The sequence below is a fragment of the Amycolatopsis sp. NPDC048633 genome, from assembly GCF_040650695.1.
Lineage (GTDB): Bacteria > Actinomycetota > Actinomycetes > Mycobacteriales > Pseudonocardiaceae > Amycolatopsis.
In genome coordinates this window covers 55,775-112,308 of sequence record NZ_JBEZHS010000018.1, presented here as the reverse complement: position 1 = coordinate 112,308, position 56,534 = coordinate 55,775, and the positions used below count along the sequence as shown (strand labels likewise).

Here is a 56,534-nt window from a genome sequence, read left to right as displayed (position 1 = left end):
CTTCTCGTGCCCCCCGTCGATCGCCGCACCGACCCGCGGATCGTGCACGTCCACGACGAGGTTGCCGCGCGCGGCCAGCGCCAGCAGTTCCGATCGGGTGTACGCGGCGTCCTCGGGCCCGCGCCGGGCCAGCACCACGACTTCGCGCACCTTGCTCGACCGCAGCCGGGCCAAGGCCGCCGGAGCAACGGAAGTACCGACCAGGGACTCCGGCTCGGCCGTCAGGATCCGGGCGATGTCGAGGGCGACGTTGCCGGTTCCCACCACGACCACCCGCTCGGCCGAGAGGTCCACGGCGGACGGCGCGATGTCCGGGTGGCCGTTGTACCAGTTCACCACCGTGGCCGCGGGCAGGCTGCCCGGTAGGTCCTCGCCCGGGACACCCAGGCGGCGGGCCTCCGTGGCCCCGACCGCGTAGATGACTGCGTCGTGCCGTTCGGCCAGCTCGGGACCGGCTTCGGTCCCGAGCCGCAGCCGCAGCCGGGGGTGGTCGTGGAAGCGGGCGAACGTCTCGCCGATCTTCTTCGTCGACGGGTGGTCGGGCGCGACGCCGTAGCGGATCAGGCCGCCGGCCGTCGCCAGCCGGTCGATCAGCGTGACCCGGGATCCCGTGTGCAGCAACAGGTCCTCGACGGCGTACATGCCCGCCGGGCCCGTGCCGACGACCGCGACGTCCAGGGGCGCGAAGTCGCTCGGCAGCACGCGGCCGAACTCCGGCGAGGACCAGCGGTGGAAGTTCGGGGCGACGGTGGCCTCGGCGAGGACGTCCCGCCCCGCGTAGTACTCCGCGTTGATCTCCTCGTAGACCTTCAGCGGCCCGGTCAGGTCGCCGGCCGGGAAGATCGCGTCGACCGGGCAGGCGTCGGCGCAGGCACCGCAGTCGATGCAGGTGGCCGGGTCGACGTAGAGCATCTCGGTCCGGCCGAAGTCCGGCTCGTCCGGCGTCGGGTGGATGCAGTTGACCGGGCACACCGACACGCAGGAGGCGTCGGCGCAGCAGGTCTGCGTGATCGCGAAAGCCATGGCGTCAGATGAGGTTCGCGCGCTTGTAGAACCACAGCGCCGGCTTGGTCAGCAGCCCGGCGGAGTGCAGGAACTCCATCAGCCCGGAGCAGCTCGAGCGCAGCATCGACTTGTGGTGCTCGTTGGCCTTCGCCTCGCGCCGCCCGCGCTCGCCGTCGAGCCCGGCGTTCTCGTAGACCTTGGCGTTCACCATGCTGCCGACGATGACGTAGGACGCGATCGCGACGACCAGCGCGTTGACCTGCCGCCGCACCCAGCCGGCGCCCTCGAGCCGCTGGCGGGTCTCTTCACGCGCGAACTTCATGTGGCGTGACTCTTCGACGACGTGGATGTTGTTGATGGTGCGCACGAACGGGACGACGCGCTCGTCGCGCATCCAGTCGCGCTGCATGACGTCGAGGACCTCTTCGGCCACCAGGATCGCCGCGTAGGCGGCTTCCCCGCTCGCGGTCGCCTTGAAGATCCGGCCGGCCTCGACGACGAACCGGCGCGGCCGGTAGGCGGGCGCGCGCAGCTTGGCCGCGCCGCGGGCGAACATGATCGAGTGCCGGCACTCGTCGGCGATCTCGGTCAGCGCCCACTGGAACGCGGGGTCGGTCGGGTCCTTCGCGTAGAAGTCCCGCAGGATCATCTGCTGCAGGATCATCTCGAACCAGATCCCGGTGCTGGCCACCGACGCCGCCTCCTGGCGGGTCAGCTCGCGCTGCTGCGCCGGCGTCATGTCCGCCCAGTAGGACGTGCCGTAGAGCGTGCTCCACTCAGGGCTCGCGCCGTGGTAGTCCGTGTCCAGCGGCGTCTCCCAGTCGACCTCCTTGACCGGGTCGTAGGAGAGCTGCTCCGACGAGTCCAGCAGCCGCCGCGCGGTCGTCTCGCGGTCCGTTCCCGCTTCGCGTTCGCTGATGCTGGTCATCGCCGACCTCCTCGTCAGGTGTTACCCAAGTTCACTGTTACCAACCGTAACACATACCCGGTCCAGTGCACACCCGTCGGCTCAACGGCCGCGGAATTCGCTGGGCGGGACGCCGAGCAGGCCATGGAACATCGTCGTGAACGCACCGGGCCCGGCGTACCCGAGGACGGCCGCGACCTCGGCCACCGGGGTACCCGCCGCCAGCAGCGGCAACGCGTGCAGCACGCAGGCCCGGCGCCGCCACGACGCGAGCGCGAGCCCCGTCTCGGCGCGGAACCGCCGGTGCAGTGTCCGCTCGCCGACGTGCAGGCGCGCGGCCCACGCGGACGGCCGGACGTCGATCCGGGGCGCCGCGAGGAAGTCCTGGCACAGGCGGCGCAACGCCGGGTCCGCGGGCAGCGGCAGGTCGAGCGGCAGCGGCGCGGCCCGGCGCAGTTCGTGCAGGGCCAGCTGCAGCACCGCCGCGTCCCGCCCGCGCGCCGCGTACCGCGGTTCGACGTCGACGGCTTCGCGGAGCAGCTCGCGCAGCAGCGGCGTCACCTCGACGACCCGGCAGCGGGCCGGGAACCACGGCACCGCAAGCGGTTCGACGTAAAGACTGCGCGTGCTCACCCCGTCCATCCGCACGGCGTGCGGAACTCCCGCCGGGATCAGCACTGCCCGCTGCGGCGGGACCGTCCACGCGCCGTCGGCGGTGTCGACCCGCATCGAGCCGGTGACGCCGTAGAGCACCTGGGCCCGCCGGTGCCGGTGCTCGGCGAGGACGTGGCCGGGCGGGTAGTCGGTGCCGATGGCCACGACGTCGCGGTCGAGGTCGTCGACGGTGTCGATGGGGACGTTGCGCACGGTCCGATTCTAGGTGGCCGGAACTCGAAAGAAGTTGGCAGATCGGCGAATGCCCGCCATCGGTCCACGCGGTAACGTCGAGCCACGTGCCGATCACCTTCACCATCCTTTTCGGACTCGGGATCCTCTCCGGCGTGACGACCGCGCTCTTCGGTTTCGGCGGCGGATTCGTGACTGTGCCGGTGGTCTACGCCGTCGCGGCCCGCGGGCCGGACGCGATGCACGTCGCGGTCGGGACGTCCGCCGCGGTGATGCTGGTCAACTCGCTCGGCGCGACGGTCACCGTGGCGCGGGCCGGCCGGCTGCGCGGCGAATACGTCTGGCCACTGGGCGGGTTCATCGCGCTCGGCGCGGGCGTCGGCGCGCTGGCCGCGACGAGCGTCGCGGACGGTGTGCTGCACGCCTTGTTCGCCGCGTACCTCGCGCTGACCATCGTGGACAGCCTGGTGCGACGGGGTTTCCTGACCGGCGGGCCGCCCCGCCCGCTGGGCCGTGTGACCGCGTCGGCCGGCGGCGTCGGGATCGGTGCGGTCGCGGCGTTCCTCGGGGTCGGGGGCAGTGTGCTGACCGTGCCGCTGCTGCGCCGCCGCGGCCTGCCGATGAGCGAGGCCACCGCGCTGGCCAACCCGCTGAGCCTGCCCGTCGCCGCGGTGGCCACGGCCGTCTACCTGGCCGCTCCGGGCCCCACGGCCATCGACCCGGTGGCGGCGGGCCTGCTGCTCGCCGGGTCCCTGCCGACGATCGCGGTGCTGCGGCGGTGGCCGCCGGCCATCCCGGACCGGGCCCACGCCGTCGCCTACCTTGCCCTGCTCGGCGCGGCTCTGGTGACGGTCCTGATGTGAACCACTCGTCGGCGTGAACCGGCTCGCCGATCGCCCGCGCTTCGGTGTACATTCGTTCACTCAATCGCGTCGAACGGCAGGAACCGGTGCACCCACGAAGCGACTCACCCCGGTCCGGGCCGTTCGGCTCCGGGCTGCTCGGGCCCCTCGACCAGGACGTCACCGTATTGCGCCGGCGCGTCCAGCGCCTGCTGACCGCCACCCTGATCGCCACGAACGTGATCGGCGCGCTGGTGGTCGTCGGGCTCGCGGCCCTGCTCATACCGGCCCCGGGCATGTCCGGCGACCTGGTGCGCGTCACCGCCGTCGCGGTGCCGGTCTACGTCGTGTCGGCGGTCCTGGCCGGCACGCTCTGGGGGACCCGCGGGGCACTGCGGACGCTGCGCTGGGCGGCCGAAGGGCGCCGCCCGAGCTACGCCGAACGCGTCGCCAGCCTGCGCGTCCCCCTGCGTCTCACGCTCATGCAGGCCGTCCTGTGGGGCGTGGCGACGGTGGTGTTCGCTGCGCTGGCCGTGCTCGAACAGCCCGCCGTCGCGCTGACGGTGTTCCTCGTCGTCGCGTTCGCGAGCGTCGTGGTGTGCGCGATCGCCTACCTCTTCGGCGAGTTCGCGCTGCGGCCGTACGCGGCGCGGGCCCTCGACGGAACCGCGCCGCCGCGTCCGGTCAGCGGCGGCGTCAACCTGCGGATGCTGCTGTTCTGGTGCCTGGGCACCGGGGTGCCGGTGGCCGGGCTGGTCGTCACGGCGGTACTGGCCTGGGTGCGCGGCGACGTCTCGACGACGAAGCTCGCCGTGTCGGTGATCGCGCTCGGCCTGGTCGTGCTCTGCTTCGGCCTGCTGGTCACCGTGTTCACCGCCCGCGCGGTCGTCAACCCGATCACGTCGGTGCGGGACGCGCTGGGCCGCGTCCGGGCCGGCGACTTCGCCGTCGAGATCCCGGTCTACGACGGCACCGAGCTGGGCCTGCTGCAGGCCGGGTTCAACGACATGGCGGCCGGGCTGGCCGAGCGGGAACGGATGCGCGACCTGTTCGGCAGGCACGTCGGGCACGAGGTCGCCGTCGAGGCCATGCGCACGTCCGAAAACAGCACAGAGCTCGGCGGTTCGGTGCGCACGGTGTCGGTGCTGTTCGTCGACCTGGTCGGGTCGACGGCGCTGGCCGCGAGCCGCCCGCCCGAGGAGGTCGTCGGCCTGCTCAACCGGTTCTTCACGGTGGTGGTCGACGAAGTCGACCGGCACCACGGGCTGCTCAACAAGTTCGTCGGCGACGCCGCGCTGGCTGTCTTCGGGGCGCCGGCCCCGCTCGGCGACCACGCGACGTGCGCGCTGGCCGCCGGCCGCGCGATCGCCCGCCGCCTGGCGCTCGAGGTCCCGGACGGGCCGGCCGGCATCGGCGTGGCGACCGGCGACGCGGTCGCGGGCAACGTCGGCGACCCGCGCCGGTTCGAGTACACGGTGATCGGCGACCCGGTCAACGAAGCCGCCCGGCTGACCGAGCTGGCGAAGAACGCACCGGGCCGCCTGCTGGCTTCGTGGACGGCCGTCGAGGCCGCCGCGGAGGAGGAAGCGAGCCGGTGGCGGGCGACCGAGGACGTCACCCTGCGCGGCCGCAGCCGCCCGACGACGCTGGCCTCGCCCCGCTAGCCGCTTGTCCTACCGCTCCGGGTCCCAGTCCACGAGCTGGTCGAAGAGATTCCGGTCGCCGTCGAGCTCGAGGGAGTCCAGCGGGATCCGGCCGTAAAAGGCGAGGACCAGCTCATGGGCGGTGCCGCGGGCGGAGGCGTCGGCCGGCTTCTCGTCGGCGGGGGTGGGCAGGCGGGCGGCCCGTGCGCCGTCGGCCGAGAGCGAGTTGCGCCAGGAGCGGCCCTCGGTGGCGTGGTAGTCGGCGGTGGCGGGCTCGTGCGGCCAGGCGACCGTCGTCGTGCAGAAGGTGGACAGGAACTCCTCGACTCCGTCGAGGGCTACCTCGGCCGGCAGCGGCTGGGGCGCGCCCACCGTGACCTGGGCGTCGTAGGTGTGCACCGCGATCTCGTGGAGCTGACGCCGGGCGACGGCAGCGCAGGTAAGCGGCGACTGCGACTTGCCCCACCACGCCCAGCAACCGCGCTCCGGCCCGGCCTCCCGCAGCGCGTCCAGCAGGTCCCGCGTCGACGCCTCCGACCAGGTCAGCAGAGCCTCGCGCTCCCGAGGCGGGGCGGGTTCGGCCGGCGGTGCGGACTTGGCCGTGGCGTCCGGCCCGGCGGCGATGGTGGCCACCCAGGCGCGGCGTCCCTCGCCCAGGTGCCGCACCAGGTCGAACAGTGTCCACTCGGGGCAGGTCGGGACCTGGACCTCGAGGCTGGGTGCGGCGGCGACCGCGGCGCGGAAGACCGTCGAGCGTTCGTCGATCAGGCGCAGCAGGCCGGGGAAGTCCAGTGTGGTGTGCACTGCGGCTGTCTATCACCGTGTTCCGGCGGCCGGCCAGGGGTTTCCGGCCTAGCGCCGCGGGTCGACGTGGACCTTCGGGCCCGGGTACTCCCCCGCCAGCACCGCACCCACCTCGTCGAGCCCGACCGTCGCGGCGACGAGCGGCCGCGGGTCGACGGCCCCGCTGCCGTACGCGGCGATCGTGTCGGCCAGCCCCGGGGACGCGGAGAGGACGCCGACGGCCGTGACGTCCTTCAGCACCAGCTCGCGGGTGTCGAGGTCGCTGGGGCGGCCGGACAGCCCGATGTAGACGACCCGGCCGGCCGGTTCCACAAGGTCCACGGCCAGCGCGGGCAGGTCCGCGGCGCCGGTGGCGTCCACGACCGCGTCGAACGGCAGGTCCGGGAGCGTGTCGCGGGTCCAGACGTGCTCGAAGCCGAGGCCGCGGGCGAAGCCGCCGCCGGCCACGCCCATCAGGTGCACCTCGGCACCCGCGGCCCGCAGGAACATCGCCGTCAGCAGCCCGATCGTGCCCGGGCCGAGCACGAGGACCCGGTCGCCGGCTCCGGCGTCGGCTGCCCGGGCCGCGCGCAACGCGTTGCCGCCCGGTTCGACGAGCGCGCCGAGCACGGCGTCGACCGCATCGGGCAGCGCGTGCAGCGACCAGGCGGGAACGGCGAGCTGTTCGGCCAGCGCGCCGGGGCGGCCACCGCGGATCCCGACCTCTTGGCGGTTCTCGCAGGTGTGCTGGTGGCCCCGGCGGCAGCGGCGGCAGGTCCGGTCGCCCAGCATGGTGTCGCCCATGACCCGCCGCCCGAGCCAGCCGGGGTCGACGCCCTCCCCCACGGCGGAAACCGTGCCGGCCCACTCGTGCCCCAGCCGCATCGGGTAGGCGGAGTGCCCCTGGTGCAGGTACGCCATCTCACCGGTGAAGAACTCGACGTCGGTGCCGCAGACCCCGGCGCGTTCGACGTCGACGACGACCTCACCCGCGACGGCTCGCGGCACCGGGACCTCTTGCACGGCCCCTTCTCGCGGCCCGGTGAGCACGAAGGCCCGCATCGTCGAAGACATGGCCGCATGGTCGCATCCGCCGCCGCGACCGGTTTTGCGCGGCCCCGAAGTCCAAGTGGGGGACGAGAGGAAAACCCATGATCTTGGTGACAGGGGCGACCGGGCTGACCGGGTCCGCGGTGCTCGGCGCCTGCGTGGCGCAGGAACTGCCGGTACGGGCCCTGGTACGGGACCGCGCGAAGGCGGCCGGCTTCCCGGCCGGCGTCGAAGTGATGACCGGCGACCTGCTCGACCCGCCACCCGGCGTCTTCGACGGCGTCGAGCGGGCCCTGCTGATCTCCTCGGCCGACGAACGGCTCGTCGAGACGCAGCAGACGTTCATCGACGCCGCGAAGCGCGCCGGGGTGGGGCACGTCGTGAAGATGTCCGGCCGCGGGTGCCACGACGGCTCCGGGTTCCGGTTCGCGCGGATGCACGCCGAAATCGAGCGGTACCTGGCGAGTTCCGGGCTCGCGTGGTCGGTGTTGCGGCCGAGCCAGTTCATGCCGGTGTACTTCCGCGAGGTGCCGTCGATCCGCCGCGACGGCGTCCTGAACCTGCCGATGGGCGAGGCGAAGCTGGCGCCGGTCGACGTCGGCGACATCGCGCGGGTCGCGGTCGCCCTGCTGCGCGGCGAAGGCGAGGACGGCGGGCGGTACGAGATGACCGGGCCCGAAGCGCTGACGATGACCGAAATCGCCGAGCGGATCGCCGCCGTCACCGGCCGGCCGGTCCGCTACGTCGACGCCGACCCGGCCGGCAAACGGGAGGAACTGCTCGCCGCCGGGATCCCCGTCTTCTTCGCCGACGCGATGGACGAGCTGTTCGCCGAGCGGCGGACGGGCGCCGACGAGTCCCGCGTGGACCTCGGCACGCACGAGCGGTTCGGCGTGCGGCCCACGACCTTCGCAGAGTTCGCGAACCGGCACGCGGCGGTGTTCCGAGGCGAGGCGCCACCATCCCACTTGTGGGCTTCCGGCTGGCAGCCGGCGTGACATGCTGACCGCCATGCCGGGCCGGGCCGCGTTCGAGGAGCAGCTCGGCCCCTTGCGCCAGGAGCTCGCCGGGTACTGCTACCGGATGCTGGGTTCGGCCTTCGACGCCGACGACGCCGTGCAGGAGACGCTGGTCCGCGCCTGGCGCGGGCTCGACCGGTTCGCCGGCCGGGCGGCCCTGCGGACGTGGCTCTTCACGATCGCCACCCGCGTCTGCCTGGACGCGCTGAAGGGCGCGCGACGGCGGGCGCTGCCCACGGACGTCACGGACGAGCTGGGGCCGGCCCACCCCCGGGAGACCTGGGTCGAGCCGGTCCCGGACCACTGGGTCCTCGACCCGGCCCGGGTGGCGGTGGAGCGCGAGTCGGTCCGGCTCGCGTTCGTCGCCGCCCTGCAGGTGCTCTCGCCGCGGCAGCGCGCGGTGCTGCTGTTGCGGGACGTGCTGCGGTGGCGGGCGAAGGAGGTCGCCGAGCTGCTGGACACGACGGAAGACGCCGTCAACGCGGTGCTCAAGCGTGCTCGCGCCGCGCTGCCCGCGCCGGCTCCGGCGCCGCTGTCCGGCGACGACCGCGCCCTGCTCGCCCGTTACGTCGACGCGTTCGAGCGGTTCGACATCGGCGCGCTGGTGGCGTTGCTCCACGACGAGGCGACGTTGTCGATGCCGCCCTACGACATCACCCTGATCGGGCCCGCGTCGATCGCGGCCTGGTTCCGCTCGCGGCGCGCCGAGTGCGAAGGCGCGCTGCTCGTGCCGCTGGAGGTCAACGGCGGCGCCGGGCTAGGACAGTACCGGCGCGATCGGGGCGGCCCGGGCCACCACGCGTTCGCGATCCACGCGCTGACGACCGCGGGCGGCCGCATCACCGCCTTGTACACCTTCCTCGACCCGGCCCTCTTCCCGCTGTTCGGACTTCCGGAGGCCGTTACCGAACACTTGCCTTTTTCTTGACACCTGTCCATTATCGTGGGCATGCGGGCCGACTGGACGACCGAAGCTCCCGTCAAGGACCGGCGGGTGCGCCGGTCGCGCGCGGCGTTGATGCGGGCCGCCGTCGAGCTGGTCTCCGAACGGGACTCCGCCGCCGTCGCGGTTTCCGAGATCGCCGAGGCGGCGGACGTCAGCCGGCAGGTGCTCTACCAGCAGTTCGGCGACCGCGACTCGCTCGTGCTCGAGGCCGCGCAGGACCTGGTCCGGCGCGAGCTGCTCACCGGGCCACCCGAGTTCCCCGACGACGAACGAGCGGCGATCCTGGCGCTGGCCCGGCACTTCGCCGCGCACCGGCGCTTCTACCGCGCCCTGCTGACCGGAGCGTCCGCGTACGCGTTCACCGAGGCGCTGACCGGCCTGTTCCTCCCGCTCAACCGGCGCCACCTCGGCCGCACGCTCGGCGACGTCCTCGACCCGCAGGGGATCGAAGACCTGGCCACGTTCCTGACCGGCGGGGCCGGCGCGGTCGTCAACGCCTGGGTCGTCGACGGGCCGGACCCGCTCGACGCGGGCGAGTTCACCGACCGGCTGCTGCGGATCCGCTCGGTCGTCACCTCGATGATCACGAAGGAGGCCGGCCGGTGATCAGCCGTCTCTTCGAGCGCCTGCTGAAGCTGCCCGCCCCGGCGACCCGGAAGCTGGTCGTCCAGCGCGACCTGCGAGTGCCGATGCCCGACGGCGCCGAGCTCCTCGCCGACCGGTGGGCACCGCGCGCGGGCGGGGACGGCCTGCCCACCGCCCTGGTCCGCAGTCCCTACGGCCGGAAGGGCCCGTTCGGCGCACTCTTCGCCCGGCCCTTGGCCGAACGCGGCGTCCAGGTGCTGATCCAGAGCACCCGCGGCGGCTTCGGCTCCGGCGGCGTCTTCGACCCGCTGCGGCAGGAGCGCGAAGACGGCGCCGCGACGCTCGACTGGGTCGTCCGGCAGCCCTGGTTCGGCGACGCGATGGTGCTCGTCGGCGCCAGCTACCTCGGCTACGTCCAGTGGGCGGTCGCCGATCGCGTGCCGCCGCAGGTCAAGGCGATGATCCCGCACGTCACCGAGTCCGGCCTGACGCTGGAGTTCCTGCGGGAGGACGGTCTTTCCCTCGAGACGCCGTTCGGCTGGGGCGTCCAGGTCGCCGTCCAGGAACGCCGGTTCGCGCTGCTCCGGCAACGCGGCCAGGCGAAGAAGCTAAGGCGGGCGCTGAACACGCTTCCGCTCGCGCAGGCGGATGTCGTCGCCATCGGCCACCGCTCCGACTACATCCAGGATGTCCTGGCGCACAACGAAAACCACCCGCGTTGGGCGGACGTCGACCACCGGTCGCGCGTCGCGGACGTCACGGTGCCGGTGAGCTCGATCGGCGGCTGGTACGACATCTTCCTGCCCGGCCAGCTGCGCGACTTCCGGACGCTGCAGGACGCGGGACGGCGTCCCCGGCTGACGGTCGGGCCGTGGACCCACGCCGGCCGGCCCGACCTGCTCGCCGGCGCAAGCCTCACGGTCCGGGAAGCCCTCGAGTTCGGGCTCGCGCACGCCCGCGGCGAGGAACCGCCGGAGCGCGCGCCCGTCCGGTTGTTCGTCATGGGCGAGGAAGCCTGGCGCGACTTCGCCTCCTGGCCGCCGGAAGGCTATGCGCCCCAACGGTTCCACCTCCAGCCCGGCGGCGTGCTGGCCGCGGACGCGCCCGGCGAGTCGGAGCCCGACCGCTACCGCTACGACCCGGCGGACCCGACGCCCGCGGCCGGCGGGGTGCGCATGGCCCCGGACGCCGGCCGCGTCGACAACGCGGCCGTGGAAGCCCGCGCCGACGTCCTCACCTACACCACGGCCGTGCTCGACGAAGACGTCGAAGTCGTCGGGGACGTGAGCGCGGAGATCTGGTTCCACAGCAGCCTGCCCTTCGCCGACGTCTTCGTCCGGCTCTGCGACGTCGACCCGGACGGCCGTTCGGTCAACGTCTGCGACGGTCTCACCAGCCTGACCGCTGCCGATGAACTCGCCGCCGTCACCGTGCGGCTGTGGCCGACGGCGCACCGGTTCCGGCGCGGGCGCCGCATCCGGGTCCAGGTGTCCAGCGGCGCGTTCCCGCGGTACGCCCGCAACCCCGGCACCGGCGAGCCCCACGCCACCGCGACCACCCTGCGCGCCGCGGACCAGGAGGTCCACCACGGCCCGGTCACCGCTTCGGCGGTCGTCCTCCCGGTGCGTTATTTTCAGCATTAGCCGGAATGGCGGGAAAACAATTCCGGACGGCGTGAAAAAGAATTTCCGGCGGTTCGGCCGTGATTCTGTAACGCATTCCCGGGCCGCGCGACTAACGCGGTGTTTCCGGCCGCCGGGGAGGCATCGTGGACGTGACGACGGACCGACAGTCCGAACAGGACCGAGCGGCGGCCGCGCGCGCCGCCGAACGCACCGGGCAGCGGCGGGCGAAGATCGCCTTGCTGCGCAAGCCCGGCGGGATCGCGGAGGCCGACGAGCCCAGCCGCGTCGCCACCCGGATCGACCGGCTCGGCCGCTACTACCCCGACGTCCGGCCGGTGAACCCGGCGGCGATCGCGGCCGGTGACCCGAAAGCGATGGCGGACGCGGGGATCATCCTCGAACGGATCGTCCTCACCGACGACCTGCTCGGCGTGGGTTACCTCGAAGGCGGCGTCACGGCTTCGGCCGCGATCGGCCGGGTCAACATCCGCGACGGCCGCGGCCGGCTCACCGGCTACGGCACCGGGTCGATGGTCTCCCCCGACCTGATGCTCACCAACCACCACGTGCTGCCGGACGCCGCGACCGCCGGGTCCAGCGTCGTCGAGTTCGACTACCAGGACGGCGTCGACGGCCTGCCCCGGCCGGTGCGGGCGTTCGGGCTCGACCCGGACCGCTTCTTCGTCGCCGACGAGGCCCTCGACTTCGCGCTCGTCGCCGTCAAAGCGACCGGCGACGAACTGCGTCCCTTCGGGTTCAACCGGTTGATCGGCAGCGAGGGCAAGGCGATCGTCGGCGACTTCGTCACCATCATCCAGCACCCGCGTGGGGGAAAGAAACAGGTGGCGCTGCGGGAGAACCGGATCGTCGACGTCCTCGAGAAGTTCCTGCACTACGAAACCGACACCGAACCCGGGTCGTCGGGCTCGCCGGTGTTCAACGACCAGTGGGAGGTCGTGGCGCTGCACCACGCCAGCGTCCCGGCCGAGGGGCACGCGGAGTACGGCGGTTTCCTCAACGAAGGAATCCGCGTCAGCCGGCTGCTGGAATTCTTACGCGGACAGCAGTTCACGCTGGCGCAGCAAGGCCTGCTCGACCGGCTCTCGACCCGGCCCGAGCGCGACGCACCGGCCCAGCCGGTTCCCGGCGGCGCCCCGCAGGTGCTCACGCTGACGATGCCGGTCGACATCCGGCTGCGCGCCGCCCCGGAGGCCGTCGTGATCGACCCGGACTACTCGAACCGCGCGGGCTACGACCCGGACTTCCTCCCCGGGCACACCGTGCCGCTGCCGACGCTGCCCGAGGCGCTCGTTGCAGTGGCGGCGACCAACCGGCAGGCGGCGGGCGAGCCGCGGTACGTCCTGCCGTACCACCACTTCAGCGTCGTCATGAACAAGGTGCGGCGCCTGGCCTTCTTCACGGCCGTCAACATCGACGGGCGCACCAGCCGGTCGCTGCGCCGCGACCCGGACCGCTGGTCGCTCGACCCGCGTGTCGACGCCGGCGAGCAGGTTGGCGAGGAGATCTACCGGGCCAACCCGCTCGACCGCGGGCACCTGGTCCGCCGCCTCGACCCGGCGTGGGGCGCGACGGCCGCGATCGCGCAGCTCGGCAACGACGACACGTTCCACTTCACGAACTGCTCGCCGCAGCACAAGGACTTCAACCAGAACAAGACCACGTGGGCCGGGCTCGAGGACTACGTGCTGAACAACGCCGACAACGCCGACCTGAAGGTCAGCGTGGTGACCGGCCCGGTGCTCGCCGAGGACGACGACCACTACCGCGGTGTCCGGCTGCCGCGGCAGTTCTGGAAGGTCGTCGCGATGGTCAAGGCGGGCGGCACGCTGTCGGCGACGGCGTACCTGCTGAGCCAGGAGGAGCTCATCCACGGCCTGGAGGTCGCGGGCGAGTTCAGCTACGGCGCCTACCGCACGTACCAGGTGCCGGTGCGCCGGATCGAGACGCTCACCGGGCTGTCGTTCGGCGCCCTCCCCGACGCCGACCCGCTGACCGGCCTCGAATCGACGAGCGAAGCCAAGGAGATCCGGGCACTCGACGACCTCGTGCTCTGATTCAGCGGACTTCCGCCACCCGGTAGGCGATCCCGCCGTCGACGAGGTAGCCCGAGCCGACGCCCACGACGTCGTTGAGCCAGGCGTAGTCCGGCGAGCCGGTTTCGAAGAGCGGGTTGGTGCGGAAGTAGTAGCCGGCGGGGTCGACCTCGTGCCTGCGCCGCGGGTCGGCGACGGCGTCACGCAGGTCGGCCGGAATCACCCAGCGGCCGCCGTAGCTCAGGTGGACGAGGGCGCCGTCGTGGGTGCGCAGGGTCAGCCGGACGTCGAGGGTCATCGTGCCGTCCTTGCGGAACTGCGCCCAGTCTCCACCGCCGCGGACGACTTCGCCGCGCAGCCGCGGACCGTCGAACGTGCCCCCGGCGGCGCCGAAGAGGACGCGGGGCCCGATCGGCAGCGGGTCGTCGAGGTCGACGACGAGGTCGAAGAGGTGCTCGGTGCGGACGTCGCCGACGTCCTTGATGCGCGGGTCTTTCACGCGGCCCTCCCGAGGCGTTCGACGACGGCGTCGGTGGAGACGCCGGACCGGGTGCACAGCGTCGCGAGGTCGAAGGAGAAGTGCTCGCTCGCGATGCGGTCGCCGGCGAAGGTGAACCGCAGGACCACCGGCAGCTCGACGGACCGGCCGTGCGGCGCCAGGCCGAGCCAGCCGCCGATCATGGTCAGCCGGGCGGTGCCCCAGCACACGAGCGTGCCGCCGGTGCGCGCGTGGCCGTCGAGGGTCACGGCGTAGTCCGGGAACGAGGCGAAGAACGTGGTGAGCGCCTGTTCATTTTCTCCTCGGCCGCGCGCTGTGACGCCGAAGGGCGGCGCTTCCAACACGACGTCGGGGTGGAACAGCCGCAGCGCGGCCGGCACGTCCTGGCGGCTCTTCGCGACAGCCAGGGCCGTGACCAGCTCGATCATCCGGTGTTCGTTCATGAACTAAACATACGATCGGTCGTATGCTTTGAGCAAGAGCTGTGCCAGGATGGAGCGGTGACCGAAGATCAACGGCTGGCGCGCGGCACCCGGACCCGGCAGCGGATCGCGCGCCGCGCGGTCGACATCGCGTCGGTGGAGGGGCTGACGGGCCTGAGCCTGGGGCGGCTCGCGACCGAGCTGGAGCTGAGCAAGAGCGGGATCCAGACGCTGTTCCGCACCAAGGAGAACCTCCAGCTGGCCGCGGCGGAGGCGGCACAGGCGGAGTTCACGGCAGCGGTCCTGCTGCCGGCCGAAGAGGTGGCCGACGGAGCCGCCCGGCTGCGGGCGTTGATCGAGCACTGGATCACGTACGCGGAGACGCCGTTGTTCGCGGGAGGCTGTTTCTGGTCGGCGACGCTCCCGGACTTCGACAGCCGCCCGGGTCCGGTACGGGAGGTTCTGCTGGGCCAGCACTCCGCGTGGCTGGCGCATCTCGCGGGCCGGGTGTCGCGGGCGGTGACGGCGGGCGAGATCCGGGCGCTGGACCCGGACTTGACGGCCTTCCAGCTGGACGCGGTACTGACGGCGGCCAACACGGCGATGCGGCTGGGTGACGCGGGAGCGGCAGAGAAGGTGCGGCGGACCGTCACCCAACTCCTCGGCGGCTGACTTGGCTGGCGGAACGTCATGAACGACCCTTTCATCGCGCCCGGCGCAGTGAACGACCCTTTCATGACATCCGGACCGGCGCCCTACTCCGTGGGCCAAGCATCATGAACGACCCTTTCATCGCGTCTGGCGCGATGAACGACCCTTTCATGGCGTCTGGTTCCAGAGGCCGGCAAGTCTTGGTCCACCCGCCCGACCCCTCCGCCACGGTCGCCCCTCACCTACCCCGCGATCCGAGCGTCGCGAATGACTCATTCGGGGCGCCAGACGTCCCCAATGACTCATTCGCGACACCGAACCCCGTCTGGCGAGCTGGCAACGCGATGTCATGAAAGGGTCGTTCACCTCATCTGGCGCGGTGAAAGACCCTTTCATGGCATCCGGGTCGGCGGCTGACTCCGTGGGCCGAGCCAGGTTGTCATCGCCTCGCGTAGCCCCCGCTCGTCCAGCTCACCCACCGAAGCCCAGGCCAAATACCCGTCCGGCCGCACCAAAGCCGCCAGTTGCTGGTCCGGGAACGCCAGCGGCCGCGCCGTCACCACGTGCACCCTGCGACCCCACTCCGCTGCCACCGTCGCCGCTGCCGCGCCTGCGTCCAGCACCACCGCGCGGCCGTCGCGGAAGTGGCCCGCCAGGGTCGTTCCGTCGTCCAGAGCCAGATCCGGTACCCGGTGGCCGATCAAGGGGAAGTCGCCCGGGAGGGGGTAGTGCTGCCAATCACCGGCGATGCTCGAAACCACGTGGGTTGCTCCGTCCGGGGTGTCGAGCAGGTCGGCCATCACCCCGCGCAACGCCTCCGCCCGGGGACCGCGCGGGGCGCTCAGCGCCGTCTGCGCCAGGCTCCACCGCTGCACCCACTCGCCGATCGGGTGCCGTTCGGGGCTGTAGGTGTCCACAAGGGACTCCGGCGCCAGCCCGCGCGCGACGAGCGCGAGCTTCCAGCCCAGGTTGACCGCGTCGCCCAGCCCCAGGTTGAGGCCCTGCCCGCCCGCGGGCGAGTGCACGTGCGCGGCGTCGCCGCAGAGCAGCACACGGCCTCGCCGGTAGGTCGAAGCTTGCCGGGTCGTGTCCGCGTACCGCGTGGCGACGTGCACGCGCGTCACCGCGACGTCGGTGCCGCTGACCCGCCGCAGGCTCGCCTGCATCTCCTCGGCCGTGACCGGGGTGTCCCGGTCGGCGGACACCTCGTACTCGACCGTGTGCACCCGGGGCGGCCCGTCGCCGTCCGCCCAGCCGCCGAGCACGTACGAGCCGTTCTCGCCGTGCTGCCAGCCTCCCGCGACGAGCTTCTCCGGCGCGTCGAGGTCCACCACCGCCTGCCGGCCGGTGAACACGGGATCCACGCCCGGGAAGGCGAACCCGGCCAGGCGGCGCACGGTGCTGCGCCCGCCGTCGGCGCCCACCAGCCAACCGGTCCGGAACTCGCCCTGTCCGGTGTGGACAGTCACGCCGCCGTCGTCCGCGTCGAACCCGGTCAGCGCGACGCCGCGCCGCACCTCGGCGCCCGCCCACGCAAGGAAGATCGCCTCCAGGTCGGCTTGGCTGACGACGCCCGCGCCGAGGAACTCGGCATCCGGCGGCCGCAGCCGGTCGGCCCGGATGCCGATCCCCGCGAAGTGCCCGGCGAAGGACTCCCCCGCCGGGGCTCCGGGCGGCGGCACCGAGTTCGGGCCGACCCACATCGCCGCGGCCCGCTCGACGGCGGACAGCAGGCCACGCAGGTGCAGCGCGTGCACCGACGGCGTGTTGAGCGCCCGCGCCCCCATCGACCCGAACCGCGCCCGCGGCGTTTCCGGCTCGCGTTCCAGGACCAGCACCCGGGCGCCGCCCAGCCGGAGCTCGCCCGCCAGCAGCAGGCCCACCGGGCCGCCGCCGGCCACCACCACGTCGAAGTCCATCTCCCCACCCCTCCAACCGAGAACCAAGACGACCAGCCGCCGCTCAGCCGGGACTTCGCCCCGCGCCACGCAGGATGTCGAACGCGTGCTGCCGGTGCGTGGCGAAGAGCTCGAGCGCCGCTTCCCGGTCGCGGGCCCGCAGCGCGTCCGCGAGCTGCCGGTGTTCCGCCGGGATGCCCGCCAGGTACCCCTCGGTCTCGACGCCGATGCGGGTCAGCAGGAACAGGTGGACCTGCGAGCGGATCGCCTGCCAGGCCTCACCCAGGCGGCGATGGCCGGCGGCCGCGTAGATCGCGTCGTGGAATTCGAGGTCGCGGCGGACCATCTCGTGCTCGTCGGCCGCCCGTTCCATGCGCGCCACGGCGGCGTCGACCGCCTCCAGGTCGGGGGCGCGGTCGATCACCAGTCCGACGGCGAGCTGCTCCAGCGCCGCCCGCAGGCTGTCCAGCTCGGCGACGTCCACTTCGGACAGTGAGGTCACCATGGTGCCCCGGTGCCATTCACCGCGGACGAGCCCTTCGCGCTCCAGCTTGAGCAGCGCCTCCCGCACCGGGCCGCGGCTGACACCGAGCGCCTCCGCCAGCTCCACTTCGCGCAGCTGGCTTCCCGGCGCGTACGCCCCGCCGAAGATCGCGTCCCGGATGCGGTCGGCGACCTCGTCGGCGAGCCCGCGCCGGCGGGCGGGAGCCACTTGAGCACTCATGTCGCAATGTTAACATTCAGACATGACGATCCCTCGCTTCCACCTCGCCATGCCGGTCGACGACCTGGCCGCCGCCCGCCACTTCTACGGCGAAGTCCTCGGCCTCGCGCAGGGCCGCAGCGCCAGCACGTGGGTCGACTGGAACCTGCACGGCCACCAGTTCGTGACACACCTGGCGCCGGGCCGGCCGCAGCGCGTCCACAACCCCGTCGACGGCCACGACGTGCCGGTGCCGCACTTCGGCCTGATCCTCGAGGTCGAGCAGTTCAAGGCGCTCGCCGAGCGGCTGCGGGCGGCCGGGACGGAGTTCGTGATCGAGCCGTACGTCCGCTTCGAAGGCCAGGCCGGCGAGCAGTGGACGATGTTCCTGCTCGACCCCGCCGGCAACGCGCTGGAGTTCAAGGCCTTCGCCGACGACTCACAGGTCTTCGCTGTCTGATGACCCTGACGAGGCCCGCAACGATCCCGGGTGCGCCTTCGCGGCCGGATCGCGCCGGGTCTTCACCAGGCTGGCGACCGTCACGAGGGCCAGCACGCCGATGATCACCGCGAGGCTCACCGGCGTGGCGATCTCCGGGACGCGCGGGTCGATGTCGACGTGCGCCCAGTGCAGGATCAGCTTCACCCCGATGAACGCGAGGATCACCGCGAGCCCGGCCGAGAGGTACACGAGCCGGTCGAGCAGGCCCTTCACCAGGAAGTACAGGGCACGCAAGCCGAGCAGCGCGAACGCGTTCGCGGCGAACACGATGAAGGGCTCTTCGGTGACGCCGAAGACCGCCGGGATCGAGTCGAGGGCGAACAGGAGGTCGACACCGCCGATCGCGACCAGGACGACCACGAGTGGCGTCACCACCCGGCGGCCCGAGACCCGGGTGAGCAGCCGGCCGCCGTCGTAGGCGTCGGAGACCGGCAGCACCCGCCGGGCCACCCGGACCACCACGTTGTGCTCGATGTCGGGGTCGGCGTCGCGGTGCCGGAACAGCTGCACGCCGGTGTAGATCAGCAGCAGCCCGAAGAGCAGGAACATGAACGAGAACAGCGCGAGGAGCGTCGCGCCGAGGACGATGAAGATCCCCCGCATCACGAGCGCGAGGATGATCCCGAACGTGAGCACCTTGTGCTGGTGCTCCTCCGGGACGGCGAACGTCGTCATGATGATCACGAACACGAACAGGTTGTCGACCGACAGGCTCTTCTCGACGATGTAGCCGGCGAAGTACTCGGTGCCGAGCTCACCGCCGTGGGCCAGCGTCAGCCAGACGCCGAACGCCACCGCGACGAGGATGTAGCCCACCGACCACGCGACGGCCTCCGCGAACCCGACCCGGTGCGGCCGGAGCGCGGCGAGCACGAGGTCGACCGCGAGCAGCGCCAGCACGACGCCGATGGTGACCAGCCAGGTGCCGACGCCCATCCGCTCCCCCCGCTCCCGTGTCTGCCGCGATCGTAGGGGCAGAAACGCAAACGCGCACCATAAGTCCACAGTGGACGGATCAAGGCAGGGCGAGGGCCGCCAGCTCGGCGTGCGGGTCGAGCTCGAGGCCACCGGCGCGCAAGGTGTCGTCGACGATCCGCCAGACCCAGCGCGCCAGCAGCGCGGCCAGCTCGGCGCGGTCGACGTCGCGCGGGTTCTCCAGCCAGCGCGACGTGCTCGACTCGACCAAGCCGACCAGCCCGAAGGCGACCGCTTCGCAGACGCGGGTGTCCACTCCGAACAGTCCGAGGTAGTGCTCGAACACCACGGTCAGCTGGCGCGCGATGGCGGTCTTGCCGTCGGCGAAGACGTCGCGGGTGCCGGTCAGCGCGTGCTTGGTCAGGTAGCGGTAGAGCGGTCCGTGCTCGGCCAGCCAGCGGGTGTGCGCGCCGATCGCCGTGCGGATCAGCTCCATCGGCGTGCCGCTCGGGTTCCACAGCGGCGCGAACTCCGCGGTGATCAGCTCCGCGACCCGGCCGGCGATCGCCTGCTGCAGGTCGGCGGCGCCGTCGAAGTGCCGGTAGAGGCGCGTGCGCGCGACGCCGGCTTCGTCGGCGATCTGCTCGGTGGACACGTCGGGCCCGTACCGCGCGATCGCGCGCAGGCCCGCCTCGACGAACTCGCGGCGACGCCGATCGCGCTGGCCGGCCCACCGCGCGGCCCGGCCGTCGGGCGGCCGCGGGGTGTCCGTCGATGTCATCGGCCGGAGTGTACCGGCGGGCCCGCTGTGCCGTACGATGCCGTACCTCTTACTTTGGGTGCAAGCGGGTCACGGAGAGTGCCGATGGGGAACACCGACGAGGAGCCGCCGGACGCCGTGTTGCTCGCCGCCCTCCGCGCCGGTGACTTCGACGCGGGCGGCGCCCTGTTCCGCCGGCACGCCGAGCCGTTGCGCCGGACCGCGGCGGCGTGGGCGAGGCAGCCCGCCGAGCGTGACGACCTGGTGGCCGAGACGTTCGCCCGGGTGCTGGCCGTCGTGTACGCGGGTGGCGGCCCGGTCGACGACCTGCGGCCGTACCTCGTCGTGACGCTGCGGAACCTGGTCTCGCGGTGGAGCCGGCAGCGCAGCCGGGTCGAGCTGTGCGAAACGGTTCCCGAGACGACGTCGAGCGGCGCCGACGAGCTGGCCCTGCACCGGTCGAACGAGAAGCTCGTGTGGTCGGCGTACTGCACGCTGCCGGGCCGGTGGCGGACGGTGCTCTGGCGCACCGAGGCCGAAGGCGACACGCCGACGGAGGCGGCCCCGCTGCTGGGCCTGACGCCGAACAGCGTCTCGGCGCTGGCGATGCGGGCGCGGGAGGGGCTGCGCCAGGCGTACCTGCAAGTCCAGGTCCCCGACGCCGAGGAGCAGGTCTGCCGCGAACCCCGCCGGCGCATGGGCGCGTGGGTCCGCGGCGCGCTGTCCCCGCGCCGGGCGAGCGTGGTCGCCGACCACATCGCGGGCTGCGGCTCGTGCCGCACGGTGGCCTCGGGCCTGGACGAAGCGAACCGCGAACTGCCGGGCTCGGCCGCCCGCCTCACCGGCTGATCCGGCCGGACGTCCTGAACGACTCGTTCATGACGTCCGGCGACAGGAAAGAGTCGTTCAGGTCATCCGGGCGCGGACGTTGCGCGAAGGTTGCCTCGCCCCCACTCCCCCGGGTTACCGTGAAGCCCGGCCCAGGAGGTGGCGGTGGACGACGAAGTCTGCGCGGTCCGGCCCGGCACCGACGTCGCCGGGCACGCCCGGCTGCTCGCGGGCATCCACGACGCCGTCCTCGCCGGACGGCCACCCCGGACCGCTCCGCGCCGGCTCGTCGAACGGTCGTGGCGCCGGGTCGCCGCGCAGGGCGTCGATCCCGACCGGCCGCCCGCGCCCGATCCCGTCGGCGCCGCCGAGGTCGAACGGCGGCGGACCGGCTGCCGGATCGGCGAAGTCCTCCCCGAGCTCCGCGGCGCGCTGACGTCGGTGGCCGAAGACGCGCACCACCTGATGGTCGTCACCGACGCGGACGGCGTCGTCCTCTGGCGCGAGGGCGCGCGCGGGGTACGGCACCGCGCAGACTCGCTCGGCTTCACTGAGGGCGCCACCTGGTCGGAGCTCGCCATCGGCAGCAACGCGATCGGGACGGCGCTGGCCGAGGCCGCCCCGGTGCAGATGTTCGCGGCCGAGCACTTCGTGCGCTCCCACCACTCCTGGGCCTGCACCGCCTACCCCGTGCACGACCCGCGGACCGGCGAGCTGCTCGGGATCGTCGACGTCAGCGGGCCGGCCGAGACCGTCCACCCGATGACCGTCGCCCTGGTCGGGACGTCGGTGCGGCTGGCCGAGGCCGTCCTGCGGCAGCGGCACGAGGTCCGGCTCGAAGCGCTCCGGCAGCTCTCCGGGCACGTACTCGGAAGCGGGCCCGGGCTCGTCGTCGACGACCACGGCTGGGTCGCGGCGCACAGCGGCGTCTTCGGGATCGACCGCGTCGCCGCGCCCCGGCACGGCGTCCCCGTCGCGGTCCGCGGCGTCGGGGCGTGCGAGCCGGAGCCGGTGCCCGGCGGGTGGCTGCTGCGGCCGAGCCACCGCGAAACCTTGCGGCTCACCGTCGAGCTCGACCCGCCGCGCGCGACGGTCGAAGGCTCGGCGCGGTGGACGCACCCGCTGGGCAAGCGACAAGCGGATCTGCTGCGGCTGATCGCGACCGCGGGCCCGGCCGGGGTGTCGGCCGCGCAGCTGTCGGAGACGCTCTACGGCGACCGCACGCACCTGGTGACCGTGCGCGCGGAGCTGTCGCGGCTGCGCAAGCTCATCGGTGGCCTGCTGCTCGCGCGCCCGTACCGGATCGCGCCCGGTGTCGAAGTCGTGCTGATGCAACCCTAGGGCAACCCTTACGCGGACCCGGTCCGGCGAGGTTGGCTGCTCGGACGCGCCGCCGACGACGACGGTGCCCGAGACGCGGAGGTCCGCTCATGACCCAGACCCTCGAACCGGCCGCCGCCCTCGATCCCCGGCAGCGCGTCGAAGGCTGGCTCGCCGACTTCGAGGCCGCGCTCGCGGCCCGGGACGCCGACCGGGCCGCCGCCCTCTTCGCGACGACGTCGTTCTGGCGCGACCTGATCGCGTTCACCTGGAACCTCAAGACGGTCGAAAACCGCGACGGCGTGAAGGACCTCCTCCTGGCCACGATGGACACCGCCGACGCCCACGGCTTCCACGCCACCGAGGAGCCGACCGAGTCCGACGGCGTCGTCGAGGCGTGGATCGGCTTCGAGACCGCCGCCGGCCGCGGCCGCGGGCACCTGCGGCTCACCGGCGAAGGCGCGTTCACCTTCCTCACGACGTTGCACGAGCTGAAGGGGCACGAGGAGCCGCTCGGCACGACCCGGCCGAAGGGCGCCGAGCACGGCGTCAACCGCGAGCGCGTCACGTGGTCCGAGGCACGGCAGGCGGAAGCGGACGAACTGGGCGCGACGCGGCAGCCGTACGTCGTCGTCATCGGCGGCGGGCAGGGCGGGATCGCGCTCGGCGCTCGGCTGCGCCAGCTCGGCGTGGACCACGTGGTCGTCGATCGGTACGCCCGCCCCGGCGACCAGTGGCGCGGCCGGTACAAGTCGCTGTGCCTGCACGACCCGGTCTGGTACGACCACCTGCCCTACCTCGACTTCCCGCGCACCTGGCCGGTCTTCGCGCCGAAGGACAAGATCGCCGACTGGCTCGAGATGTACACGAAGGTCATGGAGGTCAACTACTGGTCGTCGACGACCTGCAAGAGCGCTTCCTACGACGAGGAAGCGAAGGAATGGACCGTCGTCCTCGACCGCGACGGCGAAGAAGTTGTCCTCAAGCCGAAGCACCTGGTCCTCGCGACCGGCATGTCGGGCAAGCCGAACATCCCCATGCTGCCCGGCCAGGACGTCTTCCGCGGCGAACAGCACCACAGCTCGCAGCACCCCGGCCCGGACGCCTATCGCGGCAAGAAGGCCGTGATCATCGGGTCCAACAACTCCGCGTTCGACATCTGCGGCGCGCTGTGGGAAGCCGGCGCGGACGTCACGATGGTCCAGCGCAGTTCGACGCACATCGTGAAGTCGGACTCCCTGATGGACCTCGGCCTGGGCGACCTCTACTCGGAACGCGCGCTGGCCGCCGGGATGACGACGCAGAAGGCGGACCTGACGTTCGCCTCGCTCCCGTACCGGATCATGCACACGTTCCAGCAGCCGGTGTACGCGGCGATCAAGGATCGCGACCAGGAGTTCTACGACCGCCTCGAGGGCGCGGGCTTCCGGCACGACTGGGGTGACGACGACTCCGGCCTCTTCATGAAGTACCTGCGGCGCGGCTCCGGCTACTACATCGACGTCGGCGCGGCGGATCTGGTGGCCGACGGCGACGTCAAGCTCGCGCACGGCCAGGTCACCGAGCTGACCGAGACTTCGGCCAAGCTCGACGACGGGACGGAACTGGAGGCGGACCTCGTCGTCTACGCGACCGGGTACGGCTCGATGAACGGCTGGGCGGCGGACCTGATCAGCCAGGAGGTCGCGGACAAGGTCGGCAAGGTGTGGGGCCTGGGCTCGGACACCACGAAGGACCCGGGCCCGTGGGAGGGCGAGCAGCGCAACATGTGGAAGCCCACCCGGCAGGACGGCCTGTGGTTCCACGGCGGCAACCTGCACCAGTCACGGCACTACTCGCTCTACCTCGCCCTCCAGCTCAAGGCCCGCGCGGAAGGCATCCCGACGCCGGTCTACGGGCTGCAGGAAGTGCACCACCTGGCCTAGGACCCGAGCGCGCTCGCGGGATCGCCGAACAACAAGGCGGTCCCGTGGGCGCGCTTGAAGAACAGGTGCGCGTCGTGTTCCCAGGTGATCGCGATGCCGCCGTGCAGCTGGATCATCTCCGCCGCCGCGTGGGAAAATGCTTCGCCGCACACGACTTTCGCGGTCGTCACGGCCTCGGCGTCGCCGTCCACCAAGGCCGCGTACAGCGCCGAGCGGGCCGCTTCGACGTGGACGTGCACGTCGGCCATCCGGTGCTTCAGCGCCTGGAACGACCCGATCGCCCGGCCGAACTGACGGCGTTGTTTCGTGTACTCGACCGTCAGTTCCAGCGCGCGGGCCGCCGCGCCGACTTGCTCGGCGGCGACGGCGACCACCGCCGTGTCCCGCAGCTTCCGCAGGTCGAAGCCGTCGGCATCGAGGCGCCGGGCCGGCGTCGCGGCGAAGTCCACCACCGCCAGCCGGCGGGTCGGGTCCAGCGTGGTGACGCGCTCCCGGCGGACGCCGTCGAGCGGGACTTCGAACAAGCCGAGGCCCTCGGACGTCCGGGCCACGGCCAGGAGAACGTCGGCGAGATCGCCGTCGAGGACGTAGTGGGCGTGGCCGTCGAGACCGGTTTCCGACGCGGTCAAGCCCGGCGACCAGTCTTCGTCGGACCAGGCCAGTGCGGCGAGGGTCGTGCCCGCGGCGATGCCGGGCAGCAGCCGTTCGCAGGCTTCGTCGTTCCCGGTGCGGAGCAAGGCTTCTCCGCACAGCACCGCGGAGCCGAGCATCGGGGCGGGGGTGAGCGTGCGGCCGAGCTCTTCCAGGACTACGCACGCCTCGGCCAGGCCGGCGCCCGCGCCGCCGTAGTGCTCGGGGATCGCGAGGGCGGCGACGCCGATCTGCTCGCACAGCGTCGACCAGAGCTTGTCGTCGTACCCGAGCGGGGACGCCATCGCGGCCCGCACCGCCTCCGGTCCCGACCGGCGGGTCAGCAGCGATCGCACCGCGTCCCGCAGGGCGACGGACTCTTCCGACTGGAAAGGATCCGTCATCGCAGCCCCGCCAGCACGCGCGCGCGGTGGAACGAGCCGGTTCCCCAGGCCCCGGCCAGGGCCCGTACCTTCGTCAGCCGCAGGCCGAGGTCGTGTTCGGCGGTGTAGCCGATGGCGCCGTGCACCTGCAGGGCCGTGCGCGCGGCCAAGTACGCGGCGTCGCCCGCCATGACCTTCGCCGCCGAGACGTCGCGACCGAAGGTGTCCGTGGCGACGGCCGCGCCGTACAGGAGCGGCCGGGCGAGCTCGAGCTGCGTCACGACGTCGGCGAGCAGATGCTTGACCGCCTGGTACTCGCCGATGGCCCGGCCGTACTGGCTGCGTTGCTTGGCGTAGGCGACCGACGCGTCGAGGAGCCACTGGCCGGCCCCGAGCAGCTGGGCCGACACAGCCAGGACGCCCCGGTCGAACGCGACCGGGTCGGCGGCGGTGGTGCGGGTGGTGCCGGTGACCCGGAACAGCCGCCGGGCCGGGTCGATCGACCGGACGAGCTCGATCCCGACGCCGGAGACTTCGCCCTCGTTGAGGTCGAGGACGACTCCGGCGACATCGGCGTCCAAGGCCAGGGGGACTTCCGGCGGCGCGACGACCGTGGCGAGCAGTTCGCCCCCGGCGAGCGCGGTGAGCCGGTCGCCGGTCAGCACCGCGGGCGCGACGGCCGCCGTTTCGACCAGCGGGCCGGGCACGGCGTGGTAGCCGAGCGCTTCGAACGCGACTACCAGGTCGACAGCGGAACCGCCGAGCCCGCCGTGGTCCTCGTCGACCAGCAGCGCGGGCACGCCGAGGTCGGCGAGGGCGCGCAGCAGTTTCAGGCCGCGCTCGGGGGAACCGGCCGCCCACGCCCGGGCGACGGCCGCGGTGTCCGCGCCGGCCAGGAGGTCGTGCAGCGACGCGGAGAACTGGCGCTGCTCCGGCGACAGCTGGAACTTCATCGGCGCGCCTCCCTCGGCAGCTTCAGCAGCCGCTCGGCGATCGTGTTGCGCTGGATCTGGTCGGTGCCGCCGTAGAGGGGTCCGGCGAGGGAGAACAGGTAGCCGTCCACCCAGTCCCGGTCCGTCTCGGCGGCCGCGCCGAGGACGTCCAGGGCCGTCTCGTGCAGCTCGACGTCCAGGTGGGACCAGAACAGCTTGTTCACGCTGGACTCCGGGCCGAGCTCGCCACCGTCGGCGAGGCGGCTCACGGTGCCGAACGTGTAGAGCTGGTAAGCACGAGCGCCGATCCAGGCGTCGGCGACCCGGTCCTGTGTGGACGGTGGCGAGTCCTGTGAGCGCCAGAGATCCACGAGCCGGGCGGCCGCGGCCAGGAACCGGCCAGGGCTGCGCAGGGACAGGCCCCGCTCGTTGTTCGCCGTCGTCATCGCGACCCGCCAGCCCTGCCCCACCTCCCCGATCACGTCCTCGTCGGGCACGAACACGTCGTCGAAGAAGATCTCCGCGAACCCGGGCTCGCCGTCCAGCTGCGGGATCGGCCGCACGGTGACGCCGTCGGCGCGCAGGTCGGCCATGAAGTAGGTCAGGCCGTGATGGCGCTGCGCGTCGGCATCCGTGCGGAACAGGCCGAACGCCCGGTCCGCGAAGGACGCCCGCGAACTCCACGTCTTCTGCCCCGAAAGCCGCCAGCCCCCGTCGGTCCGCACCGCCGTGCTCCGCAACGCCGCGATGTCGCTGCCCGCCTCGGGTTCCGACCAAGCCTGCGCCCACACCTGCTCGCCGCGCGCCATCGGCGGGAGAATCCGGTCGCGCTGTTCCTGCGTGCCGTGCGCGAACAACGTGGGCCCCAGCATGAAGATGCCGTTCTGGCTCACCCGCCCCGGCGCGCCAGACGCGTAATACTCCTCCTCGAACAGCAGCCACTGCAGCATCGACGCGTCCCGGCCGTGGTACTCGCGCGGCCACGACACGACCGACCACCGCGCCTGCGCGAGTTCGGCTTCCCACTCGCGGTGCGCCTCGAAGCCTTCGGCGGTGTCCATCGACGGCAGCGCCCGGACGTGCGAAGCCAGCCAGTCCCGCGCCTCGTCGCGGAAGGCCGCGGACGCCTCGTCGATGTCGAGGTCCATCAAGACCCCTTGTTCGCGTCGCGCATGGACCGCGCGGACTGCCCGCCGAGCGAGTCTTCCGACGTCTCCGCGTTGTGGGCGTGCGCCAAGTGGTGGAGGCCGAACACGGAGTCCATCCCGGACCGCAGGCCCATCAGGTCTTCGGCCTGGTTGACGGCCTTCTTCGCCAGGGCGAGACCGAACTGCGGCATCGCGCCGATCTTCTCCGCCAGTTCCAGAGTGTGCTGCTCCAGCTCGGCTCGTGGGACGATCCGATTGATCATGCCCCATTCCTTGGCCTGCTGGACGGTGAAGCGCTCGCCGGTGAACAGCACCTCCTTGGCGGCCCGGGGGCCCAGCACCCACGGGTGCGCGAAGTACTCGACACCAGGAATCCCCATGCGCACCACCGGATCGGCGAAGAACGCGTCGTCGGACGCCACGATCAGGTCGCAGATCCAGGCGAGCATCAGCCCGCCCGCGATGCAGGCGCCCTGGACGCTCGCGATCATCGGCTTCGGGATCTCCCGCCAGCGCCGGCACATGCCCAGGTAGACCTCGGACTCGCGGGCGAACCGCTGGTCTCCCCCGGCGCGGTCGGTGTGGTCCCACCACATCACCGCGCGGCGGTCGAACGACTGGTCCACGTCCCGGCCCGGGGTGCCGATGTCGTGCCCGGCGGAGAAGTGCTTGCCCGCGCCGGCCAGCACGATCACCTTGACCTCGGCGTCGTCCACCGCGCGGGCGAAGGCGTCGTCGAGGGCGTAGGTCATGGCCGAGTTCTGGGCGTTGCGGTAGTCGGGCCGGTTCATGGTGACCACGGCGACCGGCCCGCGGCGCTCGTAGCGGACGACGTCTTCGCTCATTTCGTCTCCTTGCTGAGCAACCGCTTCAGCACCTTGCCGGAAGCGTTGCGGGGCAGCTCGTCCACGAACGCGACGAACCGGGGCGTCTTGTAGTTCGCGAGCCGCTCGCGGCAGAAGGCCACGACGTCGGCGTCGGTCAGGCCGTCGCCGACGACGAACGCCTTGCCGACCTCGCCCAGCCGCTCGTCCGGCACACCGACGACGGCGACGTCGCGCACGCCGCCGAGTTCGTTCAGCGCGTGCTCGACCTCGGCCGGGTAGACGTTGAACCCGCCGCAGATGTACATGTCCTTGAGGCGGCCGGTGAGCGTGAGGTTCCCGGCGGCGTCCAGCTCGCCGACGTCGCCGGTGTGCAGCCAGCCGTCCTCGTCGACGGCCTTCGCGGTGGCCTCGGCGTCGTCGAGGTAGCCGAGCATCACGTTCGGCCCCCGCACGACGACCTCGCCGGGCGAGCCGTGGATCCCGACTTCGAACCCGGCGGTCGCCCGGCCGGACGTCTTCGCGACCAGCTCGGCGTCGTCGCCCGGCCGGCACATCGTGACCACGACGGCTTCGGTGAGCCCGTACGCGGTGAGGACGATCTCGAAGCCCAGCTCGGCGCGCATGCGCCGGACGAGCGCCGCCGGGACGTCGGCGGCGCCGGTGACCGCGAGCCGCAGCGACGAGACGTCCCGGCGAGGCTCGCGCAGCAGCGACTGGAAGATCGTCGGCGCGCCCGGGAGGACCGAGATGCGCTCGCGTTCGATGAGGTCGAGGGCCGCGCGGACGTCGAAGACCGCCTGCGGGACGATCGTCGCGCCGGTGAGCAGGCCGACCACGATCCCGGCCTTGTAGCCGAAGCTGTGGAAGAACGGGTTGATCACCAGGTAGCGGTCGTCGGCGGTGACCCGGCCGCAGTCCGCCCAGGCCTCGGCGACGTCGACCACCTGGCGGTGCGCCGAGAGCACGCCCTTCGAGCGGCCGGTCGTGCCCGAGGTGAAGAGGATGTCGCTGACGTCGCCGGGCTGGACGGCGTCGGCGCGGGCCTCGGCGTCGGCCAGGGGCACGCGGCCTGCCTCGGCGAGGAACTCGTCCCAGCTCAGCGTGCCTTCGACCGCGTGGTGCGGCTGTTCGAGCGGCACGCGCACGACGGTGTCCGGCAGCTGCGCGCCGGTCGCGACGATCGCGGCGTGGCGGTCGGTGCCGAGGAAGTCGGCCGCCACGACCAGGGCCTTCGCCCGGCTGCGGACCAGCAGGTCCACCGTCTCGGCGGCGGTGAACCGGGTGTTGACCGGCACGAGCGTCGCGCCCGCGTAGAGCGCGCCCAGCGCCGTGAGCACCCAGTGGTGGGTGTTCGGGAGGGTGATCGCGACCCGGTCGCCAGGCTGGACACCGCGGGCGGCGAAGGCCCGGGCGACGGTCTGAACACGTTCCAGAAGGTCGGCGAAACCGAGCCGGAGCGGGCCGTCGACCAGTGCCTCCGCCGAGCCGAACTTCGCGGCGGCGGCACGGACGACGGCCGGGATCGTGGTCTGTCCCACCACACCCTCCTCTGGACCGGCAAACTAGAACGTGTTCTCATTAGCCTAGGTGCCGGACCGGCCCGGCAGCAAGGAGGCGTGCGTGGAACCGACGCGATTCCGCCGCGAGGTCGCGGGCTGGCTCGCGGACAACCTGACCGGCGAGTTCGCTCAGCTGCGCGGGCTCGGCGGGCCGGGACGCGAGCACGAGGCGTTCGACCTGCGCCTGGCCTGGGAATGCCACCTCGCCGCGGCGGGCTGGACGTGCGTCGGCTGGCCTCGCGAGTTCGGCGGCCGCGGCCTGTCCCTCGACGAGCAGGTCGCCTTCCACGAGGAGTACGCGGCCTCGGGAGCTCCGGCGCGCGTCAACCACATCGGCGAGCAGCTGCTCGGCCCGACGCTCATCGCGTTCGGCACGCCTGAGCAGCGGAACCGGTTCCTGCCGAAGATCGTCGCCGTCGAAGAGCTGTGGTGCCAGGGCTACTCCGAGCCCGGCGCCGGCTCCGACCTGGCCGCCGTCTCGACGTCGGCGGTGCTTCGTGACGGCGAATGGGTGCTCAACGGCCAGAAGATCTGGACGTCCCTGGCGCACGTGGCCGACTGGTGCTTCGTCGTGGCCCGCACCGAACCGGGATCGCAGCGCCACCACGGCCTGTCGTACCTCTTGGTGCCACTGCGCCAGGACGGCGTCACCGTGCGGCCGATCCAGCAGCTGACCGGCACGTCCGAGTTCAACGAAGTCTTCTTCGACGACGCCCGCACGTCCGCCGAGCTGGTCGTCGGCGAGCCCGGCGACGGCTGGAAGATCGCCATGGCCACCCTCGGGTTCGAACGCGGCGTCTCGACGCTCGGCCAGCAGATCGGCTTCCGCCGCGAGCTCGACGACATCGTCGCCGAAGCGCAGCGGACCGGCACCTACGACGACCCGCTGCTGCGCACCGACCTCACCCGCGCCCGGATCGGCCTGCGAGTCCTGCGCGCGCACGCGTTGCGGACGCTCGGCCGGCCGGCCGGCCCGGAGGTCGCCGTCGGGAAGCTGCTGTGGGCGCAGTGGCACCGCGGGCTCGGCGAGCTGGCGATGCGGGCCCGCGGTGCGCGTTCGCTGACCGCGGACGGCGGCGAGCTCGACGACTGGCAACGGCTCTACCTGTTCACCCGCGCGGACACGATCTACGGCGGTTCGGACGAGATCGAGCGGAACATCATCGCCGAGCGCGTGCTCGGCCTGCCGAGGGAGGCACGCCCGTGATCCCCCAATACCCATCCGGCCACGATCTGCTGGCCGGAAAGGTCGTCGTCGTCACCGCCGCGGCCGGCACCGGCATCGGCTCGGCGGTGGCCCGCCGGTGCCTCGAGGAGGGCGCGAGCGTCGTCATCTCCGACTGGCACGAACGGCGGCTCGGCGAGAAGGCGGCCGAACTGGCTTCGCTCGGCAAGGTGCACGCGATTCCTTGCGACGTCACGAAGGAAGACCAGGTCCAAGCGCTCATCGACGGCGCCGTCGACCACTTCGGACGGCTCGACGTCCTGGTCAACAACGCCGGGCTGGGCGGTACGAAGTCCGTCCTGGACATGGCCGACGACGAATGGTCCCGAGTTCTCGACATCACGCTCACCGGGACCTTCCGGTGCACGCGTGCGGCGCTGCGGCAGTTCGTCGCCCAGGGCGGCGGCGGGGCGATCGTCAACAACGCCTCGGTGATCGGCTGGCGCGCCCAAGCCGGGCAAGCGCACTACGCCGCCGCGAAAGCCGGGGTGATGGCCCTGACCCGGTGTTCGGCCCTCGACGCCGCCGAGCACGGCGTCCGGATCAACGCCGTCGCGCCGAGCCTGGCCATGCATCCCTTCCTCGCCAAGGTGACCAGCGACGAACTGCTGCGCGATCTGGAGAAGCGCGAAGCGTTCGGGCGGGCCGCCGAGCCGTGGGAGGTCGCCAACGTCATGGTCTTCCTCGCCAGCGACTACGCGAGCTACCTCACCGGCGAAGTCGTCTCCGTCAGCAGCCAGCACCCCTAGGAGCTCCCGTGCCCGAAGCCTTCCTCCTCGACGCGGTCCGCACGCCCGTGGGACGCCGCGGCGGCGCGCTGTCCGGGTGGCACTCCGCCGACCTGGCCGCGCACGTCATCGAGGCGGTCGTCGAGCGCGCCGGCGTCGACCCGGACCTCGTCGACGACGTCATCCTCGGTTGCACGGACACCCTGGGCCCGCAGTCGGGCAACATCGCGCGCACCGCGTGGCTGGCCGCCGGGCTCCCGGACCACGTGCCCGGCGTGACGATCGACCGGCAGTGCGGGTCGAGCCAGCAGGCCGTGCACTTCGCCGCGCAGGCCGTCATGTCGGGGACGCAGGACCTGGTGCTGGCCGGCGGGGTGCAGAACATGAGCCGCATCCCGATCAGCGCGGCGATGCTGGCCGGGCGCGAGTACGGCTTCGACGACCCGTTCTCCGGTTCGAAGGGCTGGCAGGAGCGCTACGGCAGTACCGAGGTGTCGCAGTTCCGCAGCGCCGACATGATCGCCGCGCACTGGGACATCAGCCGATCCGCGATGGAGGAATACGCTTTCCGCAGCCACCAGCGGGCTCTGTCGGCCATCGATTCCGGCCGGTTCGACGCGGAGATCGTGCCGGTCGACGGCTTCAAGCAGGACGAGGGCCCGCGCCGGGACACGTCTTTGGAGCGGATGCGCGGGCTGAAGCCGCTCGCTCCGGAGTCCCGCTTGACGGCGGCGGTGGCCAGCCAGATCTCCGACGGCGCGAGCGCGGCGTTGCTGGCCTCTTCGTCGTTCGTCGAGGAGCACGGCCTGACACCGCGGGCCCGCATCCACCACCTGTCGGTCCGCGCGGCGGACCCGGTGTGGATGCTGACCGGCCCGATCCCGGCGACGTCCCACGCCCTGCGCCGCGCCGGGCTCACGATCGAGGACATCGACCTGTTCGAGGTCAACGAAGCGTTCGCGAGCGTGGTGCTGGCGTGGCTGGACGAAACGGGAGCGGACCCCTCGCGGGTGAACGTGAATGGCGGCGGCATCGCGCTGGGCCACCCGATCGGGGCGACCGGCACGAAGCTGCTGGCGACGCTCCTGCACGAGCTGGAGCGCCGCGGCGGCCGTTACGGGCTGCAGACGATGTGCGAAGGCGGCGGCACCGCCAACGTCACCATCATCGAACGCCTCTGACCGCGCTCACCGGACGTCATGAAAGAGTCGTTCACCGCGTCCGACGCGGTGAAAGGGTCGTTCATGACGTCCGCAGGGGTCGCGCCGCTCAGCCCAGGGCGCGCAGTTTCGGCAGCACGTCCTCGGAGAACTGGGTCAGGAAGCGCTCCTGGTCGTGGCCCGGGCCGTGGAAGACGAGGTGGTTGAGACCCGCGTCCAGGTACGGCTTGATCTGCGCCACCGCCTCGTCCGGGTCCGATGCCACGATCCAGCGCTTGGCGACCTGCTCGATCGGCAGCTCGTCGGCCAGCCGCTCCATCTCGTCGGCCGAGGTGACGCTGTGCTTCTGCTCCGCCGACAACGACAGCGGCGCCCAGAAACGCGTGTTCTCCAGCGCCTTCTCGTGGTCGCGGTCGTAGGACATCTTGATCTCGATGGTCCGGTCGACGTCGTCGACGGTCTTGTCGGCCGCCTCGGCGCCCTCCTTGACCGCGGGCATCAGCTTCTCCGTGTAGAGATCCATGCCCTTGCCGGACGTGCAGATGAACCCGTCGCCGGACCGGCCGGCGTACTTGGCCACCACCGGGCCGCCCGCGGCGATGTACACCGGCACCGGCTGCTCCGGCCGGTCGTAGATGCGCGCGTCGACCAGCTTGTAGTACTCGCCGTCGAAGTTCACGTTGTCGCTGGTCCACAGCTCGCGGATCAGCTTGACCGACTCGCGCAGCCGCGCGAAGCGCTCCTTGAACTCCGGCCACTCACGCCCCGAGACGGCGATCTCGTTCAGCGCCTCGCCGGACCCCACGCCGAGGATCACGCGGCCGCCCGAGAGCAGCGACATCGTCGCGAACGCCTGCGCGATCACGGCCGGGTTGTACCGGAATGTCGGGGTCAGCACGCTCGTGCCGATCTGCACCCGCTTCGTGCGCTCGGCAACCGCCGGCATCCACGCCAGCGCCCACGGCGCGTGCCCACCTTCGTGCCGCCAAGGCAGGAAGTGGTCGGACACCCAGACCGAGTCGAGGCCGACCTCTTCGGCACGCACCGCGTACTCGACCAGGTCCCGCGGTCCGAACTGCTCCGCCGACGCCTTGTAACCGACCTTGAGCGCCACGCTCATCCTCCCGTTTCCCGGCCAAGACGTCGGAGTATCTCACCTGCCTCGGCCACTGTGCCCTCGACGATCCCGGCCACCGTGGGCAGGTCGTGGATCATGCCCACCACCTGTCCCGACGCTAGCACTCCGGCGTCCGTCCGGCCCTCGACCAGCCCCGCCCGCAACAGCATCGGGGTGTTGGCCGCCATGACCAGCTGACTCCAGGTCAGATCGTTGCCGTGCTTCATCGCAAGGCCTTCTTTGACCATGGCAACCGGGGACAGTCCGGTGATATTCCGGAACCGCAGGGCGTTGCGCGCGGCCTGCGCCAGGCCCCGGAGCCGGCCGGTGCGTTCGAGCTTCTCGACGAGGTCGGTGCGCAGCACGCGGTGCGGCAGGCCGTCGACGCGCCGGGTGACGACCGTCCCGGTGAGACCCTGCTCGAGGTAGACGCGCTTGACGTCGTCGGGGACCGTGCTCTCCTTGCTCAGCAGGAACCGGGTGCCCATCGCCACGCCCGCCGCGCCGTACGCCAGGGCCGCGGCGAGCCCGCGCCCGTCGAAGAAACCGCCGGCGGCGACGACCGGGATGTCGACGGCGTCCAGCACCGACGGCAGCAGCAGCGTGGTCGCCACTCCCCCGGTGTGCCCGCCGCCTTCGCCGCCCTGGACGATGACGGCGTCCGCGCCCCACGCGGCGACCTTCTCGGCGTGCCGGGCGGCGCCGATCGACGGGATGACGACGATCCCATGGTCGCGCAGCTTCGCGATCATCTCCTTGCGCGGCGCCAGCGCGAACGACGCCACCTTGACGCCCTCGCGGATCAGCAGGTCGACGCGCTCGCCGGCGTCGGCCGCGTCGGCGCGGAGGTTCACCCCGAACGGCTTCTCCGTGCGCTTCTTGACTTCCTCGATCGCGGCTTCCAGCTCGCCGAAGGTCATCGTGGCCGACGCCAGGATGCCGAGCGCTCCCGCTTCGGCGGTCGCCGAGACGAGCCGCGGGCCGGCGACCCAGCCCATCCCGGTCTGCACGACCGGGTGCTCGACGCCGACCAGCTCCGTCAGCGCGGTTTTCACGCCGGGACTTCCTTGTCGCGCGAGCTCTTCGGGTCGACGACCTCGCGGAGGAGCCGCAGCTCTTCGTCGCTCGGCTCGCGACTGGTGACCACGGTGGAGAAGTCGATCTCGAACATCGTCGCCGCGGCGACCTCGTCCTGGGTGACGCCTGGGTGCAACGACACCGCCCGCATCGAGTGGTCCGGTGTGGCGAAGTCGAACACGCCGAGGTTCGAGACGACCCGGTGGACGTCGTGGAACTTCTCCGCCGACGGGCCCGCCTTGGCCGCGTTGTCGTAGCCCACGCCCGAAACGACGTCCACAGTGTCCACGAAGACCCGCGAGGAGTGCCGGGGAACCCAGTAGCTCGTGCGGTGGTTGACGGTGTTGCCCGGCGCGCCGCGCACGCCCAGCAGCTGCTTCTTCGGCCGGGCGTGGTCGCCGATGGCGGAGATGTTCTGGTTGCCGTACCGGTCGACCTGGTTGGCGCCCATCACGACGTGCCGCCGGCCGTGCGGCACGATCGTGTCGAGCATCTTGCGGAAGGGCTGCCAGCCCTCGACCACCCCGTCGGTGGTGACGAGGTACGCCTCGCCGTCGGACATGAGCAGATCCGGCTCGAACGTCAGCCGCGCGAGCTTCGCGCCGAGCTGCGGGACCAGGCCCATCGGGCTGACGACGATCTCGCCGTCGCCGCGGAACAGCTCGGCCACCGCCACGACGGCGATCTCGGCCCGGGTCGCACTCATGCCGCCTCCGCCTCGAACTTGTCCACTTCGGACAGATAGCTGCGCTCGTCACCCGTCAGGAACCGGTCCACGAAGCCCGGCCACGCGTCCGGGTCCTTGGCGCAGGCGGCGTAGTGCCGCTGGAACCGTTCGTCGCGGCCGTAGTCCGGCACCGCCGTGGTGAAGTGCGCGCCGCGCGGCGCCTCGACGACGCCGTCGACCGCGCTCCGGTTGAGCAGCAACGACTGCACCGGCCCGCCCGCCAGCAAGTCCGGTGTCCCGACGACTTTTTCGACCGATACGAACCTCTTCGAAGCGGCCAGGCAGAACAGGTCGTCGAAGTACGGGTCCGGGCCGAGGTACTGGGCGTTGCCGCGGGCGTCGGCGCGGTTGAGGTGCACCAGCGCGACGTCGAGGTGCTGCGCGGGCACCGCGACCAGCTCCTCGCCGTCGGCGTAGGGCGAGCGCACGGTCCGCAGGTCCGGGTTCGCGCGCATCACCTCCGAGCCGAGCCCGGCGCGCATCGGGAGGAACGGAAGCCGTTGCGCCGCCGCGGAAAGCGCCGCGCCGAACATGCCCTCGTCGTACTCGGTGACGGCGATCGCACCGGTCTCGCGGGCGCGGCCGAACCACGGGTCGAACGGGATCGAGTCGAGCGTGACGAACCCGAACACCACGCGTTTCACCTTGCCGGCCGCGCACAGCAGGCCGACGTCGGGGCCGCCGTAGGACACCACGGTGAGGTCGCGCACCGGCGTGCGGAGGATCGCGCGGACCAGCGCCATCGGCTTGCGCCGGGAGCCCCAGCCGCCGATGCCGATGGTCATGCCGTCCTTCAGCTCCGCCGCGACGTCGTCGGCGGTCGTGCGCTTATCGGCCATTCAAGAACTCCTCGCGGGCTTCGTCGGATGCGCCGAGCAGGTTGAGCTCGAAGGTGAAGCCCTGCTCGAACCGGTAGCTGCGGTGCACCTGCTGGGTGTCGATGCCGTTCAGGGCCTCTTTCGCCGCCCGGATCACGCGGGGGTCCTTCTTCGCGATGTCCCGGGCGATGGCCATCGCCGCGTCGTCCAGCTCGGCGCGCGGCACGACCTGGTAGACCGAACCGTGGGTGTGCAGCTCGGCGGCGGTGATGGTGCGCGCGGTGAAGTAGAGGGTGCGCATGAGGTGCTGCGGCACCAGCCGCGCGAGGTGGGTCGCCGCGCCGAGTGCGCCGCGTTCGACCTCCGGGACGCCGAAGGTGGCGTCGTCGGAGGCGATGACGACGTCGGCGTTGCCGGCCAGGCCGATGCCACCGCCGAGGCAGAAGCCGTGCACCGCGACGATGACCGGCACCGCGCAGTCGTAGACCGCGCCGAAAGCCGCGTAGCAGCCCCGGTTCGCGCCGACGAGCGCGTCGTACCCGGCGCTGCGCTGGATCTCCTTGATGTCGACGCCGGCGTTGAAACCCCTGCCTTCCGCGCGGAGCACGACGACGTGGACGTCCCGGTCGTCGCCTGCCTTCTTGAGCGCGTCCGCGAGGTCGAACCAGCCCTGCACGGGCAGCGCGTTGACCGGCGGGAAGTCGACGGTGATCACTTCGACGTGACCGTCGCGCTTCGTGAGGATGCCCATCAGTTGGCTCCGTAGACGGGTTCGGGCTCGGGCGCTTGCTCGAGCAGGTCCTTCACCACCGGGCCGAGTTCGGCCGGGTCCCAGCGGCCGCCCTTGTCCACGACCGGGCCGTGCCGCCACGCCTGCGCGAGAGAGACCTTCCCGCCCTCGACCTCGAACACCCGTCCGGTCACCTGCGCGGACTCCTCGCTGCCCAGCCAGACCACCAGCGGCGAGACGTTCTCCGGCGCCATCGCGTCGAAGCCGTCGTCCGGACGCGCCATCGACGCGAACACCGCCTCGGTCATCCGGGTCCGCGCGGCCGGCGCGATCGCGTTCACCGTCACCCCGTAGCGCGCCAGCTCGGCCGCCGCCACGACGGTCAGTCCGGCGATCCCGGCCTTCGCCGCCGAATAGTTGCCCTGGCCGACGCTGCCCAGCAACCCGGCACCCGAACTCGTGTTGATCACCCGGGCGCTCGGCACCCGCCCGGCCTTCGCCTCCGCCCGCCAATGCTCCGCGGCGTGCCGCAGGGGCGCAAAGTGACCTTTGAGGTGCACGCGAACGACGGCGTCCCACTCGTCCTCGCCGAGGTTGACCAGCATCCGGTCCCGGACGAACCCCGCGTTGTTGACCAGCACGTCCAGGCGACCGAAGTTCTCCAGCGCCGTGTCGACGAGGTGCTTCGCCCCGGCCCAGTCGGCGATGTCGGAGGTGTTCGCCACCGCCTGCCCGCCCAGCGCCTCGATCTCGGCGACGACGCCGGCGGTCGCGTCCCCGTCCACGTCGTTCACCACCACCAACGCGCCCTCGGCGGCGAAGGCGAGCGCGTGGGCCCGCCCGATGCCGCGGCCGGCGCCGGTCACCACGACCGCCCGGTCCTGGCACAACCTGCTCACGAATCCTCCCGTTGGTTGACGTCGGCCGCGGCGAGGAACGCCGGGATCTCACCCCCGCCGTGCACGCGCAGGGTCGCGCCGGAGACGTAGGAAGCCAGGCCGGAGGCGAGGAACGCGGCGCACGCGCCCACCTCCTCGGGCTCGGCGAGGCGACCGAGTGGCACGGTCTTGCCGACCGCTTCGACCGCGGCTTCGCTGCCGTAGTGCAGGTGGGACTGCTCGGTGCGCACCATGCCGACGTCGAGCGAGTTGACCCGCACCTTCGGCGCCCACTCGACGGCGAGGCTGGCGGTGAGGCTGTCGAGCCCGGCCTTCGCGGCGCCGTAAGCGGCGGTCCCGGGTGACGCGCGGGTGCCGCTGACGCTGGAGATCATCACGATGGACCCGCCGCCTTGACGCTGCATCACGGCGTTGGCTTTCTGGGAGACCAGCAGGGGGGCCAGCAGGTTCAGCTGCACGATCTTGTCGTGCAGCCGCGGCGACGCGTCCGCGGCCGGAGCGTAGGGGGCGCCACCGGCGTTGTTCACGACGACGTCGAGGCGGCCGTGTCGTGCGACGATCCCGTCGATCAGGGCCGCGACCTGGGTCTCGTCCCGGACGTCGCACTGGACGAACTCGGCGTTCGTGACGGTCTCGCGGCGCGCGCAGGTGACGACATGGGCACCGTGGGCGAGGAACACCTCGCTGATGCCCCGACCCACACCACGGACGCCGCCGGTGACGAGCACGACGGCGCCGGCCAAGCCCAGATCGGTCTGCACGTCCCCAAAACTAGAACACGTTCCAACTTTGGGCAAGGCGCGCACGACGAAGGCGCACGTCTACAGACTAGAACGCGTTACGACTCACGCTTCGCGGCGTCGTACTCCGCGTTGGACTCCACGACCTCGGGCATCTGCCCCTCGACGTCCTCGATGAGGGCCAGCAGCAGCGCCGCGGTGCGGCGGCCTCGCGGGGTGAGGCTGTACTCGACCTTCGGCGGGATCGTCGGCTGAGCTTCGCGGTGCACGAAGCCGTCGCGCTCGAGAGCCTGCAGTGTCTGGGCGAGCATCTTCTCGCTCACGCCGGACACGCGGCGGCGCAGGGCGTTGAACCGGAGCGTGCCGTCGTGGAGCGCGGCCATCGCGAGGATCCCCCACCGGCCGGTGATGTGCTCGAGCGTCGCCCGGGACGTGCACGCCTGCGCGAACACGTCGAACACCAGCCGCCCGTGCTCGTCCACCCACTCCGGCGCCTCGCTCATGCCATCAACGGTACCTCGCCGGCCGCGGAAACCCAGGTGAGGATGCTCACCAAGAGTTTGCACTTTCCAAAAGTTAGTACACTCTGTCGGTAAGCAGCCCATCAGCGAGGAGAAGCAGATGATCGTGGTCACCGGTGCCACCGGCCAGCTCGGCCGCCTGGTCGTGGAAGGCCTCCTGGAGAAGGTCCCGCCCGCCGACGTCGTCGCGGCCGTGCGCGATCCGGAGAAGGCCGCCGAGTTCGCCGCCCGCGGCGTGCAGGTGCGCCGGGCGGACTACGACGACCCCGCGAGCCTCGCCACGGCGTTCGCCGGCGCGGACAAGGTGCTGCTCGTCTCGAGCAGCACGCCGGGCCGGCGGCTGGCCCAGCACGAGGCCGTCGTCACGGCAGCCCGCGAAGCCGGCGTCGGCCACCTCGCCTACACGAGCGTTCTGTTCGCCGACACGACGAAGCTGTTCGTCGCGCCGGACCACAAGGCCACCGAGGAGATCATCCGCGCGTCGGGCGTGCCGTTCACGTTCCTGCGCAACGGCTGGTACACCGAGAACTACGCGCAGACGATCAGCCAGGCCCTCGCGGTGGGATCCTTCGCGGGCGCCGGCGGTGAGGGCAAGCTGGGCGCCGTCCCGCGGATCGACTTCGCGGAGGCGGCCGTCGAAGTCCTGACCGGCGAAGGCCACGAAGGCAAGGTGTACGAGCTGGCCGGCGACGAGCCGTTCGGCTACGCCGACCTCGCCGCCGCAGTGACGGCCGCGTCGGGCACGCCGGTCACGTACCAAGATCTGCCGGTGGAGCAGTACCGCAAGGTCCTCGTCGGCGCGGGCCTGCCCGAGCCGGTGGCGGCCATGCTGGCCGACGCGGACCGCGGCATCACCGACGGCGAGCTGGCCTCGGACTCCGGCGACCTGCGCCGCCTCATCGGCCGGCCGACGACGCCGCTGGCCGAAGCCGTCACTGCCTTGGTCAAGAGCTGACCGAAGCCGTGAATGGCACATTGCGGGACTTGAAGTCCCTCGATGTGCCATTCACGGACTTTCACGCGCCACGGGACTGGAACGCCGAAGCGCGCAGGGCCGCCTGCATCGCGAACCGTGCCCCGGGGTCGTCCAGCCGGTCCCCGAACGCGTCCTTCAGCTGACGCACCCGGTACCGCACAGTCTGGGGATGTACGGACAAGTCCACCGCGATCTTCTCCGAGTTGCCGCCGTTCTCCAGCCACGACAGCAAAGTCTCGCCGAGCCGTCGCCGCGTGCGGTCCGGGAACCGGGTCAGCGGGGCCAGCTCCTGGCGGGCCACCTGGTCCGCCAGGGGCGAGTCGCTGAGCAGCCACAGCGTCGTCAGGTGCTCCGCGCACCACGTCACCGGGGTGTCCGGCAACGCGCCGCCGGCGACCAGCCGCAACGTCGTTCGCGCCCAGCGCAGGGAATGCGCCGAGGCCGCCGGGGAAACCGGCGGGCCCACCGCGGCCCGGACGCCGAGCGCCGCGAAGCACCCCGCGTCCACCGGAGCCGGCACCAGCAGGTACGGCTGCGGCGACTCGAGGTCGGCCAGGACGCCGGGCTCCCAGCACGGCGACACCGCGGATTCCAGCACCACCGCCGCCACTTCGGCCGGGACCGGCCAGCCGGCCGCCGCCGCGAGCTCGGCAAGGACCGCGTCCGTCACCGGCACCGGGCCGGTCACCAGCCGCAGCAGGCGACGGCGCAGACCCGCCCGGGTGCCGTCGAGCTCCGCCTGCGCCTCGCGGTGCCCGCGGATCGACATCCGGGCCAGCTCGTCCGCGTAGCCGAACAGCATCTCCGCGAGCCGCGCCATCACCCCCGACGACAGCCGGTGCCGCCGGCCCACGCGCATGATCCAGCGCCAGCCCGCGCGCGTGCCGACGCGGTACGCCACCTGGAGGTCGTCGAGCGTCCGGCCCTCGTACGCCTCGCCCGCGCCGAGCCGGCGGCACGTTTCGTACAGCCGGTCCCTGGGTGCGAGCGGATCCTCGACCAGGTCGACGAAGAGCGCCACCGCGCACTCGACGCCGTGGCGGGTCACGCGGCCGTGCCGGGCGTACACCGGGACCTCGCGCCACACCTCCCGGACGATCCAGTCCACCAGCGCCGGCACGGCCGGGCGCATGAGCGCGGCCAGCTCCGTGCGTCCGAACACCTCTCGCGTCACCGGGACTTGCTGCCGAGCTCCGTCGCCGGACACCAGGTTCCCTCCACGGGGCAGGCGTGCTTTACCGGACAGTAAAGCAGCGGGACCGTACAGTACACCTCCATGAGCCGGCCGCGTTCCCCTGATCGATCCAGCACCCGCCGGAGCCCGGCGGCCCGGCCCACCGACGACGAACTGCTCGACGCCGCCCGCGCGGTGTTCGCCCAACGCGGGTACGCCCAAGCCACCATGGGCCTGATCGCCGAGCGCGCCGACTCCACCAAACCGACCCTCTACGCGCATTTCGGCGACAAAGCGGCGCTTTTCCGCGCCACCGTGACCCGGGAAGTCGCCGCACTGCGGAACTGGGTGCTCACCGCCTACGAAACGGCGAGCGCCCGCCTGCTGGAGGACCGCGTCCGGCTCGCCGTGATGGCGATGTTCAGCTACGCGAGCGCCCACCCGGACAGCTTCCGGATGCTGTTCGACTCCGCCGTCGACGAGATGTCGAACGAGCGCCGCGCCCTGGCCGACACCGTCACCGCGCACGTCGTCGACCGGATCCGCGAGCACCTGCTCGCCCACGGCCGCACGCCGGGCCCCGGCGCGGACCTCCTCGCCGCGATGATGGTCGGCCTGGTCGGCCGCGCCGCGATGCACGTCTCCCACTCTCCCGCCGTCGACCCGATCGCGGCCGGCGAGCTGGCGACCGGCTTCGTCATGGCCGCCCTGCGCGGCCTCGACCCCGCCCTGCTGGACCAGGTCGACACCGGGCAGCGCGCCACCTGAGTGTCCACATCGGACTGTATCACTGCGTCGGCTCAGCAGTTCGACGGCGCCTGCGCCCCGCTGAACCGCTTGACGATCCACTGGTGCGCGTCCGCGTTCCCGGCGAGAATGCCCGTGGCGTGGTCGGAAATGTAGGTCTGCCACTGTTCCCGGACCCCGGCCGCGCAGTAGGCGCGGTGCAGAGTCTCGGCCTGTGGCGTGTTGACGATCTCGTCGGTGCCCGCGTGGTACTGGAACACCGGCACCCGCGGCGGGTTCGCGCCGAGCTTGTTCTGCGCCAGCCGCGCCTGCCACTGCGGCGTGCCCAGCGGGTTCGTCGTCGTGTAGTCGCTGATCTTCTTGAACGAGTAATTGAGCAATAGTTCCGCGACACAGGCGTTCTTCTTCGCGTCGCCCAATTGCTGACGACCCGTGTCGTTGAGGTAGGAGTCGAGCTTCAGATCCGGATAAGCGGCGTCCAGTCCGATCGCGGCAAACGCCAGGAACCCGAAGCCGATGTAGCCGTCCAAGCCCTTCGCGACCTCCGTCAGATCGGCCGGCACCCCGCCCGCGACGACGCCCACCACGTTCAGCTCCGGCGCGTACGTGGGCTGCTTCTCCCCCGCCCACATCGATCCGCCGCCGCCCTGCGAGTACCCCTGGAAGATCACCTTCGCGGACTTCGCCAACCGTGCGGAGGGCAGGTTCTGCGCCGCCCGCACCGAGTCGATCACAGCGGGCCCCATGGACTGCCCGGTGATGTAGGTCGGCACGGTCGCCGGCGAGTAGCCCTCGTAGTCGGTCACCGCGACGGCGTAGCCGCTGGAGAGCGAGTCGTTGATCGCGGGCTGGTCGTAGAGCGTGCCGCGCTCCATCGCCTTGGACGCCGTGCACTTGAACGCCGGCCCCTGCGTGCCGACGGCGTAGCCGACGATCGGTGCCTGCGCCGGGTCCTTGCCCTTGGGCACCAGGATGGTCCCGGTCACCGCGTCCGGCCGGCCCTGCGCGTTGGTCGAGAGGTACATGACCTGCCAGGCGTCGGCGTTGGCGGCGTTCAGCAGCGGCACCGACGGGCGCCAGCGCAGGACGTCACCGGGCTTGCCGGCCGGCAGCGGCGACGGCGGGGTGTAGAACGAGTCGTCGAACGGGCCGGGCAGGATCGGCGCCGCGACCGCGCCGGCGGGTGGGCTCGCGGCCACGACGCCCAGCGCCGCCAGGGAGACGCCCAGGAGCGCCGACAGCACGCGTCGCACGGGGACAGACTTCACCACAACCTCCATCGGGGAAAGGGAGAGACGCTCAGGCGGGGAGGCCGAGCGCGCCGGCGAGCACCGGCCACGAGTTGTGCAGGGCCCGCTGCCAGTACGGCCAGCTGTGGGTGCCGGGCCCGTAGTAGTCGACGGTCGCCGGGATGCCGGCCTGCCGCAGCTTGTCGGTGAAACTCTGCGACGACAGCAATGCCGACGGCTCCAGCACGTCGGACTGCCCGGGTGGGTCGAGCGGCCCGGTCTGCCCGTTGCCGCAGGAGAGGTAGAGCGCCATGCCGCGCAGGTCCTGGATGTGGTCGTAGGGGTTGCGCGCCGACCAGATCGGCTGCATCCCGAAGGAGTCGCCCCAGAGGTTGAGGTAGTTGAAGATCCCGGCGCGGGCCAGGATGCCGGCGATCCAGACCGGGATGCCCGGGAAGAGCGTGTTCGGCACGCCGCTGTAGGACGCCGCCGCGGCGAACATCCCCTTGTGCTGGAAGGCGTACGCGAACGCGCCGTAGCCGCCGATCGACAGCCCGGCGATCGCCCGGCGCGTGCCGCCGTGGTACCCGCGTTCGACGATCTGGCGCACCTCCGCGGTGTGGAACGTGTCCCAGTCGGGCTTGCTCGACAACCCGAAGTTCCACCACTTCGTGTACATCCCGGCCGGCCCGTCCGTCGGCATCACGACGAGAGCGTCCTTGTTCGCGGTGAACGCCTTGACGTCGGTGAACTGGTCCCACGACTTGTAGTCGACGGGCTCGCAGCAGCCGTGCAGCAGGAACAGCACCGGCCACGTCCGCGTGGGCTGCGCGGCCCAGCCGGTCGGCACGATCAGCCGGACCATCCCGGTGGTGCCGAGGGCGGGGGAATCGATCTTCAGGTCGACGGTCCGGGCGTCGAGCCAGGTCTCCTGGACGACTTTCGCGCCGTCGTCGGCCACGACCGGGCTCGCCTGGGCGGCCGTGACGCCACTGGCGAGCAGGACCACGACGGCCAGCATCAGCAGGGTGGCTCTCATCGAAGTCTCCTTCACAGGGGGATGTTTCCGTGTTTCTTGGCCGGCAAGGTGTGGCGTTTGGTGCGCAGGGTCCGCAGGGCGCGCGCGACCTGCAGCCGGGTCTGCGACGGCGTCACGACCTGGTCGACGTAGCCACGCTCGGCGGCCAGGTACGGGCCGGTGTGGCGCTTGCGGTACTCCTCGGTGAGCCGCCTTCGCGCCGCGGCCCGCCGCTCCGGCGGGAGCTCGGCCAGCTCGCGCCGGTAGAGCACCTGCACCGCGCCTTCCGCGCCCATCACCGCGATCTCGGCGGTCGGCCAGGCCAGGGACACGTCGGCGCCGAGGTGCTTGGAGCCCATCACCGCGTAGCCGCCGCCGTAGGCCTTGCGGACCACCACCGTCACCTTCGGCACGGTGGCTTCGGAGTAGGCGTAGATCAGCTTGGCGCCGCGGCGGATGATGCCGCCGCGTTCCTGCTCGGTGCCCGGCAGGTAGCCGGGGACGTCGGCCAAGGTCACCAGGGGGATCGAGAAGGCGTCGCAGAAGCGCACGAACCGCGCGGCCTTCTCCGACGCGTCGATGTCGAGGACGCCGGCCTGGTGACGCGGCTGGTTCGCCACGACGCCGACCGTGCGGCCCTGGACCCGGCCGAACGCGCAGATCATGTTGGCCGCGAAGGCGCTGTGCACCTCGGTGAACTCGCCGTCGTCGACCAGCGCGGCGATCAGCTCGGCCATGTCGTAGGTCTGGTTCGGCGAGTCGGGCACCAGCCGGTCGAGCTCGAGGTCGGCGGGGGTGACGCCGGCGCTGGTGTCGTCGGCGTACTCCGGGGCCGGGTCGAGGTTGTTGGCGGGCAGGTAGGCCAGGAGCGTCTGCACCCACTCGATCGCGTCCTGCTCGTCGGCGGCCCGGTAGTGGGCGTTGCCGGCGACCTCGCTCTGCACGGCCGCGCCGCCGAGCTCCTGCGCGGTGACCCGTTCCCCGGTGACGGCGTGCACGACGTCCGGCCCGGTGACGAACATGTGCGAGGTTTCGTCGACCATCACGGTGAAGTCGGTGATGGCCGGCGTGTAGACGGCACCGCCGGCGCACGGGCCCATGATCATCGAGATCTGCGGGATCACCCCGGACGCGTGCGCGTTGCGCCGGCCCAGCTCGGCGTAGTAGGCCAGCGAGACGACGCCTTCCTGGATGCGCGCGCCGCCGGAGTCGTTGATCCCGACGACCGGGCAGCCGAGCGCCATGGCCAGGTCCATCACCTTGAGGACCTTCTCGCCGGAGACTTCGCCCATGCTGCCGCCGAAGACGGTGAAGTCCTGCGAGAAGACGCAGATCTGCCGCCCGTCGACGGTCCCGTGCCCGGTGACGACGCCGTCCCCGTAGGGCCGGTTGGCGTCCATCCCGAACTCGGCGCACCGGTGCCGCGCGAACTGGTCGAGCTCGACGAAGGAGCCGGGGTCGAGCAGCAGCCCGATCCGTTCGCGGGCGGTGAGCTTGCCTTTGGCGTGCTGCCGGTCGACGGCCCGCTTTTCGGCGATCCGGACGGCTTCGTCCTGACGCGCCTCCAGGTCGGCGATCCGGAACGCCGTCGTCGGCGTGAGTTCGTCCATCACCGCACCCCCACTCCGAGCCGGGCCGCCAGTTCCGCCGCCAGCGCGGTCACGTGCGGTGGGTCGATCATCGACACGTGGTCGCCCGGCACGCGGGCCACCTCGAGGCCGGGACAGAACTCGTCCCAGCCCAACGTGTCGTCCGTGCGCAGGTAGCGCGGGTCCAATGCGGTCGTCAAGGGGTGCGGGTCCTGGGCCCGCAGCAGCAGCACCCGGCCGTCGTAGCGCTCCGGCGTGTACCGTTCGGCCACCCGCGCGTCCACATAGGACTCGTACTGGTGACGCAGGACGCCCGCGCCCAAGTCCGGGACCTGGTCGGCGAGGCTGTCCATCACCCAGCGGATCTGCGCGTGCTCGTCCAGCCCGGCCAGGACGTCGCGCGGGATCGCGAACGGCACCCCGTAGGTCCGCGAGACGTGCTCGGCGAACCGGTCGAAGCGGTCCAGCAGCAGGTCGGCCGGCTTCCCGGGCGCCGGCAGCGGCAGGATCGTGTCGATCAGGACCACGAGGTCGACCGGTCCGTCCAGCCGCCGGGCCGTCTCGTACGCCAGGCAGCCGCCGAACGACCACCCGCCCAGCCGGTACGGGCCCTGCGGCTGGATCTCCCGGATCAGCTCGACGTAGCACGCGGCCTTGGCCTCGACCGTGTCCTCGTCGTCGATCCGCTCGAACCCGTACACCGGGTGCCCCTCCGGCAGCAGCCGGACGAGCTCGCGGTACACGCTCGTCGGGCCGCCGGCCGGGTGGAACAGGAACACCGGCTCGCCGACGCCGTCGCGCAGCAGCCGCACCGGGCCGCCGCCGTGTCCTTCGAGCTCCGCGCGCAGCAGGTCCGCCATCGCGGCGACGGTCGGCGTCGCGAACAGCCGCTCCACGGCGGGCACGGCGCCCAGCTGCTCCGCGAACAGCGCCCGCAGCCGCCGCGCGTGCTCGGGATCACCGCCCGCGGCGAAGAAGTCGTCGTGCACGCCGGGTTCCGGGCCGCCCAGCTCGGCCCGCCAGTGGCGGGCGACCCATCGCTCGGCGGGGTCACGCGGCCCGGCCGTGACAGGCTCGGCTTCCGCCGGTCCGAAGCCGGCCTGCTCGGCGAGGTGGCCGGCGAGCTCGGCCAGGCTGGCGCCGCGCAGGAGCAGCGGGATCGGCAGCGGCAGGCCGAAGTCGCGTTCCACCGCGCCCCGCGCACGCATCGCCGACAGCGAGTCGAGGCCGAGCCGGGTGAGCGGGACGTCCCGCTCGACCTCGGCGTAGCCCAGCAGCCCCGCGATGAGTCCGGCCAGGTGGTCGGCGATCGCCCTGCGCGCGGCTTCCGGCGAGCCGGTGCGCAGAGCCTCCAAGCCGTCCCAAGTGGACGGTCCGGTCCGCGGCGCGAACAACCCGAAGAACGGCCGGTCGGCCAGCCGCGGGAACAGCTCCAGCACCGTCGCGGCGTCGACACGGGCGACACCGGTCGCCGCGCGGTCGCGCGCGAGAACGACGTCCAGCGCCGACAGCGCTTCCTCGGTACCCAGCGGTTCGAGCACCGGGTTGCGTGACCCGGCCGCGGCGCCGACCTCGCCCCAGGCGCCCCACCCGATCGTCGCCGCCGGGAGGCCGTGGGCCCGGCGCCACGCGACCAGGGCGTCGGCCCACGCGTTCGCCGTGGCGTACGCGGCCTGGCCGGGTGAGCCGAACAGCGCGGCCGCCGACGAGTACACGAGCCACCAGTCGAGGTCGAGCCCGGCGGTCGCCTCGTGCAGCCGCCACGCGCCCAGCGCCTTCGGCCGCCAGACGGTGTCGAGCGCGCCCGCGTCCAGACTGATCGCCGCGCCGTCGGCCAGCACACCCGCGGCGTGCAGCACCCCGCGCAGCGGCACGCCACCTTCGACGGCCGACGCGACCAGCGCCTCGGCCGTGCCGGGCTCGGCGATGTCGCCGGCGACGACGCGGACGTCGATCCCCAGGTCCGGTGCGGGCGCGGCGCGGCGGCTGTTGAGCACCACCCGCGTCGCGCCGCGTCCGGCCAGCCACTTGGCCGCGACCAGGCCGAGGCCGCCGAGTCCGCCGGTGATGACGTAGGCGCCGTCGCGGACCGGCTCGCGCACCGCGTCCCCCGGCTCGGGCCGGACCAGTCGCCGCACGTGCCGGACGCCTTCGCGCCAGGCGACCTCGTCGTCCGGCCCGTCCGCGTGGACCTCGTCGCGCAGCTGGCCGACCCACAGGCGGGCGGGGTCGGGGCCGGCGTCGAAGTCGACCGCGCTCACGCGCAGCTCCGGGTGTTCGAAGGCGAGCACGCGCACGAATCCGCGCAGCGCGGCCAGGTCGGGGGCGCCGTGCTCACCGGCCTCGACGCTCTGTGCCCCGGTCGTGACCAGCCACAACCGTGGCGGTGCGGGCAGTTCGGCCAGTTCGGCGACGACCCCGGACAGGGTCCCGACCAGCCGCGCGGCCCGCCCGGGATCCGGCGTGGTCTCGCCGCCGAGCAGGACCAGAACCGCGCTCGTTTCGCCGTCGCTCAGCAGTTTCGCAAGGGCGGCCCGGTCACCGAGAAGGGCGCTGACGAGGTCACCATCCTCTTCGGACAGCACGATCCAGCGGCCGGCCCGTTCCGGCGCGGCGGGCAGGTCGGCGGGCTGCCAGACCGCCTCGAACAGCAGCCGGTCCAAGGCCGCGTCCCGGAAGCGGCGGCAGTAGACGTCGCGGAACTCCACCAGGACGACGTCGTCGGCGTCGACGAGCTGGACGCTGCCGAGCAGGCCGTCGCCGGAGGGGTCTTTCGAGGTGAGGACGGCGTCCACGCGCACGCCGCGGCGCGGTTCGCCGGCGAGCACCACCTCGCCGATCGTGAGCGGCAGGTAGAGGGCGTCCGCGTCCCCGACGGCCGCGGCGAGCGCGTGCAGGCAGGCATCGGCGCGGGCGGGATGCAGCAGGTAGGCGGGGTGATCGGCGTCAGGCAGGGCGATCGACGCCGACGCTTTTCCGTCAGCGGCGGTCACGCGACGCAGACCGCGGAAGGCCGGGCCGTAGTCCTGCCCCAGCTCGGTCAGGACGCGGTACAGATCCAGGGGCTCGCCGGTGGCTTCGCCGAACGGCGCCGACGGCGTGCCACCGGTCTCGATCCGGGCCGTGGCGTGGCGGACCCACTCGCCCTGCGCGGACTTCGCGTGGACGCTGAACTCGGTGCCGGTGAGGCTGGTCGTCACGTCGGTGTGGTCGTCGAGCGGGAGGACTTCCCGCAGCTCGAGGTCGCGGATCCGCCCGGTTCGCCCGGCGGCGAGCGCGAGTTCGAGGAAGCCGGTGGCGGGGAACACCGGCGTCCCCCGCACGGTGTGGTCGGCGAGCCACGGCAGCGTCTCCACGCCGACGTCGGCGCGCCACAGGTGGCCGTCCGGGTGCTCGATGTGGACGCCCAGCAGCGGGTGACCGCCGTGGACCCGCGCCCGGCGCTTCGGCCAGAACCGCTCGTGCCGCCAGACCGGGCCCGGCAGGTCGACCGCCGCGGTCCGAGGCCGGGCGGCCAGCGCACCGGGGCGGCCGCCGACGTGCAGCCGGGCGAGGCTGGTGAGGAACGCGGTCCGTTCGTCGATCCGGCGGCTCGCCGACGGCAGGGCTTGCTCACCCGTGGTCTGTTCGACGGCGGCGAGGGCGACCGGGTGCGGGGACACTTCGACGAACACGGCGTGGCCGTCCGCCGCCGCGGCGGCGAGGGCCTGGCTGAACCGCACCGGACGGCGCAGGTTCGCCGCCCAGTACTCGACGTCGAAGGCGGGTGTCTCCTTCGGATCGTCGAGAACGGTGGTGTAGCAGGGGATCTCCGGTTCCTTGGGCTGAATTTCGAGGTCGGCCCGGAAGCGGCCGAGCACGGCGTCGACGGCGGCGGAGTGCCCGGCCCCGCCGACCGCGAGCCGCCGGGCGAGCCGGCCCAGGCGTTCGGCGTGCTCGACGAGGGCGTCGACCTGGTCCGCGGCACCGCTGACCGTGCACTGGGTGGGCGACGCATAGACGGCGACGGTGATTTCGGGGAACTTCGCGAGCTCGGCGGGCGAGAGTTCGACCACGGCCATCGCGCCGTCCCCGCTCTGGTCGAGCTCCGAGAGCAGCCGGGCCCGGGTGGCCATGACGCGCAGGCCATCGGCGACATCGAGCGCCCCGGCGACGACGGCCGCGGCGACCTCGCCCATGGAGTGGCCCAGGACGGCGGCGGGGGTGACACCGTGGGCGCGCCAGAGCCCGGCCAGGGCGAGCTGCATGCCGAAGAGGGTGAGCTGGGTGGTGGCGAGGTCACCGGGTTCGCGGCCGAGGAGGTCGTCCAGGGACGACCCGGTTTCGGCGCGGAAGAAGGGATCGAGCGCCTCGACCTCGGCGCGGAAGGCGGGTTCGGACCGGATGAGCAGGCGGCCCATGCCGGACCATTGGGAGCCATAGCCGGAGAAGACGAAGACCACCCCGGCATCGGATGCCGATTCGTCGGTGAGGCCGCGGCCCACGGCCAGCTCACGCAACCCCGCCACCACCTCGGCGCGGCTCTCCCCCACCACCGCCCCACGGACCGGCAGGTGCTCGCGCCGGTGGGCCAGCGTCGAGGCCACCGCGCCCAGCGGTACCTCCGAAGTCTCGAGCCAGTCCGCCAGCTCACCCGCCCGCGCCCGCAGCACCTCCGCCGACCGGGCCGAAAGCGCGAACACCTCCGGCCCCGAAGCGTCGGCCACCCGCACCGGGAACGACGCCGCCGGCCACTCCTCGACCACCACGTGCGCGTTCGTCCCGCCGAATCCGAATGCCGACACCCCGGCCCGCGCCGTGCCCGAATAGCGCGGCCAGTCCCTGCCCTCCGTCACCACCCGCAGGCCGGTGAAGTCGATGTGCGGGTTCGGCTCCCGGAAGTGCAGGCTCGGCGGCAGCCGCCGGTGCGTCATCGCCAGCACCACCTTCACCAGCCCCGCGATGCCCGCCGCCCCTTCGAGGTGGCCCAGGTTGCTCTTCACCGACCCCAGCAGCAGCGGACGGTCAGCAGCACGCCCCAGTACCGCCGCCAGCGCACCGGTCTCCAGCGGATCGCCCAACGGCGTGCCCGTCCCGTGCGCCTCGACATAGTCCACAGAGGACGGGTCGACACCGGAAGAAGCGTAAGCCGACCGCAGCAAGTCAGCCTGGGCCAACGGATTCGGCGCCGTGATGCCGTTGGACCGGCCGTCGGAGTTCACCGCGCTGCCGCGCAGCACCGCCAGCACCCGGTCGCCCGCCCGGCGGGCCGCCCGCAACGGCTTCAGCACGACCACCCCGCACCCCTCGCCGCGCGCGATGCCGTCGGCGCCCGCGTCGAACGGCTTGCAGTGACCGTCCGCGGCCAGCACCCCGGCGCGGTGGAAGCTCGCGGTGATGCCCGGCGACAGCAGCACGTTCACCCCGGCGGCCAGCGCGAGCTCGCTCTCGCCGCGGCGCAGGCTCTGCACCGCCTGGTGCACCGCGACCAGCGACGACGAGCACGCCGTGTCGAGCGTCAGGCTCGGCCCGCGCAGGTCGAGCAGGTACGACAGCCGGTTGGCGGCGATGCTCGCCGCGGCGCCGGTTCCCGACCAGACGTCGACGCCCGCGACGTCGGTCATCGTCAGGGAGCCGTATTCGGTGGCCGACAGCCCGACGAACACGCCGGTCCGGCTGCCGCGCAACCCGGACGGCGGGATCCCGGCGTGCTCCAGCGCCGCCCACGCGACCTCCAGGAGGATCCGCTGCTGCGGGTCCATCGCCGCGGCCTCGCGGGGCGTGATGCCGAAGAACTCCGCGTCGAACCCGGTGACGTCGTCGAGGAACCCGCCCCGCACCGGCAAACCGGCGAGCTCCGCAGCGGGTGCGAACGTCTCCCAGCGGCCCTCGGGGACGTCACCGATGCCGTCTCCCCCGGAGTCGAGGAACCGCCAGAACGCCTCCGGCGAGTCGATCCCGCCGGGCAGCCGGCAGCCGAGGCCGATGACCGCGATCGGTTCCTCCACCGGAAGCTCCCGCGGCGAGACCGAGGAAGTGTCCCCTGTGGACAGGTACGACGACAACGCGCTGATCGTCGGGTACTGCCAGACGAGCGTCGCGTCCAGCGGACGACCGACGAACTGCCCGAGATCGGCCGCGAGGGCCGTCGCGTCCCGCGAGGACAGTCCGGTCTCCTGCAGCGGCCGGTCGGGGTCCACCGGACCGAGCCGGGCGAGGAGCCACGCGCGCACCGCGTCCGTCGTGGTCATCCGAGCCGCCGTCCGGCCAGCGAACCGTCCAGGTAGGACGCCCGGCAGTGCGCCCGGCTGATCTTGCCGCTGGACGTCCGGGGCACCTCCCCCGGCGCCAGGACCACGACGTCGTGCAGGCGCAACCCGTGCCCGGCCGACACCGCCGCCCGCAGCGCCGCCACCACCTCGGCGACGACGGCGTCGGAGTTCTTGGCCCGTTCCAGCGCGACGACCGCCGCTTCCCCGTCGCCGGTGGCGACGGCGAAGACCGCGGCCGAGTGCGGCCGGACGCCCGCGTGCGCCTCCACCGTCTGCTCGACGTCCTGCGGGTAGTGGTTGCGGCCGTCGACGACGACCAGGTCCTTCAGCCGGCCGGTGACGTACAGCTCGCCGTCGAAGAAAACGCCGAGGTCCCCGGTCGCCAGCCAGCCTTCGCCGATGTCCGGGTCGAGCGGCGGCAAGCCGAACGTGGCCGACGAGTCCCGGCCCCAGTAGCCGCGGCCGACGTTCGGGCCGCTGACCCGGATCTCGCCGACCGCCCCGGGCTCGAGGGGTTCGCCGGTGGCGGGGTCGGCGATCCGCACCCGCTGCCCGGCCGGGTGACCGCACGAAACGAGGGTCGAACCGGACCCGGCCGGCACCGCGAACCCGGCGGCGAGCCGATCCCGGTCGAACGTGACCTGCCGGGCCGGTTTTCCGGCGCCGGACACGGAGACGAACACGGTGGCCTCGGCCAGGCCGTAGGCCGACCGGTGGACCTCGGGCCGCAGCCCGCATTCGGCGAAGGCGTCCTGGAACTTCGCGATCGTGGCCGGCAGCACCGGCTCGCTGCCGTTGATCAGCGAGACGACCCGGCTCAGTTCCAGGTAGCTCTTCTCGGCCTCGGACACGCGGGAAGCGCAGTAGGCGTAAGCGAAGTTGGGCGCCGCGCTGATCGCACCGGGGCTGGCCGAAAGCGCGCGCAGCCACCGCGACGGCTGTTCGAGGAACGCCAGCGGGTCCATCAGCGCCGACGCCATGCCGCCGACCATCGGCGCGCCGATGCCGAGGATCAGGCCCATGTCGTGGAAGAGGGGGAGCCAGCTGACCGTCGAAGTGGTCCGGCTTTCGACGCCGAAGGCGGTGCACGCCTGGCGGGCATTGGCCAGGACGTTGCGGTGGGTCAGCACGACACCGGCGGGCGAGCGGGTGGAACCCGACGTGTACTGCAGGTACGCCGGCGCGTCGGGGTCCGGCGAAGGCCATTCCCGCGGTTCGGCCGGGGCCAGCGCGTCGACGGCGACCACGTCCGGCCGCGCCTCCGATTCGGCGAGGAAGGCGTGGACCGCGTCGATGTCCCCGGTCGTGGTGAGCACGATCTGCGGCGCGCAGTCGGCGAGCGTCGCGGCCAGCCGGCCCGCGTGCCCGGGCAGGCCGGGAGCGAACAGCGGCACGGCGACCAGCCCCGCCCGGAGCGCGCCGAGGAACGCGACGACGTAGTCGGCCGACTGCCCGGCGAGCACCGCCGCCCGCTCGCCCGGGAGCGCGGTTCCGCTCAACCGCGCGGCAACCGTGCCGACGCGCTCGTCGAGCTCGCGCCAGGTGAGCGTGACCGCCCGGCCGTCCGCGCTGCCGCGGTGGTCCAGGTGGGTCACGGCGACCTCGTCGCCGAGCACCCGGGCCCACCGGCCCAGCAGGGTCGCGAGCGATGCACGGTCGTCGGCGGTTTCCCCGATGACGGGAACCGGCTGGGAAATGGTTTCCATGGCTCCTCGCAGATAGCGTTTACCGGCGCAGTGAATAGCTGCTTCCCGGCGGTTGTCAAACAAACGATTTCCGATACTCACCGGCACACGGATTACGGCACCGCGCGTTTGTCACGCGGGGACGAGGTAGTGGCGGACCGGCTCCGCAACACGCGCACCGCAAGCAGCGCACCGACGAGCGTGAGCCCGGCCGCGGCGAGGAGGCCGGCGGTGTATCCCGCCGACAGCGCTACTCCCGGCGTCGCACCCGTGCCGAGCCGTCCCGCCCGGACCGTGGTCAGGACGGCGCCGATCAACGCGACGCCCAGTGCGCTCGACAGCTCGCGGGACGCCGTGAGCAGCCCGGAAGCCACGCCGGACCGCCGTTCCGCCACGACGTCCAGCGCGTGCGAAGTCAACGGCGTCGTGAACGCCGAGCCGGCCCCGATCAGCACCAGCCCGGGCACCCGCGGCAGCACCGCCGGAACGTGGTTCACGACGGCGAGGGCGAGCAGGCCGCAGGCGACCACGGCGAGCCCGGCCGCGACCGTCCGATGCGGACCGAACCGGGTCACCGCCGCCGGGACCAGCGGCGTCGCGGCCACCACCGCGATCGCGACCAGCGCCAGCGGCAACCCGGCCCGGACCGGGTCGAGGCCGAGGAACTCCTGGTGCAGCAAGGGGGTGAAGAACACGATGCCCGAGATCCCGAGGCCCCACAGCACCTGCACGGCCAGCGAGCCGGCGAACACCCGGTTTCCGGTCAGGTCGGCCGGCACCAGCCGGTCCCGCGTCCGCCGCTCCCGGAGCACGAACCCCGCCCCGAGCGCGACACCGGCGATCAGCAGCGCGACCCCGGTCCGCGGGTCGTCACCCCACGAGACGAGCGCCGCGGTGAGCAGGACCAGGCTCGCCGTCACGACGACCATCGCGCCGGCGGGCGGGCGCGGGCCGGTCGGGTCCCGCCCGCCCGGAACGGTCGACGGCAGCAGGACGAGCATCGCCGCCACGAACGGGAGGTTGACGAAGAAGATCCAGGCCCAGCCGAGGTATTCGCTCAACAGCCCGCCGAGCGCCGGGCCCAGCGCCAGCGCGGCGGCCAGGCACGCCGTCCACACGGCGGCGCCGAGCGTCCGGCCCCGCGCGTCGAGGTTCGTCCGCAGCAGGCTCAGCAGGCCGGGCACCAGGAACGCGGCGGCCGCGCCCTGCAGCACCCGGGCGGCGACGAGCAGGCCCACCGAACCGGCCAGCCCGCCGGCGGCCGCGCCGATCCCGAACGCGAGCAGCCCGGCCAGCAATGTCGGACGTCGTCCCCAGCGGTCGATCAGGGTGCCCGCCACCAGGAGCAGACCGGCGAACGGGAGCATGTAGCCGAGCGCGACCCACTGCAGCGTCCCGAGGTCCAGCCCGAGGTCGCGGGCGATCGAGGGCGCGCCGGCCGCGACGATCGTGTTGTCCAGGGTCGTGACGAACGCGCCGAGCGCGATCAGCACCAGGGTCCGCCGGGTCATCGCGCGCTCCCCACCAGCTCGCGGGCGGCCGGCGCGCGTGACCGCCGCGGGAACCACCAGTTGGCTTCGCCGAACCACGCCATCACCGCCGGGACCAGCACGCATCGGACGACGACGGCGTCGAGCAGCACCGCGACGGTCAGCCCCACCCCGGCTTCCCGCACGACGCGGGCGTCCACGAAGGCGAACGCCACGAACACCAGCGCCATGATCAGCGCGGCCGCGGTGATGGTCCGGCCGGTCGCCGCGACACCGTCGACGACCGCGGCCCGCGTGTCGCCGCGGCGGCGCCACACCTCCTGGATGCGCGCGATGAGGAAGACCTCGTAGTCCATCGACAGGCCGAACAGCCCGGCGAACAGGAACACCGGCAGGTACGGCTCGATCGGGCCGCCGAAGGCGAACACGACGGCGCCGGTCGTCGCGGCCGCGGTCAGCAGGTTCATCACCGCCGCCGTCAGCGGGATCAGCACGCTGCGGAACACCCAGGCGAGCAGCAGCACCGAGATGCCGACGACGCTGAAGAGGAACAGCGGGAGCCGCGCGGTGATGGCCGCGGAGAAGTCGGCCCGGGCCGCGACGAGCCCGCCGACGTGCGCGTCCGGGCCGCCGACGGTCGTGGCCATCGCCCGGGTCCAGGTCAGCAGCTCGCCGGTGGCCGGATCGTCGGGGGCGGTGTGCGGGATGACCGTGAGCAGCCAGCCACCGCCCGGGGTCGTTGCGGGCGGCCCGATGTCGGCCCGGGCGAGCAGCGCCTCGCGGAGGGTGCCCAGCGACGGGTCGCCCGTGCCCACCACCAGCAGCGGAGCACCGGCACCCGGGCCGAACCCGTCGGTCAGCAGCTCGGCGGCCGTCCGCGTGACGCTGCCGGGCGGGTCGAGGGCGGCGTCCGGCACCCCGAGCCGCAGCCCGGTCATCGGCAGTGCGAGCACGGCCACGACCAGCAGCGCGGCGAGCGTCCACGGGCCCGGCCGCCCGGTCACCGCCCGCGCGAGCCGGGCCCACCGGCGGCCGCTGCCCTCGGCCGGGATCCGCATCCGGGCGGCCACCGGCCGCAGCAACGCGGGCAGCAGGGTGAGCGCGGCGCACGCGGTGAGCAGCACGGAAACCGCGGCCGCGACGGCGATCCCGTCGAGGAACGGCAGGCCGACGGTCAGCATGCCGGCCAGCGAGACGCACACGGTGATCCCGGCGAAGACCACGCTGCGGCCCGACGTCGCCGCCGCGACCGCCAGCGCGGCCGCGGGTTCCGCACCTTCCCGGCGGCCCTGCCGGTAGCGCGTGAGCACGAACAGCGCGTAGTCGACGCCGACCCCGAGGCCCAGCAGCGCGGCGATCTCGGTGCTGATCTTCGGGACGGTCATGACGTGCGACACCAGCGAGACGACGGCCAGCGCGCAGCCGA

The 56,534-nt window shown here is 72.5% G+C and carries 49 protein-coding genes (2 of these 49 running past the window's edge); 17 read left to right on the top strand and 32 right to left on the bottom strand.

From position 1 onward, the window contains the following. The 3 genes from AB0C38_RS28685 to AB0C38_RS28675 form a co-directional block, all read right to left on the bottom strand. Positions 1-1,023: the 5' portion of an FAD-dependent oxidoreductase gene (locus AB0C38_RS28685; protein ID WP_360678945.1), read on the bottom strand. Its footprint begins 423 nt before the window's first position; 1,023 of the gene's 1,446 nt are visible here — the first part of the coding sequence; it begins with the start codon at positions 1,021-1,023; the stop codon falls past the left edge of the window. Between the two features lie 4 nt (positions 1,024-1,027). Beyond that, a complete protein-coding gene (locus AB0C38_RS28680) occupies positions 1,028-1,933 on the bottom strand; it encodes a diiron oxygenase (protein ID WP_360678942.1) in 906 nt (301 codons plus the stop codon). An 81-nt stretch (positions 1,934-2,014) separates the two neighbouring features. Then, positions 2,015-2,779 (bottom strand): helix-turn-helix transcriptional regulator, encoded by a 765-nt coding sequence (locus AB0C38_RS28675; RefSeq protein ID WP_360678940.1) that lies wholly within the window; start codon positions 2,777-2,779, stop codon positions 2,015-2,017. A gap of 86 nt (positions 2,780-2,865) precedes the next feature. Between AB0C38_RS28675 and AB0C38_RS28670 the strand changes: the two genes are divergently transcribed. Next, positions 2,866-3,621, top strand: a complete 756-nt coding sequence (locus AB0C38_RS28670; protein WP_360678937.1) for a sulfite exporter TauE/SafE family protein — start codon at positions 2,866-2,868, stop codon at positions 3,619-3,621. Between the two features lie 86 nt (positions 3,622-3,707). Next, the gene (locus AB0C38_RS28665) at positions 3,708-5,264 is read left to right on the top strand and encodes an adenylate/guanylate cyclase domain-containing protein (RefSeq protein WP_360678934.1); all 1,557 of its coding nucleotides are present in this window, start codon (positions 3,708-3,710) and stop codon (positions 5,262-5,264) included. Between the two features lie 9 nt (positions 5,265-5,273). Here AB0C38_RS28665 and AB0C38_RS28660 read toward each other — a convergent pair whose 3' ends face one another. Continuing rightward, positions 5,274-6,047, bottom strand: a complete 774-nt coding sequence (locus AB0C38_RS28660) for a maleylpyruvate isomerase family mycothiol-dependent enzyme (RefSeq protein WP_360678932.1) — start codon at positions 6,045-6,047, stop codon at positions 5,274-5,276. Positions 6,048-6,095: 48 nt separating this feature from the next. Continuing rightward, positions 6,096-7,100, bottom strand: coding sequence for an alcohol dehydrogenase catalytic domain-containing protein (locus AB0C38_RS28655; RefSeq protein WP_360678929.1), 1,005 nt, complete (start codon positions 7,098-7,100; stop codon positions 6,096-6,098). 77 nt (positions 7,101-7,177) lie between these two features. Between AB0C38_RS28655 and AB0C38_RS28650 the strand changes: the two genes are divergently transcribed. From AB0C38_RS28650 to AB0C38_RS28630, 5 genes are all read left to right on the top strand, one after another. Further along, positions 7,178-8,074 carry an SDR family oxidoreductase gene (locus AB0C38_RS28650; protein WP_360678926.1) on the top strand — a complete coding sequence of 299 codons (897 nt, stop codon included), beginning with the start codon at positions 7,178-7,180 and terminating at the stop codon, positions 8,072-8,074. A 1-nt stretch (position 8,075) separates the two neighbouring features. Further along, a complete protein-coding gene (locus AB0C38_RS28645) occupies positions 8,076-9,023 on the top strand; it encodes an RNA polymerase subunit sigma-70 (RefSeq protein ID WP_360678923.1) in 948 nt (315 codons plus the stop codon). A 21-nt stretch (positions 9,024-9,044) separates the two neighbouring features. Continuing rightward, positions 9,045-9,647 carry a helix-turn-helix domain-containing protein gene (locus tag AB0C38_RS28640; RefSeq protein WP_360678920.1) on the top strand — a complete coding sequence of 201 codons (603 nt, stop codon included), beginning with the start codon at positions 9,045-9,047 and terminating at the stop codon, positions 9,645-9,647. Continuing rightward, positions 9,644-11,269 carry a CocE/NonD family hydrolase gene (locus tag AB0C38_RS28635; RefSeq protein ID WP_360678917.1) on the top strand — a complete coding sequence of 542 codons (1,626 nt, stop codon included), beginning with the start codon at positions 9,644-9,646 and terminating at the stop codon, positions 11,267-11,269. The genes AB0C38_RS28640 and AB0C38_RS28635 overlap by 4 nt, the downstream gene beginning before the upstream one ends. A gap of 125 nt (positions 11,270-11,394) precedes the next feature. Beyond that, positions 11,395-13,326 carry a DNA/RNA non-specific endonuclease gene (locus tag AB0C38_RS28630; protein WP_360678915.1) on the top strand — a complete coding sequence of 644 codons (1,932 nt, stop codon included), beginning with the start codon at positions 11,395-11,397 and terminating at the stop codon, positions 13,324-13,326. A 1-nt stretch (position 13,327) separates the two neighbouring features. On the opposite strand, the gene AB0C38_RS28625 is transcribed toward AB0C38_RS28630, so the two are convergent. Further along, on the bottom strand, positions 13,328-13,804 hold the full coding sequence (locus AB0C38_RS28625; RefSeq protein ID WP_360678912.1) for a DUF3237 domain-containing protein: 477 nt from the start codon (positions 13,802-13,804) through the stop codon (positions 13,328-13,330). Beyond that, a complete protein-coding gene (locus AB0C38_RS28620; protein ID WP_360678909.1) occupies positions 13,801-14,247 on the bottom strand; it encodes a nuclear transport factor 2 family protein in 447 nt (148 codons plus the stop codon). The genes AB0C38_RS28625 and AB0C38_RS28620 overlap by 4 nt, the downstream gene beginning before the upstream one ends. Before the next feature lie 57 nt (positions 14,248-14,304). On the opposite strand from AB0C38_RS28620, the gene AB0C38_RS28615 reads away from it, so the two are divergent. Continuing rightward, entirely contained in the window at positions 14,305-14,898 is a 594-nt protein-coding gene (locus AB0C38_RS28615; protein ID WP_360678907.1) for a TetR/AcrR family transcriptional regulator, read from the top strand. Between the two features lie 371 nt (positions 14,899-15,269). On the opposite strand, the gene AB0C38_RS28610 is transcribed toward AB0C38_RS28615, so the two are convergent. After that, positions 15,270-16,796, bottom strand: a complete 1,527-nt coding sequence (locus tag AB0C38_RS28610) for an FAD-dependent monooxygenase (protein ID WP_360678904.1) — start codon at positions 16,794-16,796, stop codon at positions 15,270-15,272. 43 nt (positions 16,797-16,839) lie between these two features. Beyond that, complete coding sequence (locus AB0C38_RS28605) at positions 16,840-17,499, bottom strand: GntR family transcriptional regulator (protein WP_360678902.1); 660 nt, start codon at positions 17,497-17,499, stop codon at positions 16,840-16,842. A gap of 22 nt (positions 17,500-17,521) precedes the next feature. On the opposite strand from AB0C38_RS28605, the gene AB0C38_RS28600 reads away from it, so the two are divergent. Continuing rightward, positions 17,522-17,938 carry a VOC family protein gene (locus tag AB0C38_RS28600; RefSeq protein WP_360678899.1) on the top strand — a complete coding sequence of 139 codons (417 nt, stop codon included), beginning with the start codon at positions 17,522-17,524 and terminating at the stop codon, positions 17,936-17,938. Here AB0C38_RS28600 and AB0C38_RS28595 read toward each other — a convergent pair. Further along, on the bottom strand, positions 17,918-18,916 hold the full coding sequence (locus tag AB0C38_RS28595) for a TerC/Alx family metal homeostasis membrane protein (protein ID WP_360678896.1): 999 nt from the start codon (positions 18,914-18,916) through the stop codon (positions 17,918-17,920). The genes AB0C38_RS28600 and AB0C38_RS28595 overlap by 21 nt on opposite strands. 79 nt (positions 18,917-18,995) lie before the next feature. After that, on the bottom strand, positions 18,996-19,676 hold the full coding sequence (locus AB0C38_RS28590) for a TetR/AcrR family transcriptional regulator (protein WP_360678894.1): 681 nt from the start codon (positions 19,674-19,676) through the stop codon (positions 18,996-18,998). A gap of 84 nt (positions 19,677-19,760) precedes the next feature. On the opposite strand from AB0C38_RS28590, the gene AB0C38_RS28585 reads away from it, so the two are divergent. From AB0C38_RS28585 to AB0C38_RS28575, 3 genes are all read left to right on the top strand, one after another. Beyond that, positions 19,761-20,504 carry a sigma-70 family RNA polymerase sigma factor gene (locus AB0C38_RS28585; protein ID WP_360678891.1) on the top strand — a complete coding sequence of 248 codons (744 nt, stop codon included), beginning with the start codon at positions 19,761-19,763 and terminating at the stop codon, positions 20,502-20,504. Between the two features lie 144 nt (positions 20,505-20,648). Then, on the top strand, positions 20,649-21,824 hold the full coding sequence (locus tag AB0C38_RS28580; protein ID WP_360678889.1) for a GAF domain-containing protein: 1,176 nt from the start codon (positions 20,649-20,651) through the stop codon (positions 21,822-21,824). Between the two features lie 89 nt (positions 21,825-21,913). Further along, positions 21,914-23,728 carry an NAD(P)/FAD-dependent oxidoreductase gene (locus AB0C38_RS28575; RefSeq protein WP_360678886.1) on the top strand — a complete coding sequence of 605 codons (1,815 nt, stop codon included), beginning with the start codon at positions 21,914-21,916 and terminating at the stop codon, positions 23,726-23,728. On the opposite strand, the gene AB0C38_RS28570 is transcribed toward AB0C38_RS28575, so the two are convergent. The 5 genes from AB0C38_RS28570 to AB0C38_RS28550 are packed head-to-tail and all read right to left on the bottom strand — an operon-like array spanning position 23,725 to position 29,186. Next, entirely contained in the window at positions 23,725-24,762 is a 1,038-nt protein-coding gene (locus AB0C38_RS28570) for an acyl-CoA dehydrogenase family protein (protein WP_360678883.1), read from the bottom strand. The genes AB0C38_RS28575 and AB0C38_RS28570 overlap by 4 nt on opposite strands. After that, positions 24,759-25,694, bottom strand: a complete 936-nt coding sequence (locus tag AB0C38_RS28565; protein WP_360678881.1) for an acyl-CoA dehydrogenase family protein — start codon at positions 25,692-25,694, stop codon at positions 24,759-24,761. The genes AB0C38_RS28570 and AB0C38_RS28565 overlap by 4 nt, the downstream gene beginning before the upstream one ends. Beyond that, complete coding sequence (locus AB0C38_RS28560) at positions 25,691-26,821, bottom strand: acyl-CoA dehydrogenase family protein (RefSeq protein WP_360678878.1); 1,131 nt, start codon at positions 26,819-26,821, stop codon at positions 25,691-25,693. The genes AB0C38_RS28565 and AB0C38_RS28560 overlap by 4 nt, the downstream gene beginning before the upstream one ends. After that, positions 26,821-27,666 (bottom strand): enoyl-CoA hydratase, encoded by an 846-nt coding sequence (locus tag AB0C38_RS28555; protein ID WP_360678875.1) that lies wholly within the window; start codon positions 27,664-27,666, stop codon positions 26,821-26,823. Before AB0C38_RS28555 ends, AB0C38_RS28560 begins: the two co-directional genes overlap by 1 nt. Beyond that, entirely contained in the window at positions 27,663-29,186 is a 1,524-nt protein-coding gene (locus AB0C38_RS28550; RefSeq protein WP_360678872.1) for a FadD3 family acyl-CoA ligase, read from the bottom strand. Before AB0C38_RS28550 ends, AB0C38_RS28555 begins: the two co-directional genes overlap by 4 nt. 82 nt (positions 29,187-29,268) lie before the next feature. Here AB0C38_RS28550 and AB0C38_RS28545 point away from each other — a divergent pair, with 82 nt between their 5' ends. The 3 genes from AB0C38_RS28545 to AB0C38_RS28535 are packed head-to-tail and all read left to right on the top strand — an operon-like array spanning position 29,269 to position 32,341. Continuing rightward, positions 29,269-30,414: an acyl-CoA dehydrogenase family protein gene (locus AB0C38_RS28545; protein ID WP_360678869.1), complete on the top strand. Its 1,146-nt coding sequence runs from the start codon at positions 29,269-29,271 to the stop codon at positions 30,412-30,414. Further along, positions 30,411-31,181 (top strand): SDR family oxidoreductase, encoded by a 771-nt coding sequence (locus AB0C38_RS28540; protein ID WP_360678866.1) that lies wholly within the window; start codon positions 30,411-30,413, stop codon positions 31,179-31,181. Before AB0C38_RS28545 ends, AB0C38_RS28540 begins: the two co-directional genes overlap by 4 nt. Before the next feature lie 8 nt (positions 31,182-31,189). Beyond that, entirely contained in the window at positions 31,190-32,341 is a 1,152-nt protein-coding gene (locus AB0C38_RS28535) for an acetyl-CoA C-acetyltransferase (protein ID WP_360678863.1), read from the top strand. Between the two features lie 88 nt (positions 32,342-32,429). Here AB0C38_RS28535 and fgd read toward each other — a convergent pair whose 3' ends face one another. From fgd to AB0C38_RS28495, 8 genes are all read right to left on the bottom strand, one after another. Beyond that, positions 32,430-33,434 (bottom strand): glucose-6-phosphate dehydrogenase (coenzyme-F420), encoded by a 1,005-nt coding sequence (gene fgd / locus AB0C38_RS28530; RefSeq protein ID WP_360678861.1) that lies wholly within the window; start codon positions 33,432-33,434, stop codon positions 32,430-32,432. 2 nt (positions 33,435-33,436) lie between these two features. Then, on the bottom strand, positions 33,437-34,492 hold the full coding sequence (locus tag AB0C38_RS28525; protein WP_360678858.1) for a nitronate monooxygenase: 1,056 nt from the start codon (positions 34,490-34,492) through the stop codon (positions 33,437-33,439). Beyond that, the gene (locus tag AB0C38_RS28520; protein ID WP_360678856.1) at positions 34,489-35,220 is read right to left on the bottom strand and encodes a CoA-transferase; all 732 of its coding nucleotides are present in this window, start codon (positions 35,218-35,220) and stop codon (positions 34,489-34,491) included. The genes AB0C38_RS28525 and AB0C38_RS28520 overlap by 4 nt, the downstream gene beginning before the upstream one ends. Next, the gene (locus tag AB0C38_RS28515; protein ID WP_360678853.1) at positions 35,217-36,080 is read right to left on the bottom strand and encodes a CoA-transferase; all 864 of its coding nucleotides are present in this window, start codon (positions 36,078-36,080) and stop codon (positions 35,217-35,219) included. The genes AB0C38_RS28520 and AB0C38_RS28515 overlap by 4 nt, the downstream gene beginning before the upstream one ends. Beyond that, a complete protein-coding gene (locus tag AB0C38_RS28510; RefSeq protein ID WP_360678851.1) occupies positions 36,070-36,810 on the bottom strand; it encodes an enoyl-CoA hydratase family protein in 741 nt (246 codons plus the stop codon). Before AB0C38_RS28510 ends, AB0C38_RS28515 begins: the two co-directional genes overlap by 11 nt. Beyond that, positions 36,810-37,688 carry an SDR family oxidoreductase gene (locus AB0C38_RS28505; protein WP_360678848.1) on the bottom strand — a complete coding sequence of 293 codons (879 nt, stop codon included), beginning with the start codon at positions 37,686-37,688 and terminating at the stop codon, positions 36,810-36,812. Before AB0C38_RS28505 ends, AB0C38_RS28510 begins: the two co-directional genes overlap by 1 nt. Further along, on the bottom strand, positions 37,685-38,449 hold the full coding sequence (locus AB0C38_RS28500) for an SDR family oxidoreductase (protein WP_360678846.1): 765 nt from the start codon (positions 38,447-38,449) through the stop codon (positions 37,685-37,687). The genes AB0C38_RS28505 and AB0C38_RS28500 overlap by 4 nt, the downstream gene beginning before the upstream one ends. Positions 38,450-38,526: 77 nt before the next feature. Continuing rightward, complete coding sequence (locus tag AB0C38_RS28495) at positions 38,527-38,931, bottom strand: helix-turn-helix domain-containing protein (protein ID WP_360678843.1); 405 nt, start codon at positions 38,929-38,931, stop codon at positions 38,527-38,529. A gap of 118 nt (positions 38,932-39,049) precedes the next feature. On the opposite strand from AB0C38_RS28495, the gene AB0C38_RS28490 reads away from it, so the two are divergent. Then, positions 39,050-39,904 (top strand): SDR family oxidoreductase, encoded by an 855-nt coding sequence (locus AB0C38_RS28490; RefSeq protein ID WP_360678840.1) that lies wholly within the window; start codon positions 39,050-39,052, stop codon positions 39,902-39,904. Positions 39,905-39,965: 61 nt separating this feature from the next. Here AB0C38_RS28490 and AB0C38_RS28485 read toward each other — a convergent pair whose 3' ends face one another. Then, a complete protein-coding gene (locus AB0C38_RS28485; RefSeq protein WP_360678837.1) occupies positions 39,966-41,099 on the bottom strand; it encodes a helix-turn-helix domain-containing protein in 1,134 nt (377 codons plus the stop codon). A gap of 102 nt (positions 41,100-41,201) precedes the next feature. On the opposite strand from AB0C38_RS28485, the gene AB0C38_RS28480 reads away from it, so the two are divergent. Then, positions 41,202-41,867, top strand: coding sequence for a helix-turn-helix domain-containing protein (locus tag AB0C38_RS28480; protein ID WP_360678834.1), 666 nt, complete (start codon positions 41,202-41,204; stop codon positions 41,865-41,867). Positions 41,868-41,899: 32 nt separating this feature from the next. Here AB0C38_RS28480 and AB0C38_RS28475 read toward each other — a convergent pair whose 3' ends face one another. The 7 genes from AB0C38_RS28475 to AB0C38_RS28445 all read right to left on the bottom strand — a co-directional run. Next, the gene (locus AB0C38_RS28475) at positions 41,900-43,114 is read right to left on the bottom strand and encodes a lipase family protein (RefSeq protein WP_360678831.1); all 1,215 of its coding nucleotides are present in this window, start codon (positions 43,112-43,114) and stop codon (positions 41,900-41,902) included. 31 nt (positions 43,115-43,145) lie between these two features. Further along, positions 43,146-44,114 (bottom strand): alpha/beta hydrolase family protein, encoded by a 969-nt coding sequence (locus AB0C38_RS28470; protein WP_360678829.1) that lies wholly within the window; start codon positions 44,112-44,114, stop codon positions 43,146-43,148. Between the two features lie 11 nt (positions 44,115-44,125). Next, positions 44,126-45,703 carry an acyl-CoA carboxylase subunit beta gene (locus AB0C38_RS28465; protein ID WP_360678826.1) on the bottom strand — a complete coding sequence of 526 codons (1,578 nt, stop codon included), beginning with the start codon at positions 45,701-45,703 and terminating at the stop codon, positions 44,126-44,128. Then, a complete protein-coding gene (locus AB0C38_RS28460) occupies positions 45,703-51,912 on the bottom strand; it encodes a beta-ketoacyl synthase N-terminal-like domain-containing protein (RefSeq protein WP_360678823.1) in 6,210 nt (2,069 codons plus the stop codon). The genes AB0C38_RS28465 and AB0C38_RS28460 overlap by 1 nt, the downstream gene beginning before the upstream one ends. Then, on the bottom strand, positions 51,909-53,639 hold the full coding sequence (locus AB0C38_RS28455) for a fatty acyl-AMP ligase (RefSeq protein WP_360678820.1): 1,731 nt from the start codon (positions 53,637-53,639) through the stop codon (positions 51,909-51,911). Before AB0C38_RS28455 ends, AB0C38_RS28460 begins: the two co-directional genes overlap by 4 nt. A gap of 92 nt (positions 53,640-53,731) precedes the next feature. Further along, positions 53,732-55,129, bottom strand: a complete 1,398-nt coding sequence (locus tag AB0C38_RS28450; protein ID WP_360678818.1) for an MFS transporter — start codon at positions 55,127-55,129, stop codon at positions 53,732-53,734. Further along, positions 55,126-56,534: the 3' portion of an MMPL family transporter gene (locus tag AB0C38_RS28445; RefSeq protein ID WP_360678815.1), read on the bottom strand. Its footprint extends 586 nt past the window's final position; the window shows 1,409 of its 1,995 coding nt (coding positions 587-1,995); the start codon falls outside the window, past its right edge; it ends in the stop codon at positions 55,126-55,128. Before AB0C38_RS28445 ends, AB0C38_RS28450 begins: the two co-directional genes overlap by 4 nt.

Bases quoted from the DNA above. Each gene is read 5' to 3' on its own strand.
- AB0C38_RS28555 (WP_360678875.1), bottom strand. From the start codon at position 27,666: ATGAGCGAAGACGTCGTCCGCTACGAGCGCCGCGGGCCGGTCGCCGTG.
- AB0C38_RS28680 (WP_360678942.1), bottom strand. From the start codon at position 1,933: ATGACCAGCATCAGCGAACGCGAAGCGGGAACGGACCGCGAGACGACC.
- AB0C38_RS28515 (WP_360678853.1), bottom strand. From the start codon at position 36,080: ATGGCCGATAAGCGCACGACCGCCGACGACGTCGCGGCGGAGCTGAAG.
- AB0C38_RS28595 (WP_360678896.1), bottom strand. From the start codon at position 18,916: ATGGGCGTCGGCACCTGGCTGGTCACCATCGGCGTCGTGCTGGCGCTG.
- AB0C38_RS28455 (WP_360678820.1), bottom strand. From the start codon at position 53,639: ATGGAAACCATTTCCCAGCCGGTTCCCGTCATCGGGGAAACCGCCGAC.
- AB0C38_RS28565 (WP_360678881.1), bottom strand. From the start codon at position 25,694: ATGAAGTTCCAGCTGTCGCCGGAGCAGCGCCAGTTCTCCGCGTCGCTG.
- AB0C38_RS28490 (WP_360678840.1), top strand. From the start codon at position 39,050: ATGATCGTGGTCACCGGTGCCACCGGCCAGCTCGGCCGCCTGGTCGTG.
- AB0C38_RS28480 (WP_360678834.1), top strand. From the start codon at position 41,202: ATGAGCCGGCCGCGTTCCCCTGATCGATCCAGCACCCGCCGGAGCCCG.
- AB0C38_RS28450 (WP_360678818.1), bottom strand. From the start codon at position 55,129: ATGACCCGGCGGACCCTGGTGCTGATCGCGCTCGGCGCGTTCGTCACG.
- AB0C38_RS28585 (WP_360678891.1), top strand. From the start codon at position 19,761: ATGGGGAACACCGACGAGGAGCCGCCGGACGCCGTGTTGCTCGCCGCC.
- AB0C38_RS28620 (WP_360678909.1), bottom strand. From the start codon at position 14,247: ATGAACGAACACCGGATGATCGAGCTGGTCACGGCCCTGGCTGTCGCG.
- AB0C38_RS28645 (WP_360678923.1), top strand. From the start codon at position 8,076: ATGCTGACCGCCATGCCGGGCCGGGCCGCGTTCGAGGAGCAGCTCGGC.
- AB0C38_RS28650 (WP_360678926.1), top strand. From the start codon at position 7,178: ATGATCTTGGTGACAGGGGCGACCGGGCTGACCGGGTCCGCGGTGCTC.
- AB0C38_RS28510 (WP_360678851.1), bottom strand. From the start codon at position 36,810: ATGGGCATCCTCACGAAGCGCGACGGTCACGTCGAAGTGATCACCGTC.
- AB0C38_RS28610 (WP_360678904.1), bottom strand. From the start codon at position 16,796: ATGGACTTCGACGTGGTGGTGGCCGGCGGCGGCCCGGTGGGCCTGCTG.
- AB0C38_RS28605 (WP_360678902.1), bottom strand. From the start codon at position 17,499: ATGAGTGCTCAAGTGGCTCCCGCCCGCCGGCGCGGGCTCGCCGACGAG.
- AB0C38_RS28520 (WP_360678856.1), bottom strand. From the start codon at position 35,220: ATGAGTGCGACCCGGGCCGAGATCGCCGTCGTGGCGGTGGCCGAGCTG.
- AB0C38_RS28600 (WP_360678899.1), top strand. From the start codon at position 17,522: ATGACGATCCCTCGCTTCCACCTCGCCATGCCGGTCGACGACCTGGCC.
- AB0C38_RS28640 (WP_360678920.1), top strand. From the start codon at position 9,045: ATGCGGGCCGACTGGACGACCGAAGCTCCCGTCAAGGACCGGCGGGTG.
- AB0C38_RS28465 (WP_360678826.1), bottom strand. From the start codon at position 45,703: ATGGACGAACTCACGCCGACGACGGCGTTCCGGATCGCCGACCTGGAG.
- AB0C38_RS28590 (WP_360678894.1), bottom strand. From the start codon at position 19,676: ATGACATCGACGGACACCCCGCGGCCGCCCGACGGCCGGGCCGCGCGG.
- AB0C38_RS28575 (WP_360678886.1), top strand. From the start codon at position 21,914: ATGACCCAGACCCTCGAACCGGCCGCCGCCCTCGATCCCCGGCAGCGC.
- AB0C38_RS28655 (WP_360678929.1), bottom strand. From the start codon at position 7,100: ATGTCTTCGACGATGCGGGCCTTCGTGCTCACCGGGCCGCGAGAAGGG.
- AB0C38_RS28460 (WP_360678823.1), bottom strand. From the start codon at position 51,912: ATGACCACGACGGACGCGGTGCGCGCGTGGCTCCTCGCCCGGCTCGGT.
- AB0C38_RS28560 (WP_360678878.1), bottom strand. From the start codon at position 26,821: ATGGACCTCGACATCGACGAGGCGTCCGCGGCCTTCCGCGACGAGGCG.
- AB0C38_RS28470 (WP_360678829.1), bottom strand. From the start codon at position 44,114: ATGAGAGCCACCCTGCTGATGCTGGCCGTCGTGGTCCTGCTCGCCAGT.
- AB0C38_RS28495 (WP_360678843.1), bottom strand. From the start codon at position 38,931: ATGAGCGAGGCGCCGGAGTGGGTGGACGAGCACGGGCGGCTGGTGTTC.
- AB0C38_RS28570 (WP_360678883.1), bottom strand. From the start codon at position 24,762: ATGACGGATCCTTTCCAGTCGGAAGAGTCCGTCGCCCTGCGGGACGCG.